This is a genomic window from Colwellia demingiae (assembly GCF_007954275.1).
Classification (GTDB): domain Bacteria; phylum Pseudomonadota; class Gammaproteobacteria; order Enterobacterales; family Alteromonadaceae; genus Colwellia; species Colwellia demingiae.
The window spans coordinates 1-57,671 of the sequence record NZ_VOLT01000004.1 but is presented as its reverse complement, the minus strand read 5'-3'; the positions used below and the strand labels follow the sequence as shown (position 1 = coordinate 57,671).

The 57,671-nt window shown below is 37.5% G+C and carries 38 protein-coding genes, 2 pseudogenes and 1 riboswitch (1 of these 41 running past the window's edge); of the genes and pseudogenes, 21 read left to right on the top strand and 19 right to left on the bottom strand.

Annotation, left to right across the window (positions count from 1 at the left end):
• Positions 1 to 254: the start of a PLP-dependent decarboxylase gene (locus tag ESZ36_RS08405; protein WP_146787325.1), read on the bottom strand. 994 nt of this gene lie to the left of the window's left edge; the window shows 254 of its 1,248 coding nt (coding positions 1-254); it begins with the start codon at positions 252 to 254; the stop codon falls past the left edge of the window.
• A 158-nt stretch (positions 255 to 412) separates the two neighbouring features.
• Entirely contained in the window at positions 413 to 1,162 is a 750-nt protein-coding gene (locus tag ESZ36_RS08400; protein WP_146786274.1) for a 2,3,4,5-tetrahydropyridine-2,6-dicarboxylate N-succinyltransferase, read from the bottom strand.
• A gap of 173 nt (positions 1,163 to 1,335) precedes the next feature.
• Positions 1,336 to 1,582, bottom strand: a riboswitch (Lysine riboswitch).
• 179 nt (positions 1,583 to 1,761) lie between these two features.
• Here ESZ36_RS08400 and ESZ36_RS08395 point away from each other — a divergent pair.
• The 3 genes from ESZ36_RS08395 (at position 1,762) to arcA (ending at position 5,321) form a co-directional block, all read left to right on the top strand.
• Positions 1,762 to 2,823: a methyltransferase gene (locus ESZ36_RS08395; protein ID WP_246129030.1), complete on the top strand. Its 1,062-nt coding sequence runs from the start codon at positions 1,762 to 1,764 to the stop codon at positions 2,821 to 2,823.
• Between the two features lie 28 nt (positions 2,824 to 2,851).
• On the top strand, positions 2,852 to 4,483 hold the full coding sequence (locus ESZ36_RS08390; protein WP_246129029.1) for a sensor histidine kinase: 1,632 nt from the start codon (positions 2,852 to 2,854) through the stop codon (positions 4,481 to 4,483).
• Between the two features lie 136 nt (positions 4,484 to 4,619).
• Entirely contained in the window at positions 4,620 to 5,321 is a 702-nt protein-coding gene (gene arcA, locus ESZ36_RS08385) for a two-component system response regulator ArcA (protein ID WP_146786267.1), read from the top strand.
• Positions 5,322 to 5,399: 78 nt separating this feature from the next.
• Here arcA and ESZ36_RS08380 read toward each other — a convergent pair whose 3' ends face one another.
• A complete protein-coding gene (locus tag ESZ36_RS08380) occupies positions 5,400 to 5,756 on the bottom strand; it encodes an Hpt domain-containing protein (protein ID WP_246129028.1) in 357 nt (118 codons plus the stop codon).
• 247 nt (positions 5,757 to 6,003) lie between these two features.
• Between ESZ36_RS08380 and folE2 the strand changes: the two genes are divergently transcribed.
• From folE2 to ESZ36_RS08365, 3 genes are all read left to right on the top strand, one after another.
• Positions 6,004 to 6,930, top strand: a complete 927-nt coding sequence (gene folE2 / locus ESZ36_RS08375) for a GTP cyclohydrolase FolE2 (RefSeq protein ID WP_146786265.1) — start codon at positions 6,004 to 6,006, stop codon at positions 6,928 to 6,930.
• Between the two features lie 458 nt (positions 6,931 to 7,388).
• Entirely contained in the window at positions 7,389 to 11,849 is a 4,461-nt protein-coding gene (gltB, locus tag ESZ36_RS08370; protein ID WP_146786262.1) for a glutamate synthase large subunit, read from the top strand.
• Between the two features lie 25 nt (positions 11,850 to 11,874).
• Positions 11,875 to 13,302: an FAD-dependent oxidoreductase gene (locus ESZ36_RS08365; protein WP_146786259.1), complete on the top strand. Its 1,428-nt coding sequence runs from the start codon at positions 11,875 to 11,877 to the stop codon at positions 13,300 to 13,302.
• A gap of 182 nt (positions 13,303 to 13,484) precedes the next feature.
• Here ESZ36_RS08365 and ESZ36_RS08360 read toward each other — a convergent pair whose 3' ends face one another.
• The 4 genes and pseudogenes from ESZ36_RS08360 to ESZ36_RS08345 all read right to left on the bottom strand — a co-directional run bounded on the left by ESZ36_RS08360 (position 13,485) and on the right by ESZ36_RS08345 (position 19,779).
• Positions 13,485 to 15,173: an MFS transporter gene (locus ESZ36_RS08360; RefSeq protein WP_146786256.1), complete on the bottom strand. Its 1,689-nt coding sequence runs from the start codon at positions 15,171 to 15,173 to the stop codon at positions 13,485 to 13,487.
• Between the two features lie 127 nt (positions 15,174 to 15,300).
• Positions 15,301 to 16,797, bottom strand: a complete 1,497-nt coding sequence (locus tag ESZ36_RS08355) for a CoA-acylating methylmalonate-semialdehyde dehydrogenase (protein ID WP_146786254.1) — start codon at positions 16,795 to 16,797, stop codon at positions 15,301 to 15,303.
• A gap of 54 nt (positions 16,798 to 16,851) precedes the next feature.
• Positions 16,852 to 18,012, bottom strand: a pseudogene (locus ESZ36_RS08350) (iron-containing alcohol dehydrogenase).
• Between the two features lie 132 nt (positions 18,013 to 18,144).
• Positions 18,145 to 19,779 (bottom strand): BCCT family transporter, encoded by a 1,635-nt coding sequence (locus tag ESZ36_RS08345; RefSeq protein ID WP_146786251.1) that lies wholly within the window; start codon positions 19,777 to 19,779, stop codon positions 18,145 to 18,147.
• A 430-nt stretch (positions 19,780 to 20,209) separates the two neighbouring features.
• Here ESZ36_RS08345 and gcvA point away from each other — a divergent pair, with 430 nt between their 5' ends.
• From gcvA to ESZ36_RS08325, 4 genes are all read left to right on the top strand, one after another.
• A complete protein-coding gene (gene gcvA, locus ESZ36_RS08340) occupies positions 20,210 to 21,103 on the top strand; it encodes a transcriptional regulator GcvA (RefSeq protein WP_146786248.1) in 894 nt (297 codons plus the stop codon).
• A 506-nt stretch (positions 21,104 to 21,609) separates the two neighbouring features.
• A complete protein-coding gene (locus ESZ36_RS08335) occupies positions 21,610 to 24,117 on the top strand; it encodes a CoA transferase (RefSeq protein WP_146786245.1) in 2,508 nt (835 codons plus the stop codon).
• A 141-nt stretch (positions 24,118 to 24,258) separates the two neighbouring features.
• Positions 24,259 to 25,458: a porin gene (locus tag ESZ36_RS08330; RefSeq protein WP_146786242.1), complete on the top strand. Its 1,200-nt coding sequence runs from the start codon at positions 24,259 to 24,261 to the stop codon at positions 25,456 to 25,458.
• Between the two features lie 540 nt (positions 25,459 to 25,998).
• On the top strand, positions 25,999 to 27,225 hold the full coding sequence (locus tag ESZ36_RS08325) for a DEAD/DEAH box helicase (RefSeq protein WP_146786239.1): 1,227 nt from the start codon (positions 25,999 to 26,001) through the stop codon (positions 27,223 to 27,225).
• A 476-nt stretch (positions 27,226 to 27,701) separates the two neighbouring features.
• Here ESZ36_RS08325 and folA read toward each other — a convergent pair whose 3' ends face one another.
• From folA to rplU, 8 genes are all read right to left on the bottom strand, one after another.
• The gene (gene folA / locus ESZ36_RS08320; RefSeq protein ID WP_146786236.1) at positions 27,702 to 28,214 is read right to left on the bottom strand and encodes a type 3 dihydrofolate reductase; all 513 of its coding nucleotides are present in this window, start codon (positions 28,212 to 28,214) and stop codon (positions 27,702 to 27,704) included.
• Positions 28,215 to 28,464: 250 nt separating this feature from the next.
• Positions 28,465 to 30,630, bottom strand: coding sequence for a peptidase domain-containing ABC transporter (locus tag ESZ36_RS08315; protein WP_146786233.1), 2,166 nt, complete (start codon positions 30,628 to 30,630; stop codon positions 28,465 to 28,467).
• Positions 30,631 to 30,650: 20 nt separating this feature from the next.
• The gene (locus tag ESZ36_RS08310; protein ID WP_146786230.1) at positions 30,651 to 31,412 is read right to left on the bottom strand and encodes a CPBP family intramembrane glutamic endopeptidase; all 762 of its coding nucleotides are present in this window, start codon (positions 31,410 to 31,412) and stop codon (positions 30,651 to 30,653) included.
• 780 nt (positions 31,413 to 32,192) lie between these two features.
• Positions 32,193 to 32,363, bottom strand: coding sequence for a hypothetical protein (locus ESZ36_RS22495; protein WP_170235805.1), 171 nt, complete (start codon positions 32,361 to 32,363; stop codon positions 32,193 to 32,195).
• A gap of 193 nt (positions 32,364 to 32,556) precedes the next feature.
• Positions 32,557 to 33,717 carry a beta-barrel domain-containing protein gene (locus ESZ36_RS08305; protein ID WP_246129027.1) on the bottom strand — a complete coding sequence of 387 codons (1,161 nt, stop codon included), beginning with the start codon at positions 33,715 to 33,717 and terminating at the stop codon, positions 32,557 to 32,559.
• Positions 33,718 to 34,084: 367 nt separating this feature from the next.
• Complete coding sequence (gene cgtA / locus ESZ36_RS08300) at positions 34,085 to 35,248, bottom strand: Obg family GTPase CgtA (RefSeq protein WP_011045239.1); 1,164 nt, start codon at positions 35,246 to 35,248, stop codon at positions 34,085 to 34,087.
• A 152-nt stretch (positions 35,249 to 35,400) separates the two neighbouring features.
• On the bottom strand, positions 35,401 to 35,658 hold the full coding sequence (gene rpmA / locus ESZ36_RS08295) for a 50S ribosomal protein L27 (RefSeq protein ID WP_011045240.1): 258 nt from the start codon (positions 35,656 to 35,658) through the stop codon (positions 35,401 to 35,403).
• Positions 35,659 to 35,673: 15 nt separating this feature from the next.
• A complete protein-coding gene (gene rplU, locus ESZ36_RS08290; protein WP_011045241.1) occupies positions 35,674 to 35,985 on the bottom strand; it encodes a 50S ribosomal protein L21 in 312 nt (103 codons plus the stop codon).
• Positions 35,986 to 36,259: 274 nt separating this feature from the next.
• Here rplU and ispB point away from each other — a divergent pair, with 274 nt between their 5' ends.
• The gene (gene ispB / locus ESZ36_RS08285; protein ID WP_146786224.1) at positions 36,260 to 37,243 is read left to right on the top strand and encodes an octaprenyl diphosphate synthase; all 984 of its coding nucleotides are present in this window, start codon (positions 36,260 to 36,262) and stop codon (positions 37,241 to 37,243) included.
• 110 nt (positions 37,244 to 37,353) lie between these two features.
• On the opposite strand, the gene mdh is transcribed toward ispB, so the two are convergent.
• Positions 37,354 to 38,289: a malate dehydrogenase gene (mdh, locus tag ESZ36_RS08280; protein WP_011045243.1), complete on the bottom strand. Its 936-nt coding sequence runs from the start codon at positions 38,287 to 38,289 to the stop codon at positions 37,354 to 37,356.
• A 239-nt stretch (positions 38,290 to 38,528) separates the two neighbouring features.
• Between mdh and argR the strand changes: the two genes are divergently transcribed.
• Positions 38,529 to 39,002 (top strand): transcriptional regulator ArgR, encoded by a 474-nt coding sequence (gene argR, locus ESZ36_RS08275; protein WP_011045244.1) that lies wholly within the window; start codon positions 38,529 to 38,531, stop codon positions 39,000 to 39,002.
• A 7-nt stretch (positions 39,003 to 39,009) separates the two neighbouring features.
• On the opposite strand, the gene ESZ36_RS08270 is transcribed toward argR, so the two are convergent.
• Both ESZ36_RS08270 and ESZ36_RS08265 read right to left on the bottom strand, forming a co-directional pair.
• On the bottom strand, positions 39,010 to 42,423 hold the full coding sequence (locus ESZ36_RS08270; protein ID WP_146786221.1) for an ATP-binding protein: 3,414 nt from the start codon (positions 42,421 to 42,423) through the stop codon (positions 39,010 to 39,012).
• A gap of 132 nt (positions 42,424 to 42,555) precedes the next feature.
• Positions 42,556 to 43,095, bottom strand: a pseudogene (locus ESZ36_RS08265) (PhoH family protein); the annotation flags it as partial.
• Between the two features lie 110 nt (positions 43,096 to 43,205).
• Here ESZ36_RS08265 and ESZ36_RS08260 point away from each other — a divergent pair.
• From ESZ36_RS08260 to ESZ36_RS08230, 7 genes are all read left to right on the top strand, one after another.
• Complete coding sequence (locus tag ESZ36_RS08260) at positions 43,206 to 44,309, top strand: hypothetical protein (RefSeq protein ID WP_146786218.1); 1,104 nt, start codon at positions 43,206 to 43,208, stop codon at positions 44,307 to 44,309.
• Positions 44,310 to 44,422: 113 nt separating this feature from the next.
• Positions 44,423 to 47,866 carry a hypothetical protein gene (locus ESZ36_RS08255; RefSeq protein ID WP_146786216.1) on the top strand — a complete coding sequence of 1,148 codons (3,444 nt, stop codon included), beginning with the start codon at positions 44,423 to 44,425 and terminating at the stop codon, positions 47,864 to 47,866.
• Positions 47,863 to 50,208, top strand: coding sequence for a hypothetical protein (locus ESZ36_RS22490; RefSeq protein WP_170235804.1), 2,346 nt, complete (start codon positions 47,863 to 47,865; stop codon positions 50,206 to 50,208). Before ESZ36_RS08255 ends, ESZ36_RS22490 begins: the two co-directional genes overlap by 4 nt.
• 12 nt (positions 50,209 to 50,220) lie before the next feature.
• Positions 50,221 to 50,925 carry a hypothetical protein gene (locus tag ESZ36_RS08245; protein ID WP_146786213.1) on the top strand — a complete coding sequence of 235 codons (705 nt, stop codon included), beginning with the start codon at positions 50,221 to 50,223 and terminating at the stop codon, positions 50,923 to 50,925.
• A 2-nt stretch (positions 50,926 to 50,927) separates the two neighbouring features.
• A complete protein-coding gene (locus tag ESZ36_RS08240; protein WP_211357775.1) occupies positions 50,928 to 51,407 on the top strand; it encodes a hypothetical protein in 480 nt (159 codons plus the stop codon).
• On the top strand, positions 51,394 to 53,640 hold the full coding sequence (locus ESZ36_RS08235) for an ATP-dependent DNA helicase (RefSeq protein ID WP_146786210.1): 2,247 nt from the start codon (positions 51,394 to 51,396) through the stop codon (positions 53,638 to 53,640). Before ESZ36_RS08240 ends, ESZ36_RS08235 begins: the two co-directional genes overlap by 14 nt.
• Entirely contained in the window at positions 53,637 to 54,995 is a 1,359-nt protein-coding gene (locus ESZ36_RS08230) for a hypothetical protein (protein WP_146786209.1), read from the top strand. The genes ESZ36_RS08235 and ESZ36_RS08230 overlap by 4 nt, the downstream gene beginning before the upstream one ends.
• Positions 54,996 to 55,089: 94 nt before the next feature.
• Here ESZ36_RS08230 and ESZ36_RS08225 read toward each other — a convergent pair whose 3' ends face one another.
• Positions 55,090 to 55,308: a helix-turn-helix domain-containing protein gene (locus tag ESZ36_RS08225; RefSeq protein ID WP_146786206.1), complete on the bottom strand. Its 219-nt coding sequence runs from the start codon at positions 55,306 to 55,308 to the stop codon at positions 55,090 to 55,092.
• A 236-nt stretch (positions 55,309 to 55,544) separates the two neighbouring features.
• Here ESZ36_RS08225 and ESZ36_RS08220 point away from each other — a divergent pair, with 236 nt between their 5' ends.
• Together ESZ36_RS08220 and ESZ36_RS08215 are read left to right on the top strand one after the other, a co-directional pair.
• A complete protein-coding gene (locus tag ESZ36_RS08220; RefSeq protein WP_246129026.1) occupies positions 55,545 to 55,964 on the top strand; it encodes a hypothetical protein in 420 nt (139 codons plus the stop codon).
• Positions 55,961 to 57,394, top strand: a complete 1,434-nt coding sequence (locus ESZ36_RS08215) for a DEAD/DEAH box helicase (RefSeq protein ID WP_146786201.1) — start codon at positions 55,961 to 55,963, stop codon at positions 57,392 to 57,394. Before ESZ36_RS08220 ends, ESZ36_RS08215 begins: the two co-directional genes overlap by 4 nt.
• Positions 57,395 to 57,671: the final 277 nt, after the last annotated feature.

Here is a 57,671-nt window from a genome sequence, read left to right as displayed (position 1 = left end):
AACACTTGAGATAATTCACCGCTACTGGCGACATCAAAATTAAAGCCTTCACTATCAAGAGTTTGAATTATTTTTGATAGTGGATTAGCTTTAACAGCAAACCATAATTTAATGACGTCTTGCTGCTGCAAAGCGGCTAAATGTGCTTTAAGTGCATCGAGTTGATAAACAAAATAGCCTTGCTCATCTTCTGGAGATTCATGTGTAACTAAGGCATTTTCAATACTGGTGTCAAACCAAGTGGATTTAGTCATCATAGTTTTCTTTAATCTTAATAACTCAATCGAGTTAGTGAATTAGTTACTCATCTTTAAGCTGTAGGGCTCAAGCTAAAGAAAAAAGCACGGAGTTGATGAATATCAATGAGTACTTTTGACGTATAGATTGGACCATACAGCGACAAGATGATTAATTAACGTAGAATTGATTCTAGTTCAAGTGAAGCATCGCTTTTCTCATCGCGATATTTAACGATAAGTGCACAGGCCATACTTAGACCTTGCTCTTCTGCCCATTCACCTTTAACAGGACGGGTACCAGGTACAACAACAGCACGTTCTGGAATTTCAGCACCTTTTTCTCGCATAACTTGATTAACACAGTCATAAACAGGTACTGATTTAGAAAGAGATACACCCGGTGCTAATACCGCGCCTTTCTTAACAACAATGCCTTCAACGATAACAACACCAGCACTTAAAAAGGCACCATCTTCAATTATTACAGGGCTAGCGCCTACTGGCTCTAATACGCCACCAATTTGAACGGCTGCTGAAACATGAACATTTTTACCAACTTGCGCACATGAGCCAATCAAAGCATGACTATCAACCATAGTGCCACTATCAACAAAAGCACCAACATTGATATAAGCTGGTGGCATGATGATAACACCTTCAGCAACGTAAGCACCTGCGCGTACTGATGAACCACCAGGTACTAAACGAACACCATCTTGTGGTGTAAATTGACGAGCTGGTAAGTTATGTTTATCAACAAAACCTTGGTAATTATCATCAAAAGCAACGTTTTTACCCGCTTTAAAAGCAGCTAAAATACCTTTTTTCACTTCAATGTTGGCATGCCAGTTACCGGCATCATCTTGGTTTGCCGCTCGTAAACTACCTGATTCTAACTGCGCTAATACATCTTGCCAGTTCATTTATTACTCCGCTTATCTGATAAAAAGTCTATAGAAAGATTATGAGTATCCGTGTTATCAAAGGCATGCTTAGGGCACACTTAATTAATAAAACTAAATACATTGTACGGAGGACTGGGCATTGACAAAGAAGAGCATAATATCAGCTGAGCCGATATTTGGGCTAATATGCAAAGACCAGAAGCTCCCCACTTAAACAACCAATTATGGTTGTTGTTCAAAGTGACAGTTGTTGGGATTCAGCCCACTACTTTATAAAATATATAAAGTACACAACCGATAAATAGCTTATCAAATAGCCATTTATCTCGGCGTTAATCCCCCTCATTACCATCTACAGATTTTGATATCTGTTTTTGAATTGTTCAAGACAATACAAAACAATAGTAATTACCTGGTTAACGCTCCTCTTCTGGCCCTATTAAAATTTACTGGTAAGTTACTCAACCAGTAAATTGGAATTAGGGACAGTTACTATTTAAGCATTTTTTTTATCTCGACACAATTAACTTACGGCAAATAACCCTATTCCCTTATACTTATTTACCGTAGAATATAACCATTGTTCTTTCTCTATTTATTACCCTGTGTCTTGCCCTATGTCATTGTCAAATCCTAGCCAAATTTTGTTACGTAATAGTGAATTACTTATAGCTAAAGCGCCTTTATTTATTAACTTACCTGAGGATGGTTTCATTGAGGCTTATACAGAGATTCATAAGCCAGAAACTATCAATTGCTTTAATACAAATTTCATTGATTATCAGGCAATTACCAAAAAGCATTGCAGTTCGACAAATACTAAAAATGTTAAGACAACCTTTGCCAGCACCTATCAAACAAAAATCAATCATGATCTGGTGATAATAGCCTTTCCTAAAAGCAAAGCTGAACTCAACTTCACGCTTGCTATGATTGCTCATTGCATAAATGATGAAACAAAAATAATACTGGTTGGCGAGAAAAAATGCGGCATACAGTCTGCAGCTAAATTAACGCAAAATATATTCTCTTGTTGTCAAAAAGTCGATGCTGCACGTCATTGCTTGCTTTTTGTCGGTCTATTTCAGCCAGAAAGATTATCCGATGTTTTTAATCTTCAAGACTGGTTTAAAAAATATCAGATTACTGTTGAGGGTATACAACTAACAATAGCCTCTTTGCCTGGGGTTTTTAGTCAGCAAAAGCTTGATGTTGGCACCGCATTATTACTGAGTAATTTACCGAGCAAGATGGCAGGAAAAGTTCTCGATTTTGGTTGTGGTGCAGGGGTAATCAGTTGCTTTATTGGTAAAAAATTTGGCGAGACAAACTTATCCTTATTAGATGTTAGCGCTTTAGCAATAACCTCCGCACAAGAGAGTTTAGCGTTAAACGGTTTATCGGGTAATGTGTTCCCTTCAAATAGCTTATCGGATGTAAACGAACACTACCAACACGTTGTTTCAAACCCTCCATTTCATCAAGGGGTTAAAACGCACTACCAAGCCAGTGAAGACTTTTTAGCCGGAATAAATAAAAAACTTAACAAACAAGGTAATATTACGATAGTAGCCAACAGTTTTTTACGTTATCAACCGATCATGGAAACACACATTGGCAATACTGGCGTGATAACGAAAGACAAAGGGTTTACTATTTACCGAGCTCAGTTATCATAAAGATACAAAATATAATTTATTGGGTACCATGCCACACTTAACCAACACCATATCACTGCACCGTCGCTTAGTTAAAAGTATCATGGCTTTAACCCTATTAATAATCATCACTGTTTCGATGAGCATTATTAATATGGTCGATGACCATGAAAATAAGACTATTGCTAGTGAAACTCGTGCATGGGCAAATATCCTCGCAAAAAATAGTCGTCAATTTCTAGAAAGTGATAATGATAATAGTCAAACAGCACTGAGCAGCGAACTTAAAAAATTAATCTCAACTCCTCTCATTAATCGTATACATGTGTATCGCTTGAATGAAGATAGTAGCATTGAGTATTTCAGTAGCTATAATAAAAATCATAATTTTCCAGCTATTAGCGACAAAATAGCCCAAATATCACAATTAAGTACTATCCAGTATGACGAAAACTATCTAGAACTCATTGTAAAAATCAATCAAGGCCAGCATACCTTAGGCTACTTATTTATCCAATCTAGCCTACTTGAAAAGCAAAGTTTCATCAAAAAATTAACCTACATTATGCTCAGTTTTCTAGTCTTTGCGCTTATAATCGCTTTTGGTGTTTCCCAATGGTTATTTAATAAAACCAATCAACCCATAGTCAAGTTAATCGAAGATGTTGGACAAATATCACAAAGTAAAGATTTCAGCATTCAATTAGCTAGTCAGCCCTACAAAGAGCTGGATATTCTGGCTAAAAATATCAATGTGTTATTACTTCGCACTGATAAGCATATCAATAGAATAATTGATGAACATCAACATGCTTTATCTCAAAATCAAGCATTAGAGAATAGGCTTAGTGCGAGAACCGACGCATTAAAAGAATCAAATCAAGAATTACTATCAACCTTAGAAAAGCTACATGAATTTCAGGGGCAACTGGTTGAGACTGAAAAGATGGCTTCACTTGGCGATATGGTTGCCGGCATAGCGCATGAAGTGAACACTCCTATTGGTTTAGGTGTTACTGCTTCGAGCTTATTAGCAGATAAGCTAAATGAAATTAAAGTTTCTTTTGAAGATAAAACATTAAAATCTAGTCAGTTAAAAAAATTCTTAACTGACGGTGTTGAAAACGTCTCGATTATATTTCGTAATTTAGAACGAGCAGCAAAATTAATCTCAAGCTTTAAAAAGGTTGCTGTTGACCAATCGAGCGCTGAAACTTGTACTTTTAATGTTCATGGTTTACTCGATGAAGTATTGCTAACACTTTCAGCAAAACTGGTCTCTACCAATGTAACTGTCTCTGTTATCTGTCCAGAAGATCTTAACATCAAGAGTAAACCAGGCCCTATCAACCAGATACTAATAAACCTGATCCTAAATTCAATTTATCATGCTTTTGAAGGGCTTGAACATGGCACGATAACGATAAACGTTATGAACCTGAGTGATCAATTGCATATTAATTATAGTGACGATGGTCTTGGCATTGATAATTCCGTGAAAGCAAAGATTTTCGATCCCTTTACAACCACCAAGCGCGGCAGTGGTGGCAGTGGGTTAGGTATGCATTTAGTTTACAATTTAGTAACTCAAGCGCTAGATGGTCATATAGTGCTTGATGATGAACCAGAGCATGGTGTGTGTTTTGATATCACTTTTCCGGTAGAATTAGCAGCAACTTAATGAAATAATGGTCTAAAAAATTGTTTTTTCAATTTCACGTGACTAATATAGTTAAATAAATGTAAATATATTACAAATAGTTCACTCATTATAATAATAATCTCAATCACCATTTAAATATTAGGTAAATTCCAACATGCAGACTTATCAAATCTTAGTTGTCGAAGATGAAGACGTCACCCGTTTTAACTTACGCAACTTATTTGAAGCAGAAGGTTACGTTGTTTTCGAAGCTGTTGATGGCAATAGTATGGCTGAGCAGCTTAGACTTCATACCATCAATCTCGTCATTATGGATATTAATTTACCTGGCAAAAATGGCTTGTTATTAGCACGAGAATTAACGGCAAATAAAGACTTAGGCTTAATTTTCCTTACCGGTAGAGATAGCGACATTGATAAAATTCTTGGTTTAGAGATTGGTGCAGATGATTATTTGACCAAACCGTTTAACCCACGTGAATTGACTATTAGAGCTCGAAATATTTTAAGTCGTATAGGTCAAACGAGTACTGAAGCCGAACAAAGCATAGTGAGCTTCAACCAATGGACTTTAGATGGTAACTCTCGTCAAATGACTAGTCCAGAAGGTGAAGTAATTGCTATTCCTCGTGGTGAATTTCGTGCATTAAGCTTACTTATAAAAAATGCAGGTAAAATAATTTCACGCCAGGAGTTAATTAAAGAGATGACAGGTAGAGATTTACGTTCTAATGATCGTACCGTCGATGTCACCATAAGGCGCCTTCGTAAGCACTTTGAATTGAACCAAGAGACACCAGAGCTTATTAATACGATTCATGGTGAAGGTTATCGCTTTGTCGGTACTCTAGATTAAACTGTTTCAAGGTTAATATAATAGCAGCCCTAGCTTGGGCTGCTTTATTTATTGAGTCTAATAAAATGTAATCGCAGCCTAGATAGTTACCAGCCAATTTTTAAAAGCGAGTATTGCGTGTTCATTCGATAATCTCAACTCTTTTAACAATACCGATTTTTTCTCCTTTGACACCTCAGTTTTTTCTAATAACTTCAATTGTCCATGTAATTGGTACATACCAACACTTGCTGCAGCACCTTTCATTTTATGGCAATGATCTTGCCAGCCAGTAAGAGAATCATTGAGTTGTGCATTTTCAATATCGTTAAGATAAATCTCAACTTGCTGACAATATAAAGCGAACATCTGCTCAACAATAGTTTTACCTAAACTGTCTAAATAACCTTGAAGTAACTCCAGATCTAAATCAGGATTCGATCGTTTAGTTTCCACAAACACGCCTTTTTCTGTAAAGAATATAGGATGCATCTATATTACCGCAGTAATAAAAATCAGACAAACTTATTGAAACTTATGAAAAAACATATCATATATCTATATTTTTTATCTCTAGAGCAACAACAGTAATGATTACCATTAAAAAATAAGCTAGAATGTGCGCCCTTAGATCTACTCTTCGTCCTTATTCCAAGAAGAACTCGAAGATTAGTTAGTAACTATCGTTTAAAGTGGAGTCGAAATGACGACATCAATGCCAGATATCGCCAACCATACAACAGCTCAAACCGAAGGTACGCTTGACTGGGTCGGCATGAGTAACATTGAAATGCCTATTATGGTTGCCTCAAAAGGTGAAAGTGAGCGTATGGTCTCTGCTCATATTGATGCCTTTGTGAACTTAAAAGATGCAAAAGCTAAAGGCATACATATGTCACGCCTTTATCTACTTATCGATGAATTATCTACAAGTAATGTACTTAACTATCAAAGTTTAGTGAGCTTGCTTGATGGTTTTATTAGTAGTCACCAAGAATTAAGTGACCAAGCTAAAGTACAATTTTGCTTTGATTATCATTTACGTAGAAAATCATTAATCAGTGGTAAAGAAGGCTGGAAGGCTTACCCGGTAACGCTAACAGGAAACCTAAATCAAGGTAAGCTCACTATCGAGCTAACCATTGATGTACCCTATTCATCAACTTGTCCATGCTCTGCGGCTCTTGCAAGACAGTTGATTCAAAAAGCTTTTCAAGATAAATTTGCTCAACAAAGTGAATTGGCTTTAACTGATGTTCATGAGTGGTTAGGTACAACCGAAGGGATCGTAGCAACCCCTCATTCACAGCGCTCTGTTGCTGAAGTAAAAGTAAAACTAAATTCAAGTATTAATGACTTTCCAATTACCGAAATAGTTGATCTGGTTGAAGGCTCTCTTAAAACACCAGTACAAGCTGCAGTTAAGCGTGAGGATGAGCAAGAATTTGCTCGCCTAAACGGTCAAAACCTAATGTTTTGTGAAGATGCCGCTCGTCGTTTACAGCATAGCTTGAATCAAACAGACCAATTTGATGATTTCTGGTTACGGATAAATCATTTAGAGTCTCTTCATGCCCATGACGCTGTTAGTGTCACGACCAAGGGTATCGAAAATGGCTATCAGCCATAATAATAATAGTTAAATTCTATTATTAAACTAAAGCCAATAGTGTCAAAACTATTGGCTTTTTTATGTCCGTGACTTAATTACTAGTAAACACATCAGCTGTCTAAATCACTTAGCCAGCAAAAACTAAATACTGATTATAGATATGTAATATTACATGCCTAACCACAGTATTTATTTCATTACTTTCCCCCTATAGAAATAAAGACAATTATCAAAAATAACAACCACAGCAAAAACAATCTCTTGATAAAATCACCTTCCAATATTCAATTACGACTCGATATAGCCATCAGAATGACTGACGAGCAAAAGCTCTATTTTAATTGACCTTTACCGAAGAACTGGGTAGTGTTGATAGGTCCACTTACTTAAAAAGAGGTGTATTTATGCATTTTTTCCATGCCTTTATTCTTTTTACCTGTCCTGTAAGTAAGTTGGTTTATTATTAGGAGAAAAATATGCAACTTTATGATCATAGCGTCCAAAAGGACAACTGTGGTTTTGGTCTAATTGCCCATCAACAGGGTGAAACCAGTCACAAACTAATTAAGACCGCTATTTCCGCTTTAGATCGTATGCAACATCGTGGTGGTATCGCCAGCGATGGTAAAACAGGTGACGGTTGTGGCCTATTATTGCAAAAACCAGACAGTTTTTTTCGCGCAGTAGCCGCCGACAATAACTGGAAGCTAGGTAAAAAGTATGCTGTAGGCATGATTTTCCTAAGCCCTGATCCAATTGAAGCTGCACTTTCTAAAAAAGTATTAGAAGAAGAGTTAGCCAATGAATGCTTAACATTAATAGGCTGGCGCACAGTACCTATCGACACATCTGTATTAGGTGAAATTGCTATAAGCAATTTGCCAACAATAGAGCAAGTCTTTCTTGATGCTCCTCCCGGATGGAGAAACCTAGAACTAGAGCGCCGTTTATATATGGCGCGTCGTCGTGCTGAAAAGCGTATTACTGACGAAAAATTTTATGTTGCCAGTTTGTCTTGCTTAGTGACAATCTACAAAGGGCTGATGATGCCTGTAGATTTACCAAATTTTTACTTAGATTTAGCTGATATTCGGATGCAAAGTGCTATTTGTGTATTTCATCAGCGTTTTTCAACCAACACCTCGCCACAATGGCATTTAGCACAACCTTTCCGATATCTAGCGCACAATGGTGAAATCAACACCATTAACGGTAACCGTCAATGGAGTCGAGCGAGGACTCATCGCTTTAAATCACCATTATTGCCTGACTTACAAGATGCTGCTCCTTTTGTTGGTCAGACAGGCTACGATTCATCATCTTTAGATAACATGCTTGAACTCTTTTTAGCGGGTGGTATGGATTTATACCGTGCGATGCGCTTATTGATGCCGCCGGCATGGCAAAACAGTCCCTTAATGGATGATGATTTACGTGCCTTCTATGAATTCAATTCTATGCACATGGAACCATGGGATGGCCCCGCTGGCGTAGTAATGACTAACGGACGACATGTTGCCTGTAACCTTGATAGAAACGGTTTACGCCCTGCCCGCTATGTTATCACTCGCAATGGTTTTATTACCCTCGCCTCAGAAGTAGGTATTTGGGATTACGGTGAAGATGAAGTAGTGGAAAAAGGCCGTGTTGGCCCTGGTGAAATGCTCGCCATTGATACCTACACAGGTAAAATATCTCATTCAGCCGATATTGATAATAATTTAAAGGAACGTCATCCTTATAGAGAGTGGTTAACTAAAAATATTCGCCGATTAGTCCCCTTTGATCAACTTGAAGCTAACTTGATTGGTCAACGCGTATTTACTGATGCAGAAATGAATCAGTACCACAAAATGTTCAATTACAGCTATGAAGAAATTCAGCAAGTCATTCGAACATTAGCGGAGAATGGCCAAGAAGCCACGGGTTCTATGGGCGATGATACTCCTATGGCAGTATTATCGAGTCAAACGCGTACTTTATATGACTATTTCCGTCAGCAATTCGCGCAAGTAACAAACCCACCAATAGACCCATTACGTGAACGTTACGTGATGTCACTAGGCACCTGTATTGGTCGTGAGCATAACGTATTTAACGAAACGTCGGGTCATGCCGATCGCATGTTATTTTCAACGCCTGTGCTTATGTATACCGGCTTGAAACAATTACGAGATTTAGACCCTGAGCATTATCGCTCAGACACATTAACGCTAAGTTTTGATGCAAAAGAAGGGTTAGAAGCCGCCATAAGACGTTTATGTGATGAATCAGAAACACTTGTTCGCGATAGCAGCACTGTTATTTTGGTCTTATCAGATAGAAATATCCAACCAGGTTTACTCGTTATACCTGCTGCAATGGCTGTCGGCGCGGTACAGAAACGTTTAGTTGATCAACAGTTACGTTGCGACTCTAATATTATTGTAGAAACGGGTTCAGTTCGTGACTCGCATCAATATGCGGTACTACTTGGTTTAGGTGCTACCGCTATATATCCTTATTTAGCGTTTGAAACTATTGAGCAATTAGTTGAACAAAAGCAAATAGATTTATCAGCCCGTGATGCTATCGTTAATTATCGAGAAGGTATCAATAAAGGGCTATTGAAAATACTCTCTAAAATGGGTATTTCAACCATTGCCAGTTACCGCTGTGCCGGATTATTTGAAGTTATCGGCTTAAATGAAGATATTATGGAGCTTTGTTTTAGTGACTTACCAAGTCGCATTAAAGGAGCTGATTTCAGTGATATTCAACAAGATGCAGCTAACCTTACACGCAAAGCATTTTTACCTCATCAAAAAGTTAATCATGGCGGTTTATTAAAGTACGTTCATGGTGGTGAGTACCATGCCTTTAATCCTAATGTGGTTAATTATTTACAACGTGCAGTGCAAAACGGTGATTATAATGATTATCGTACTTTTGCCGATGAAGTTAATCAGCGCCCAGTAGCCACCCTGCGAGACTTATTAAAACTTAGGGATGACTGCGAGCCGATTGAACTCGATCAAGTAGAGTCTGAAGGAGAAATGTTCAAACGTTTCGATAGCGCTGCTATGTCAATTGGTGCGCTTAGCCCAGAGGCACATGAAGCTCTGGCTATTGCGATGAATCGTTTAGGCGGTTTTTCAAACTCTGGTGAAGGTGGTGAAGATGAGCGTCGTTTCGGTACGGTTAAAAATTCTCGTATTAAACAAATTGCCTCAGGACGCTTTGGCGTAACTCCACATTATTTAGTCAATGCAGACGTATTGCAAATTAAAGTGGCGCAAGGGGCAAAACCTGGTGAAGGTGGGCAGTTGCCTGGTGATAAAGTATCACCATTAATTGCTAAATTACGTTACTCAGTACCTGGTGTTACCTTAATTTCTCCGCCACCACATCATGATATTTATTCTATTGAAGATTTAGCTCAGCTTATTTTTGACTTAAAACAAGTTAATCCAAAAGCGGTTATATCAGTGAAGTTGGTATCTGGACCTGGCGTGGGTACCATTGCGTCCGGTGTTGCTAAAGCGTATGCCGATTTTATTACCATCTCAGGTTACGACGGTGGTACTGCCGCCAGCCCGCTTAGTTCAGTAAAATATGCTGGTTGCCCTTGGGAATTAGGTTTAGCGGAAGCTCATCAGTCATTGGTGACCAATGGCTTGCGCCATAAAGTACGTTTACAAGTTGACGGTGGTTTAAAAACCGGTGTTGATATTGTTAAAGCGGCTATTTTAGGCGCTGAAAGCTTCGGCTTTGGTACCGCACCTATGGTAGCGTTAGGCTGTAAATTTCTCCGTATATGTCACCTAAATAACTGTGCTACCGGTGTAGCAACTCAAGATGAGGTTTTACGCGAGAAATTCTTTAAAGGCTTACCTGATCAAGTAATGAATTACTTTAAATTTATTGCCCGTGAAGTACGTGAAATCCTTGCAAGTCTTGGTGTAAGAAGTTTAACTGAAATCATTGGTAGAACTGACTTATTAGTACAGATTGATGGGCTTACGTCTAAGCAAAGTAAATTAGATTTATCACCTATAATCGCGCCTGTTGTTGCCGGTGAAAATACGGCACTTCATCAAACAGAAGAGAACACTGCATTTGATAAAGGTCAGCTAAATCAGAAAATTTTAGCTGCCGCCAGTGATTCGGTATCTCATAGTAAAGGCGGTGAATATCGTTTTACTATTCAAAATACTGACCGCTCTGTAGGAGCAACGTTATCCGGTGAGATTGCTCGTCATCATGGCGATCAAGGCATGGCCTCTTCTCCTATCACAATACATCTGTCAGGTACTGCAGGACAAAGTTTTGGTGTTTGGAATGCTGGCGGTTTGAACATGATTTTAACAGGTGATGCCAACGATTATGTCGGCAAAGGTATGGCGGGCGGCAAGCTCACTATCAAACCCCCTGTTGGTGTTGAATACGCTAGCCATAAAACAATGATTATGGGTAATACTTGTCTATATGGTGCTACTGGCGGGGTGTTATTCTCTTCAGGTCGTGCTGGTGAACGTTTTGCGGTACGTAACTCTGGTTGTCATGCGGTTGTAGAAGGCACAGGCGATCATGCTTGTGAATATATGACTGGCGGTATTGTTACTATACTAGGTGATACTGGTGTTAACTTCGGCGCGGGCATGACCGGCGGTTTCGCTTATGTATTAGATGAAACGGGTGACTTAGATGTTCGCCTGAACAAAGAATCCATTGAAATGTTGGCTATTGAAGACTTAACCATTCACCAAGAACATTTACGTGGCATCATCAATCAACATTTTGAAGAAACCGGCAGCTTACGCGCTCAAGAGATGCTTCATGACTTTGATAGGTATGCACCATTATTTAAACTGATTAAACCGACAGCTACCGATGTAAAGACCTTATTAGGTCACCGTAGTCGTTCAAGTGCTGAACTTCGTGTCCAAGCACAATAATTGGTAAGAATTGAGGATTTAAATAATGAGCAAAAATGTTTATCAATTTATTGATGTAAAACGCATAGACCCAGCAAAGAAGTCGATTAGCGAACGTAAAATTAACTTTGTTGAAATTTACCAACCGATGGGTAATGAACAAAGTGCGGGTCAAGCGGACCGTTGTCTAGACTGCGGTAACCCTTATTGTGAATGGAAGTGCCCAGTGCATAACTACATTCCACAATGGCTTGAATTAGTGACTGAAAACCGTATCTTTGAAGCAGCTGATTTATGTCACGAAACCAACAGCTTGCCAGAAATGTGTGGTCGGGTTTGCCCACAAGATAGGTTATGTGAATCAGCATGTACCTTAAACGATGAATTTGGTGCGGTAACCATAGGTAATATCGAAAAACATATTACTGATACTGCTATTGCGCAAGGTTGGAAGCCCGATTTATCTCACGTAGTAAAAACAGGTAAACGTGTAGCCGTCATTGGTGCAGGTCCCGCAGGGATTGGCTGTGCTGACAAATTAACTCGTAACGGTGTTGATGTTGTTGTTTATGACAGACATGCACAAATTGGTGGTCTACTTACCTTTGGTATTCCATCATTTAAATTAGAAAAAGATGTTATTCAAACTCGCCGTGAAATTTTAGAAGGTATGGGTATTGAGTTCCGCTTAAATATTAATGTAGGCACAGACATAAGCTTTAACGATATCAGTGAAGAATATGATGCTGTTTTCTTAGCTTTAGGTACTTATACAGATATGAGTGGTGGCTTTGACAATGAAGGATCTAAGGGTGTTTATAACGCATTAGATTTCTTAATTGGAAATACTCAAAATTTAATGGGCATCACTAAAGCGGATAATGCTCAAGTTAAGCCTTATGTAAATTTTAAAGATAAAAAAGTCATTGTACTGGGTGGTGGTGATACTGCTATGGATTGTGTACGAACTTCTATTAGGCAAGATGCAACAAGCGTGACCTGTGCATATCGTCGTGATGAAGCGAATATGCCAGGTTCACCTCGCGAAGTTCAAAATGCCAAAGAAGAAGGTGTTAATTTCGAGTTTAACCTACAGCCACTTGATATAGCTATTGATGAGCAAGGTATTGCTATTGGCGTTAAGTTTGTTAAAACTCAACTAGGCGCACCTGATGCTAATGGTAGACGCAACCCAGAGCCTATAGCCGACAGTGAGTTTATTATGGAAGCCGATGCCGTTGTTATCGCTTTTGGTTTTTTACCAAGCCCACCTCAATGGATGGTAGATGCTGGCGTAGAATTAGATGCTCGAGGCCGCGTTGTTGCTGTTGACAGCTCTGACTTTGCCCTGCAAACAACCAAGAAAAATGTCTTCGCTGGTGGTGATATGGTACTCGGCTCTGACTTAGTCGTTACTGCCATTGACCAAGGTCAAAAAGCAGCTATAGGTATCTTAGATTACATAACTCAGTAGTTAACAGTCACATTGAAAACTTGTAAAGCTGCCCGTTATAACGGGCAGCTTTTTTATTGCCTCTTCTCTAGTGTATAAGCTACATCCATGTAAAGTCCTTGTTGAAGCCCACTTAAATCACTCTGTTCGTTGAGCCTACGTAAACACGTCATGATTTGCTACGAGTAATAGTTCACCTCACCCTACCTGTCAGCAGGGCGCATTGCTTCAAGTTCTTCAGTCAATATTTTAGCGTAATATTCTTCAACTTTGATTGCAGAATCAGGTACTATTTTAACGATCACCCTCATCATTTCGCTACGTAATTCAGGTAATGTTCGGCCAATATCTATAGCCATCTGAACCACATGCTCAGGATACCATTTAGCCAATTGTTGAACTAACTCATAAGCCAGCTGAGGTTGAGCGGTAACCAATACACGAGTAACATCAAGTATTTGGTCAGGTATTGTCTCTTTCATTACTTCGTGAAGACGTAATACATTTACACTTTCAGTTGCTGCAACAGCTCCAGCGATACCCAACCCCATGGTAGGGTCATGTTTAGCAATTGCTTGAGTCATTTTTACCGCCGCTGCGGGATCTGATTCAGCAATGGAAAGAGTCGCTTCTTCCTCTGCACTAAGGGGGCGTTTAGGTTCAATAAACTCTGTTCTCGGGTCAAGATCAATGGCAGAAAAAATTTCGGCTCCCTGCATCACAAAATTTTCCTGTTCCTCTACTGGCAATGCTTGTCGTGCGGTCATACGATAAATAACAAACCCTGCTAATAACAGTTGGCTTAATGCCAAAAAGTAGAAGAGAAAAACACTACCCAAAGTATCCATGACCAAAGATGCCGCATATGGCCCTATAACTCCTCCCATAGCGAAGGCAAAAATCATCCCGCCCATGGCGGCGACCATTTGATTCTGTCTTAATTTATCAAACGCTTCAGACATACTTAGAGGGTATGTACAGGCAATGATGCCACAGGTAATTGCAGTCGAACCAAAAACACCAACCAGATTACCTGCTGCTGCAAACGCAGGTATAGTCAAATCAACCAGCGCTGAAATAACCAATATACCAAATAATACGGTACGACGATCATAACGATCCGACAAGTAGCCCACAGGAAACTGTAGAATAAAAGCCCCAAATATTGCGGTACCTATATAGAGCGAAAGCTCAAAATCAACAATATTATATTCGCTGGCAAAGACAGGCAATAAATTAAATGACGCGGAATAAATCACGCCAGAGACCAAACAACTTACCACACCTAAAGGTGATATTTTATAAAGCGCTCGCAGTGACATAGCGCTCACTTCCTCGACCACCGGCCCTGGATGACGACTTAGTGCTAAGGGGATCACCGCAGCGCAGAGCAAAATCCCAGCGACTACAAATAAAGTAGTATCTTGTGGGCTGGCTAGGTTCATAAAGAACTGACCGCCGAACAATCCACCTAACCACACAGCATTGTATACCGCTAATGTTTTACCTCGTGTTTCTTTGGTTGAACTTGAACTGAGCCAACTCTCCATTGCAGTGAATGCACAGGCATTACAGAACCCCGTCACCACGCGCATAGAACCCCACAGTAATGGCTCTGAATAGAGGCTACAAACCAAAATACTGATGGCCCCTAGAGCAACACATCCGGCAAAAACTCGGATATGACCAGCACGTTTTATCAAGTTAATACTCAGTAGTGCGCCCAACAACATACCAACAAAATAAAGCGACAGCACCATACCGATAGTATCGATACCAGCACCATCTAAACTCATACGCACCGGTAATAATACATTGATTAAGCCATTCGCTAACAGTAAAACGAAACAACTAACAAATAGTGGAAACAGTGTTTTAAAAGTTGAATGCATAAGTAAAACCTTCTATAAAACTGACAACTCAATTTCTTCTAACGAATAAAAAAGCGATACCTTATTTAAAATAAGATATCGCTCAGCCCCTAATATTTAGGAGATTACTTAAAATAGAAAGTAACTATTACTTCATAGTTGGCATTGAAAACTCTGCCCCTTCGCGAACACCAGCCGAAGGCCAACGTTGGGTAATTGTTTTACGCTTGGTGTAGAAACGTACAGCATCTGGACCGTAAGCATGTAAATCACCAAACAACGAACGCTTCCAGCCACCAAAACTATGGTAAGCAACAGGCACAGGTAACGGTACATTGATACCAACCATACCTACTTGAATGTGGTCAGAGAAATATCGAGCCGCTTCGCCATCACGCGTAAAGATACAAGTACCGTTACCGTACTCATGGTCATTAATTAAATCCATAGCTTGTTGCATTGTTTCAACGCGCACAACCTGTAATACCGGACCAAAGATTTCTTCTTTATAACTTACCATTTCAGGCGTTACATTATCAATCAAGGTACCACCAACAAAGAAACCATCGCTGTAACCTTCAACTTCAGGGTTACGACCATCAACTACAATGGTTGCGCCTTGTTCTTCGGCATGATTAATATAACCAACCACTTTATCGCGATGCTGGCTAGTAATAACAGGACCAAAATCGTTGCTGCTTTCGCTAAACACACCAACTTTAAGACTTGCCATTGCTGCAGTCATTTTAGTAATTAACGCATCAGCGGCAACGTCACCAACAGCAACAGCAACAGATAACGCCATACAACGTTCACCTGATGAACCAAATGCTGCACCCAATAATTGATTAACTGCATTGTCCATGTCCGCATCTGGCATTATGATAGCGTGATTCTTTGCGCCACCTAATGCTTGACAGCGTTTACCATTGGCATTGGCTGTAGCATAAATATATTCAGCGATAGGCGTTGAACCAACAAAACTAACGGCTTTTACGCGTTGGTCAGTTAATAAAACATCAACAGCAACTTTATCGCCATTAATAACAGTCATTACGCCATCAGGTAAACCAGCTTCTTTTAATAACTGGGCAATAAATAACGTTGAACTTGGATCGCGCTCTGACGGTTTTAAGATGAAACAATTACCACAGGCAATTGCCATCGGGAACATCCACAATGGAACCATCGCAGGGAAATTAAATGGCGTGATGCCAGCAACAACCCCTAAAGGTTGAAATTCGCTCCATGAATCAATGTTTGGTCCAACATTTTTACTGTGCTCACCTTTTAATAACTCTGGTGCACCACAAGCATATTCAACGTTCTCAATACCACGTTGTAATTCACCCGCTGCATCATGCGAGATTTTGCCATGCTCTTCGCCTATCATCTTGCATATTTTATCAGAATTAGCTTCAAGTAATTCTTTAAAACGAAACATCACACGTGCACGTTTTATAGGTGGAGTATTGCGCCATTTTGGAAATGCAGCTTCTGCAATAGTTATTGCTTGCTCTACTGTTTCGACAGAAGCCAATGCTACTTGTCGAATTGCTTCACCCGTTGCAGGATTAAACACATCTTGGGTACGGGCGGCGTCGGTACAAATTTCACCGTTAATTAAGTGTCCAATTATATTCATAAGTAATTCCTAAATAAGTCCTAAAATTTTAAAAAATAATGTTAATGGCTGAGATTAATCCCATAGCCCTTGGTAAATAGTGATAATTTCGTTGATAGATGGTTCAATGGGGTTATTACCTGGTGAGCCTGAAGCCAACGCTTGCTCTGCCATCGTGTGACAAACCTCAAAGAATTCATCGCGCTTAATACCAAACTCTTGTGGGGTTGGTACCGCTAATTCATCATTTAGCGCGCGCAGTTCGATTAATAATTTCTGGTTAGCCTCATCATTATTATCTAAGTCAGTGGCTATACCCATTGCTCGGGCACAATCAGCGTAACGTGCTGGGGCAGCAGAAATTGAAAAGGCGGTGACGCTTGGTAATAACATTGCATTTGATAGGCCGTGAGGAACATGAAAAAAAGCGCCAATAGGTCGACTCATACCATGTACTAATGCCACCGATGCGCTAGAGAATGCAACACCAGCTAGGGTTGAACCCAGCATCATAGCTTCACGCGCTTTTTCATCACCGCCATTGTTATATACTTTGCGTAAATTTGGCCCTATTAGCTTAATTGCGGCAATCGCTTGACTATCGCTATAGGCATTGGCCTTCTTACTAACATAAGCTTCCATGGCATGTGTTAATGCATCAATACCCGTATCGGCCGTCGTTCTTGGCGGCAGACTCATTGTTAATTTATAGTCAACCAACGCTGCAACAGGCATGAAACCGATGCCAACACACAGCATTTTCTCGTCACTTGTTTCGTCGGTGATAATGGTGAATTTAGTTACTTCAGAGCCAGTACCAGCCGTTGTTGGTATAGCGATAAGCGGTAAGCCTTCTTATGTGACCATGCGAGGAAAGCGATAATCCTGCATTACGCCACCATGTTTAGCCAAAATAGCAATGGCCTTAGCACTATCAATTGGGCTGCCGCCACCGAGGGCAATAATGCAGTCATAATCACCATTTTTGGCTTTGGCAACACCAGCCTGAATAGACGCTACCGTCGGTTCTGGCACCGTATCGTCAAAAACATCACAGGCTATATCATGCTGTTGTAATACCGTTTGAATAGTGTTGGCGTAACCCAGTTTAACCATCATTTTATCAGTAACAATTAAAGCTCGGTTACAATTTAGGCTAGCTAATACATTAGGCACTTCAAGGCTGGCACCATAGCCAACTTGCATAATGCGTGGCAATATTATTTGCGAAGACATAGAAATAATTCCTTATTACAAATTCTACTAATTAAGATGTGTATATAAACCCATCTAGATAATTAACAACTTAAGTTATTTAAACATTCCGGCGTAGGCTATTTAATACTGCTTACACCGGAACATAAAAGATTAAGAAGTGATATTTACTGCTTTTAAGTTGTCTGCTTTTTCAATCTCATCTGCTGACTGACTGTTTTCGTCAGTTACTTTCGACGTCGCTACACCCGGTAAAGGCTCTTGACGAAGCGATTTGAATAAAGCCCAAGTTGTCAATATGAGTACGACTGAGTAAGGCAACGCGGCAACAATAGACGCCGTTTGCAATGCCTTCAGTCCACCTGCGAGTAGTAATACTCCAGCAACTGCACCAATTGAAAGTCCCCAGAACACTCTGAAACGTGCAGGTGGATTAGTATCGCCCATAGACACAAGGGTACAAATAACTAAGGTCGCAGAATCCGCCGAGGTTACAAAGTAGGTTACTAACATTACCACACAGATTGATGCACCAATTAACGTTAACATTGGACCTAGTTCCATCAGTTCTAGCGTAGTAAATAGTGCCATAGTGATATCTTTATTAACCGCTTCAGTAATGCCGCCAGCGCCAAATAATTCAATAAAGATTGCGGTATTACCGAAGATCGTTATCCAGAAAGTAGCTAAAATAGTTGGCGCAAGTAACACACCTAATACAAACTCTTTAATAGTACGGCCTTTTGAAATTCGCGCTATAAATATGCCTACAAACGGAGCCCATGCAATCCACCAACCCCAATAGAAAATAGTCCACCAGCCTTGCCATTGTCCCTTAGGATCTGGGTCTATCCAAAGACCAAGTGATACGGCATTAACCAGGTAATCGCCAACATTAGTCGCAAATGCACCTAACAGATAGGCGGTTGGGCCCAAGACCAAGAAGAAAGTCAATATAACCGTGGTTAGGTGCATATTGTATTCACTAAGAATCTTAATACCTTTATTTACACCACTTAATGCCGACAATGTCGCTAATATTGAAACAATTGCAATCAGCACCACTTGATTCGTGGTGGATACTTCTATGTCAAATAAATAACTAAGACCGGCATTCATTTGCTGAGCACCAAGACCTAATGAGGTAGCAATACCAAACACCGTGCCAAATACCGCTAGCAAATCAGCCGCATGACCAATAGGACCATAAATTCGGTCACCAAAAATAGGATAAAGGCCAGAACGAACAGACAACGGCATCCCTTTTCGGTATGAAAAATAAGCTAGCGATAAACCTGCCATAGCAAATATTCCCCAACCATGTAATCCCCAATGGAAAATACTAATACGCATAGCTACTTGCGCCGCTTCGGCTGTTAATGCCTGTCCTTCAGCTATAAATGGATTACTCTGAAAGTGATAAATAGGTTCGGCTATGCTCCAAAATAGAATGCCAATGCCTATTCCTGCGCCAAATAACATCGAAAACCAGGAAAAAAAGTTATATTCAGGTTTTTCATCATCAGGACCAAGACGAATACTCCCGTATCGACTGAACGCAGTATAAATAGATAAGAATAGGAAAAAGCTTGCTAAACCAATGTAGTACCATGCAAAATTTGACGCAATAAAGCCTTTAGCCTCGGTATAAATTGAGCCTGCATATGTAGGGTCTATGACGGTAAACAGCACAAACAAAGTGACAAGTATCGCGGAGCCAACAGCCATCACTGGATTAACCCCAGCCAGCACCCCATTGCTTTTAATCATATTTGAAATGTTCTTCATGTTGTAACTCCTATTATTAGTTACTGGTTGATTAAGGTATTGCTTTACATTAATCAATCTTGTGATCGGTATATTTTGCCATGAATCATCATGTACAAAGTTTAGTGCCTTAAATATGTTGTTCTAATTCTAGTTCTATTTAAATTCATATTCTTCGGTTAGGTTATGGGATACCAGCGGTTTAATTATTCCACATTGATACAACATAAAAACACGACCAAAACGACACGAGCATCATTTTGTGGAAGAGTCGGAATAATCACAACCAATAAAAATCACCCCAAAGGTATAAAAATATTTATGAATGTAATTAGATAATTTATGAAATACTATTCGACAGTTTTAAACGAACTAAATTTAAAAAGACCATAAAAACCCAATAAAAAATAATAGAAACTATAATAATAAATAATAAAGATGGGACTACTTCATGAAGAAAAGATTACCACCACTTAACTGGATACGGTCATTTGAGGCCGCCGCGCGTCACCTAAGCTTCACGCATGCCGCACTCGAATTAAATCTCACTCAAGCAGCCGTTAGCCAACAAATTAAAGGCCTTGAAAGTCAGCTTGGCGCTGTATTATTTAAACGCTTACCGCGTGGTTTAGAACTCACTAATGCTGGTTCGGCATATTTGCCTGCCGTACATGAATCAGTAGAACGATTAAGTATCGCCACCGAAGAGATTTTTGGCCAAGGCCGAACTGATTTACTTAATGTTAAGGTTAACTTGGTGTTTTTTTTAAAGTGGCTTGCTCCAAAAATAAGTAACTTCAGAGCGTTACACCCAAATGTAAACTTACAGATAACGAGTAATATATGGACTGATGATAAAGAAAGTTCCGCCGATAACGATTTTGAGATTCGTTATGGCAAAGGAAAGTGGCAATCATTAAAATCAGACCGTTTGACGTGGGATGAGTTATTTCCAGTGTGCAGTCCCGATTTTATGAAAAAGAACCCATCATTATTAACCCCTGATGATTTACCCAATCATACTCTGTTACACGTTATAGGTTATGAGGAAGGCTGGGGGCATTGGTTGAATCAAACAAATCATGAACACATAAAACCAAGTCAAGGTTTTCAATTTGACACCTTAGTGACAGCGCTTGAAATGGCAGCACAAGGTGTAGGCTTGGCACTCGGACGTACAAGTTTAGTTGATGACATGATCAAATCGGGCCGCTTAGTTGTACCTTTTGATCAAAAAATAGCAACGGATGAGGCCTTTTATCTGGTATATGCCCGAACGCAGGCGAGACACCCTCATGCCGATATTTTTAGAAGCTGGTTATTAGAAGAAGTTGCACAACAATAATTCCCCCTTCCTAGCAAGCAATACAGGGATGTATTCAAATCTGCTAATCGTAAGACCCACTTCAATTCAAACCTCCCATACCTTATCGATATAACCCCATGACCGTTCAAACTGCCGAATTTCAGTGGAAATTAAAAATGCTTTAGGCAAGGTAAATAATTTAAGCATAGTCATTATCTGCTTAGATTTTTTAAGGCGTTATAAAACATATTTCCATTTTATTTTTCCGTTGTTACTCCTTTGACCAAAGTTAATTATCCATAAATAAAATTATGCCTTTGGGGCGTTTTTTATTGCTGGTTCACTTTCTAAAGACATCATATTATCAACCAACCGAATAACTCACAGTACTAAATCGACAGTGATGTGGGTATAACCTTTTAATAAATAACGAAATTTAAAGTGACAACTTAGAATTCGTTAAAAGAGATACCCAAGAGATTGAACATATTTTTAAGTTCAACAGAATGGATATCAAGAGTAAAAGAGCCTAAGGACAATTTAATATGAAAAATAATTTACCGTTAGTCGGCGTGCGCGTTATTGATTTTGGTCAACAAATTGCTGGACCAGCTGTCGCGATGATTCTTGCCGACTTAGGTGCCACGGTTATCCATATCGATCCACCACAAGGCCCTCAATGGGATCATCCAGCCAATGCCATTTTAAATCGTAATAAAAGCAGTTTACGATTAGATTTAAAATCTGATGAAGGACTTAATCAAGCACTGGCGTTAATTGAGAATGCCGATGTGGTACTTGAAAGTTTTACTCCGAATGTAATGAATCGTTTAGGTATAAACTTTACAAAGTTACGTGAAGAGCGTCCGGAATTAATTACCGTATCATTGCCTGGATTTGCCAGTAACGATCAGCTTCGTAAAGAATGGAAAGCGACTGAAGCTATTGTCGCGGCGGCATCCGGCGCATTTACTGATATGGGATTCAATCGAGTTTTAATGGGTTTAAATCCAAGTTTTTCACCTTTGGCACTTGGCTCATCTTATGCAACCACGCTAGCAGCAAGTTCTGTGGTTATGTCATTGTTATCACGTGAAAAATCTGGCCGCGGCGACCACGTTGAAGTACCTATTGTTGCAGCATTAATGGAAGGCTTGTCGTATAACTCAGTAGTCATTGAAGATACACCAGATCGTTACCTGACCATGCGTGAACATGAAATTGCTCATCGCAAAGAAAACAATATTGACATGGATCTTAGTTATCAGGATTTACAAGAATATTTAGACCCGTTTTATCGCACATACCAATGTAGTGATGACCGCTTCTTTTATGTTGTATGTCCATCACATCGTAACCATGCAAGTCGCTGTTTAAAAGCAATGGGTATCTATGATGAACTTCGCGCTGAGGGTTTACCTGAGGTTGAAGATCTTCATTTACCCATAAACGAATGGGATGGTGAAACATCTATTGGTGTTTACCCTTTACCTAAAAAATGGGCTGACATCATTTCGATTAAGATGAAGAGAGTCTTTTTAACTAAAACATCAGAAGAATGGGGTGTTATCTTCGGTGAAGGGCAAATCCCAGGAGCTCCGCATCGCACCACACAAGAATGGGTTAACAGCGAACATTGCAATAAATCTGGACTAATAGTTGAAGTAGAAGACCCTCAATATGGCGTCATGAAACAACCAGGTCCTATTGCTTGGCTAGAAGAGTCAGTAAATCAAATGTTAACGCCAAAACCGCGCAAAGACGTTAATTTTGATCAAGCAATATCGCAGTTAGTCGCTGTTGCCAATGATGAAGTAGTAGTACGACCTAGCGGAAAAAATATTGATACGGCATCTCAGCACGGTTGGTTAGATGGCGTGCGAATTTTAGATTTGACCAATGTCATTGCCGGTCCTCATTCCACCGCATTTTTAGGCCGTTTTGGTGCAGAGGTTATAAAACTCGATCCCGTCACGCCACTTTACGATCCGTTAATTGGTACATTTTTTACCTTTCAAACCAATATTGGCAAGAAAAGCGCGTTAGTTAATATTAATACTGATGAAGGTAGAGAAGCCTTTGAACTGCTGGTGAAATCGGTTGACCTAGTTGTTATTAACGCACCAGAGCGTCAAATGAAACCACTGGGTTTAGACAATGAAAGCTTACAGGCGATAAATCCTGGGGTTTTATTCTGCCGTTTAGATTGTTTAGGTGGCCAGAAACGAGGTCCAAAAACTGACTATATCGGCTATGACGATATTATTCAGGCCAACAGTGGAATAATGAGTCGTTTCGGTGGTAATAAAACACCTGAAGAACACGCTCACTTAGGTACGTTAGACGTTAACTGTGGTTTTGCTGGTGGTTTAGGTATGGCGCTATCGCTTTATCACAAACAAAAAACCGGTCAAATATCCAGAGCAAGAACCTCTCTCTCTGCAGTGACAAATTTGGCACAAGTTAAATTTGCCTTTGATTATAAAGATCGCGGTCCATTTGATGAAGCATCTGGTCGTGAAGTATTAGGTAATGATGCGTTATCACATTTTTATCAGGCCAATGACGGTTGGGTTTACCTTGATTCAGATAGCGATCAATTAGCAATACTTGAAACTGTTGATGGGTTATCTGGCATCAGTCAAGTAGATTGCATTAGCGACTTCCTTACCCATGCTTTTAGTAATGACTCAGCCGAGAACTGGGCACAAAAACTACGTCAAGCTGGTCTTCCCGCCGTTCAACCCATGAGTATTGAAGAGTTGCGTGATCAATATACCCGTGAAGCTGATGGCACTGTTGGTATAGATCGTGGCAGTTATGCTTTCTCAATTTATAATAATCATCCAAGTGGCCATCGTGTTACTTTGATCGATCACTATTCAATTCGCCCAACTGAAGCGTCTATTTTTGCTCAGCCTGAAACCGAACGGTTTGGTCATTCAACAAAAACAGTGCTTGCAAGTATTGGTTACAGCGACGAAAAAATTCAGTCAATGATTGACAATAAAATTGCTGGCACCGGTTGGGGCAAAGAATTCTTACCTAGCTAGTAAGTTAACAGCCATTTCAACAATTATTACCACAACTATTACAACATCCATCGACGGCATTTATTGCTGTCGATGAAAAACGATAGAAAAAAAACAACACGTTACCCTTAATTAAAACTATTACAAAACAGGATAATACATATGAAAATTTCATCACTAGCGATGGCTATAATTGCCTCTACTTCCTTTTCCATAATGGCGAATGCTTCTGAATTAACAGAATTGGATGAAGTCAAACAAGAGCTTAAGGAAATTAAGCAACAGTTGGCTACAGACAAAGAAGCCAAAGATGCATCGATTAAAATCGGTGGCGCGGTACGCTTCCAATACGGCATTAAAGATTATGATGAAGATGATAAAGATCGCGGCGGAGATTTTGATTTTGATGTTTTCCGCCTAGACTTTAACGGCACTATTGGTGATATAACGTTATCCGCTCAATATCGCTGGTATCAATACATGGACGCAGTGCATCATGCATACGTTGCCTATCAGTTTGATGATAATTGGCAAGGGCAAGTAGGTATTACACAAGTCCCTTTTGGTAACCTAACGTATAATTCAAACAGCTTCTTTTTTAGTACCAATTTTTACGTCGGATTAGAAGATGATTACGATGCAGGTTTATCTTTCATTGGTGATTATGACAAGCACGATATACGCATCGCATTCTTCAAAACCGATGAGATGGGTGGCATAGATGGTTATGTCGGTGATAAAACCGGTCGCTATTCTTATGACATTGTTGGCACAAGAAATCCTGGCGAAGGAATATATGATACTCCTGAACAAGGGCTTGCTGATGATAGTACCTTTAACCTTCGTTATGCTTATAAATTTGATAATTTTGAGGTAGGCGCTTCATTATTATCAGGAGGTATTGAAGGTGAAGATGGTAATGCTGGTGATCATAATGCTTACGCAATCCATACTAAAGGCAATATAGATAATTTTGGTTTTATGTTTCAATACACTGATTATGAATATGATTTAGATGATGGCTCTGATTTTGTAACAGTTGGTGCCTATGCCTTTTACGATACTATTCCTGCATCCGCTACAATTTATAACTTGAATCTATCCTATTCTTTACCTGTAACAATAGGGCCAATTACCAACCTAACCTTTTACAACGATTATAATTTAATGACCGATAAATCAGGTGGTTTAAAGGAAGATACCGTGATGAACGTAACGGGTGTAATGGTAACATCAGGTAATTTATACACGTTAATTGATTATGCTATTGGGCAGAATCAACCGTTTATTGGAGGCAGTCTAGCCGGTGATAGTGATGAAACCAATAGTCGTTTAAATATTAACTTTGGTTATTATTTTTAACAAGACTGTTTAAATATTTCTGACTGTATTCTATCCTGAAATACAGTAACTATTTCAAGCCAATCGCGTAATCGATTGGCTTTTTCGATTTTCAGCCAGTAATATTGATGAACACTTTGTGCGCTGAGCGGAAGCTAGCAACTCGGTAATGCTAACGTCCGCTTCAAGGCTCATTGCTGTCATTGGTATTTAAGTTCTAAATGGCAACTGTGAACCTAAAGCGGTCGTTACTTACGAGTCAAAATCATCCCAACTGGCGGCCACTTAAATACGAAAGCTGATATTAGGCCGAAGGTGAATCCAATCTACATGCTTTGCTCTATAGGCTTACTGTCAATGCCGACATTTTTTAATTATCTAATTCCTTAAAAACCAGTCATAAAATAAAAATCAAGGGGGCAGAACACTTGATTACGGAACTATTTTTTTGTGAAATATTTTGTGGTGACTCGTCAGACACAGTCATCATGAATACGTCTTAAATATATTAAAGCATTCTGTTAGAATAATAGGCTATTGATTAAAGAATACCGAGCCAGCATGTCAGAATTTAAAGAATTTTCACTTTTAGAGTCAATTATTGACCGTCTTAGTCTTAAAGGCTATAAACAGCCTACACCGATCCAAAAAGAATGCATCCCAGCTCTTATTAATGGGAATGATCTTCTTGGTATAGCGCAAACAGGAACAGGAAAAACAGCGGCCTTTTCATTGCCTATTATCAATAATTTTGGACGAAATAAAATTGATATAAAAACTAAGAGCACGCGTTCGCTCATACTAACGCCCACGAGAGAGCTTGCCTCGCAAATTATGCAAAACATTGATGACTACTCTGATGGTGTAGGGCTTAAAACTAAGGTTGTTTATGGTGGTGTAGGAAGACAAGGTCAAGTTGACTCTATTGCACTTGGACTTGATATTTTAGTGGCCACCCCTGGAAGGTTATTGGATTTAATTGAAACGGGCGATATAAATTTTAAGGCGTTAGAAGTATTTGTGTTAGATGAAGCAGATACAATGCTTGATATGGGGTTCTTTAATGATGTTCAAAGCATCATATCTAAACTGCCAAAGAACCGACAAACACTATTGTTTTCAGCTACTATGCCAGCTGAAATAGAAGTACTTGCAGAAGCAATATTAACGGATCCAATAAAAATTCAAATTACTGCTGAAACAGTTACTATCGACTTGGTTAATCAAAGTGTATACCACCTTGAAAAAGCGAATAAGATACCATTACTATTTAATATATTGAAAAAACCTGACAGTGAAAAAGTTCTCATTTTTTGTAAAACAAAGTATGGCGCTGACATCATTGTTAAAGCACTGGAAAAAGCATCAATAACTGCCGCTAGTCTTCACAGTGGTAAAACACAAACAGTTAGGGAGGAAGCGTTACAAAACTTTAAAGATTCTAATCTAAGAGTATTAGTTGCAACTGATGTTGCAGCTCGTGGAATTGATGTTGATAATATTACTTTAGTCATTAACTATAACCTTCCTGAAGATCCAAGAAACTACATACACCGTATAGGACGAACTGCTCGTGCTGGGAAAAGTGGAATGGCCATTTCATTTGCTGTAGAAAATGATATAAGGCAATTAATTAATATTGAAAATAGCATAGGGCAAGTCATTCCTGTTGTTATAGAACAGCCTTTCCATCAAGAATTTTCAAAAGTGCCTAAACAAGTTAAGAAAAAGGTAAATAAAACAAATAAAACAAATAAAACAAGTAGACCGAGAACAAAAAGAAAATAGGACAGGCATAAATTAGCCAACTAAAGGTTATCAGCTAGACTACGAATATCACTTCATCTCACTATGCGTTAGTCATGCCTTTCTTTGTGGTGAATATAAGCACACTGGGCAAAGTGTTCACCCGTTGGCATCAGTTATTTAAGGGTACCTTGTTAACCCAAAAATAACTAATCAGCATCTATTCTTTCATAGAAATAAAAGATCTATTTTAGGCTCAAATATGTCGTTAGTAACTCTAAAGACCGCTTTGTGGCAATAGTGATCATGATTAACTTTAATCTAATTTAGTAATTGGTAATCTCAAATATTATGAGTAGTCCCAGATATATAAATAATTACTTTAATACGTAGTTATCTTAATAAGGGTCGCCTGAATAATAAAAAAGGAGCACTTTAATAACGTCCCCCTTTTTATTGTCTTTCCCAACTGGGCGTATACCTTATCAAATTTAAGAACTGATCCTACTCAAGTATTACTAGTTAGCTGTCCGCTCGTAAACACAAAAATCTAATTGATGGGCATTCTTTTCATCGCTGTCTCTGACATCACTAGCAATTTTGTTCCAACTTCCGTCATCATAATTAGGAAACTGGGTATCACCATCAATTGCAGCTTTAATATGAGTAATATATAAACGGTCTGCTTTTGGTAAACAATGCTCATAAATTGCGCCGCCGCCAATCACCATAATCTCGTCAGCCCCTTCACTACCGTCGCTGCCATCAACTAAAGCGAGTGCTTGTTCTACAGACGTAACGCTGTCAACTCCCTTTGCTTGGTAGTTTTCATCACGAGAAATAACAATATTACGTCGTCCTGGTAAAGGTCTACCAATGGATTCAAACGTTTTACGTCCCATGATAATAGGCTTACCTAAGGTAACCTTTTTAAAATAGGCTAAATCTGCTGGCAAGTGCCAAGGCATGTCATTATTTTTGCCAATTATATTGTTATCAGCCGTCGCAACTATCATTGATAAAATGGTCATACAAAACTCTCAAAATTATTTTCTATATTATCGCTAAAAACAAGACAAAAAAAAGCACTTGTTTATAAAAATAAACAAGTGCTTAGTATCAACATGGTATGTTATTGACGATATTCTACTTCAACATCGTAATCATCTTCATGTACCGTAAAATTTATATACTTGAGAGTATTGAAAAGAAGTAAATTCTATAATGACTTACTGCTACTCTCAACCTTTAAACAGAAATTGTCATCAATTATCAGTAAATTTAACTTACGGCTTCTGAAGAATTATCGTTTAAATTAATTAATGTTCCATTATTTAGTAAGTAAACTTTCTTAGCCATATTAATAGTTTCTTGTCTGTGGGCAATCATGACCCGAGTAATCGGTAAATGTTGTATCTGTTCACTAATCTTAGTTTCATTGTCTTTGTCTAAGTGGCTAGTTGCTTCATCCAGAAATAACACACATGGGGACTGGTAAAGCGCACGAGCTAGTAATAATCGCTGAATTTGACCACCTGAAAGATTAGAACCCATATCACCCACTAACGAGTTATATCCCATCGTCATTTTATTGATATCATCATGAATGACAGCTAACTGAGCGCATTGTTCTATTTTTAGATAATTTGGTTGGGAATCAAAAAAACTAATATTATCAGCGATAGAACCAGCTAGAAGCGTATCATCCTGCATAACAGCCGCGATGTGCTTACGATAGTTTTTAAGACCAACCAGGGTAATGTTCTTGCCATCAAGTAACACTTTACCTGAAGTAGGCTGTAATAAACCCAGCATAATCTTCATTAACGTTGTTTTACCTGATCCTGATGGACCCGTGATAGCAATCGAGTCCCCAGCTTCTAATGACAAATTAATATTATTTAATATGGGTGCTTGATCATCACTGTAACTAAAGCATATGTTTTCTAGTGTTAATTGCCCTTTCGGCTCACCGTCTTCATTATGAGAAAAAGTAGCTTCACCTTCTCGGTTAGCTTCTTGTTCAGTCAAAGCAATGTCTGCAATACGGTCAAGGTGTAAACGCATCATTTTAAATTGAATAATTTGTTCTATAAGGTTGGCAAATCGACTCGTTAATTGCCCTTTATAGGCGATAAAAGCCAATACCATGCCTACAGATAAACTGTTTGCCATTACCATGATAGCAGCAAAATAAATAACCAATACATTTTCTAAACCAAACAGTAGTTGATTAAATGATTCAAAACTAATATTTAACCGACCTAAGCGAATTTCACTATTAATAACCTCAGCATAACGGTTTTGCCAAATCCCTTGCCGTTGTGATTCATTGCCAAAAAGCTTGATAGCTTGCATACCACGAATGTTTTCTAAGAAATTAGACTGCTCCTTGGCAGAACTTTGAATCAATTCTTCAGTGGCTTGATGTAGAGGACGATATAAAGCTAAGCGAACTATTGTGTATAGGAAAATAGCGCCTAGTACAACAGCGGTAAGTTTTAAGGAATACAAAGCCATCATTATCAGTACAGTAATGGACATGAAACCATCAACTAAAGTTTCGACAAAACCTGTGGTAATTCGTTCACGTATTTGAGCAAGAGATCCAAAGCGAGAAACTATGTCTCCGATATGTCGAGACTCAAAATAACTCATCGGTAAACGTAATAAATGCCTAAGTAGATTCACGCCCATTTGCATATTGAGCAAACTGGATAGCCTTAATATCAACCAACTACGCACGGCATTAGTCACCACAGATATAATAGCAATTAATGCAAAACCCATTGCTAATACGGTAAGTAGCGGTTTATCAAAACTGATTAAAACCTCATCAACTACCCACTGCATATAATAAGGAGTCATTAACGCAAATAGTTGAAGTACCAAAGACAAACCAATTAATTTGACAAGCCCTGCCTTTATACCAGACATTGACCTCCACAATTGGGTGAACTTCATTTGTGCTTTGTTTTGTTTTACTTCAAACTTATTTGTTGGTGTGAGCTCTAAACAAATGCCAGTAAAATGCTGACTAAACTCTTCTGTGCTTAATGTTCGTTTTCCTACTGCGGGATCATTAATAGAATATTTAGCTGATTTTCCTTTTCCTGAAACCTGAGTCAGCACAACAAAGTGATTTAAGTCCCAATGTAAAATACAAGGAGTCGCTAATTTATGTACTTCCTCTATAGGGCACTGTAAAGCACGACTGGCCAATCCTAAACTATCCCCTAACTCAATGAGCTGTTGAAGGTTCATACCTTTTAAATTGGCAGAAAAATGCTTACGCATAGCTGGCATATCAAGTTGATGACCATGATAACTTGCTACCATAGCCATGGAAGCTAAACCACATTCAGCTATTTCTGATTGTAGGATTAAAGGTACGCCCTTATATATTGAAAAACTTAAAGTACTTTGTTCAGAGTTTGAATTTGTCATAAAATAATATCAAGCCACCATTAATTTAAAAGTAAGGTAGTTAATGTCAAAGTATTGAATAGCGCATGTATATTAATGGTGTAACAGGTGTTATTGCTTTTATAACGAACAAAGCCCAGCAGTAAGCCAAAAGAAAGTAGCATAAGGAAAGTAATAACATGTTCATATTGGCTATGAATAGTGGTAAAAACAAACGCAGTGAGTAGTAATGCCCCTATATTACCCAATTTAGTTTGTGCTACCTTACTAAATAACCAGCCTCTGAAAATCAACTCTTCCATAATCGGTACAACTAAGCAAAGAGTAAACAATATTAATATAATCATATCGGTGCTATTGCTAGCTGCTTTGATGTCTAGCATAAACTGTTCTTCAGGGATTTTAATCCACCACCCTAAAATTGAAGATATAAACCAAAAAGAAAAACCAACAACTGTCCACTTAGCTACTTCACTTACACCCATGACTTTAACAGCCCAAAAATCAAAACGCTCCGACCAAGTTTCAGCTTTAGTTGCTTTTATTAATAAAGAAATTGTTATTAAAGGTGATATTAACGACAAAGTTAACAATACAGAGATTGTCATATACCAAACATCAAAAGCACTTGTGGTAAATTTTTCACCTTGCCATACACCAAAAAACATTCCAGATAGAAAACCTAAAATAATTTGAGGTAGAAATAAGAGTGTAGCTAACCAAAGAACTGTTTTCACTAATAAATTTGATTTCGACTCCGTCGCCTTCTCAACTCCTTGCTCATTAATTGCTTTGGTTGTCATGTTTAATTCCGTATCTGCTGTTTATTGGGATGAATAAAAATCAAGTTTCAAATAACTTTAAGACTCTACTGCCCCCTAACGGTCAATCTATAATTGAAATTAACGCTGTCCATATAGTGTAAAGACTATTGATCTATTTTCTGATTATTATTGCGCTAGTTGGGATTGCTTAGAATTCGAGTAAGAAATATAAACAAATAATAATTAAAAAATCTGGAATAGGTGTGGGGTTACATTGGATTTAGTCCAAGATTGCCCCTAAGATATGTGCTGCTAAATTGTTAAATGCATGTATCAAAAAAACAATCATAAACCTTATTTTTGTTTCCTCGTTTCTTGTTTCTTGATATGACAGACAACTTATAATAAATAAAGGTAAAACTATGATCCCCCAGATCCAATCAATCATGCTATGAAAACTGGCAAATATTAAGCCAGAGGTAATTGCTGACCTTTTCAAACTCAAAAACATATCAAAAAAATAGATAATAATAACTAACAAAATAGATTCAATGAAAGGTACTATTAATACATCGAAAAACACATTAACAAATCCACTATCAGTTCGAGATACCTCATAATTTAAGAGATTTAAAAAATGAAAAAAATATAAAACACAACTTGATAGGAAAAAAGATATTAAAAATTTACGAAAACAAAATAGTAAAATATTCTTAGGATCTGATAATTTCACAGAATTACTCGTTGCAATAGTCACTTAAAGAATATGCTTTATAAAAGCAAATCCTTTGAGTGACTGGTGATTAAGAAATAAGAACGCTAATACATAGATCTTCTAAAACGTCCTCCATTATATGCCCAACGCCCAGCTGCTTCCCGATTGCTCCAAGCATAACCTGCTGTATAATCAATCAGTTTACCCATAAGGTAATCTCTAAAAAAACCACCACCACTTACTGCTTTTATTTCATTTACGTTTAATTCACGCATAATGTTATACTCCATATATCCGATATTTAATTTCGGGTTATTGATTTGCAAATCCTAATTCATAGGCTTGCGATTAATAGGCTGGCTTTAGTTGTTCTCGCTAAAGTTTCACTAAAGTCAGCCGCTCTATTTTCCAGCAAGGTTAATGCTATTAAAAAACTCCTCATCAGAAAAATTCTCTTTATATTCAAGATTAACTTACTCGACCTTTTAAACTGTAAATAGGCTCTAATATCCACTCAATTAACGTTCGCTGCTCTAGCATAATGTCTGCTTCAAATAGCATACCGCTTTTTAAATCAAATGCTTTACCAAACGCTTGCATTTGTTGTTGATTTAATTTTGCACGTAACCGATAAACAGGCTCTTGTAATGAAATAGGCAGTTGCACTTCATTTGGCGATATCAATGTTTGGTCAATGCGGATAATTTCACTGTTGATAAAACCGAAACGCTGATAAGGAAAAGCGTCAAAACGCAGACGGGTATTATTGCCAATTTGAATAAAACCAGCAGAGCGTGTTGGCAGTAACAACTCAGCAATCAGCTCTGAGCCTTCAGGTAATATGTGTAATAGCGGTTTAGCTTGCGCTTTTGATTGCGATAAGGTTTCACCTTCGACTACTTGAATCCCTGTTACAACCCCGTTATTACTTGCGGTGACGGTGTATTTATAATTACTCGCTACTTGGGCTAATTGACGTTGAAGATCTGCTTGTTGGCGCTTAAGGTTGTTAATACGTAAAGTATATTGCTGAGGAATATTTTTAATATTAAAGGCAAGCTGGTTTAATTGGTTTTGATGCTGAAGCAACAGACGGGCTATATTTTGTTTTTCTTGTTTAGCTTCAAGTAGTGCTTGCTGTTGGCGATCTTTTTCTAAGTTAGATACATAACCATTTTTGTTAAGTTGATTGAAATCTAACTGTTGCTCACTCAACAGCGTTAACTTTTCATCAGCCAATGCTAGCTGATTTTCCAGTGCAACTTTTTCATTATCTAACGCTATATTTTGAGCGTGGAGATTAGATAATTCTTGTATTTTCAACGTTTTATGTTGCGATATTTCATCAATCAGTAAATTTTCTTGAGCATTCAGTTGTTCGGCAAGTTGTGTGCTTAAATCAATACCATTGCTATTATTTTGTTGAACGATAATAGTCGCAAGTGATTGACCTTTAACAACCTTGTCACCTTCTTTTACCCACAATTTTTCTATGGTACCGCCTTGGTTAGCAAAACTTTTAATAACACCTTTATTTGGCATTAAAAAACCACGGACGGTTTCTTTACGGGAGTATTCGGCACTAAAAAGGAAAGTAACAATGGCAATAGCAACTGATACTAAAATCAATACAGTTAGTTTGATAGATAACGGTTGAGCTAAGGTAATAGCACCTGTTAAACGCTCACTTTGATGGGAAATAGCTTCCTTTCTAAACAGTGATATATCAATTCCTTTGAATATGTAGTCGATAAAGTTACATCTATTAAAAAACCTCGTCTAGTTATCATATTAGCTAAAAATAAATATAAATAAAGCTAGATCTACAGAAAACTAAAACTTGTATATAAAGTTATTTAGTATCAATAACTTAAAATAACAAATATAGTTAAGCATTTAAAAACGATCCTCAAGTCGATTTAAATCAGAGTTAGACAAGACAAAAAAAAGCACTTGTTTATAAAAATAAACAAGTGCTTAGTATCAACATGGTATGTTATTGACGATATTCTACTTCAACATCGTAATCATCTTCATCCCAGTCGTCATCATCTAGGTCGTCATCTTGAGAATGAGCAGCGATAGTTTCTTCATGGTAAGTATCCCATTTAAACTCAACGGTTTTACCATCAATCACTTCTTCTTCTTCAGGCGGTAATTCTTCAATAAAGGTCATCACTTTTTGTGTTAACTCTTTAGTACCTGAACGATTAAAGGCAGAAATGCTATGCACCTCACCTTTCCAATCAAGACCGGCTATAATAGCATCAGTAATTTCTTTCGCTTCTTCTTCAAGTACTAAATCAAGTTTATTGAAGACAACCCAACGAGGCTTTCCTGCCAGTTTTTCATTATGCTGTTCTAGCTCGCTGATAATTACTTTAGCGTTCTCTAATGGGTCTGATCCATCAACAGGCATAATATCAATAACGTGTAATAATATACGACAACGTTCAAGATGCTTTAAGAACTGTGTTCCTAAACCTGCACCGTCAGCTGCACCTTCGATAATTCCTGGAATATCAGCAATAACAAAACTACGCTGTGTATCTAAACGTACTACACCTAAATTAGGTACTAAGGTAGTAAATGGGTAATCAGCTACTTTCGGTGTTGCTGCTGAAACGCTACGTATTAACGTAGATTTACCTGCATTAGGTAGACCTAATAGGCCAACATCAGCAAGTAACAATAATTCAAGTTTAAGGCTGCGAATTTCACCTGGTGTACCATCAGTTCTTTGACGAGGTGAACGGTTAGTACTACTTTTAAAACGTAAATTACCTAAACCATGCCAGCCGCCTTTAGCAACAAGCATCTTTTGGCCTTTATAGGTTAAATCACCGATTTGCTCACCCGTATCTTGATCGACAGCGCGTGTTCCAACAGGTACTTTTAATACTAAGTCCTCAGAACCTTTACCCGTACAATTTTGCGGTTGACCATTTTGGCCACGTTTAGCACGATGAAAACGTTCAAAACGGTAATCTATTAAGGTATTTAAGCCTTCGTCAGCCATTAAATAAACATCGCCGCCATCGCCGCCATCACCACCATTAGGGCCGCCATACTCAATAAATTTTTCTTTACGGAAACTGACACAGCCGTTGCCGCCATCACCCGCTTCAACTCTGATCTCAACTTCATCAACAAATTTCATGGAATCTCAATAACCCTAATATGGTAATTCTTGTACGATTATGACTAGTATAAACTATTTTTGACCGACTAAAAATGAATCTCTACTCAGTCAAAAAAAAACTAAAAAAAAACCTCGCTATGAAGCGAGGTTTTTATAAATCGAAGTTTATATTAGTCAGCAATGATGCTAACAAACTTACGACTCTTTGGACCTTTAACTTCAAATTGTACTTTACCGTCAGATAAAGCAAATAAAGTATGATCTTTACCGATACCCATGTTGCTACCAGCGTGGAAACGAGTACCACGTTGACGAACAATTATGTTACCAGCTAAAACAGATTCGCCACCAAAACGCTTAACACCTAGGCGTTTTGCTTCTGAATCGCGACCATTTCGAGTACTACCCGCAGCTTTCTTATGTGCCATGTCTAAATGCTCCTATTAGCCGTTAATACCAGTAATCTTCACTTCAGTGAACCATTGACGATGGCCCGCTTGTTTACGTGAATGCTTACGACGTTTAAATTTAACGATAGTAATTTTAGGAGCACGAGCTTGTGTAACAACCTCAGCAACTACTTTACCACCAGCAACGTAAGGCGCGCCTACATTGATGTTATCGCCATTAGCGATCATTAAAACGTTATCAAATTCTACTGTTGCGCCTACTTCAAGCTCAAGCTTTTCTAGACGAACTGTTTGTCCTTCGGTTACACGATGCTGTTTACCACCGCTTTGGAATACCGCGTACATAGCTACTCCGTACTGCGTCATTATATATGTGACGCTAATTTTAAAAAATATAGGTCGCGAATTCTACTCGAAGAATCTGCCAAGGGCAAGTCTAATAACGATCATTTATTAACTTTATCGACCATTTATGCTTTTTAATTACTTTTACGCTAAGAAATTAGAACAAAGCTACCGGAAAGCTACTTTTGCCTAAAATTTAGTGTAAACTTTGCCGTATCAACTAATTGAATACATTTGATTATTAACTAGTCAATATAGCTAAAGATAAAGTGGTATGGGCAATAAAGAAAATATTAAAGCAATACAGGCATTAGCGCAAAGCGATATGACAGCAGTAAATGATCTTATTTATGATCAATTACAATCTGATGTCGCACTCATTAATCAACTTGGTATATATATTGTTAACGGTGGCGGCAAACGTATGCGCCCTATGTTAACAGTTTTAGCTGCTAGAGCATTCGCATACCAAGGTGACAAACATTGGGAAATTGCGGCAATTATTGAGTTTATTCATACTGCAACCTTACTTCATGATGATGTCGTCGATGAGTCAAATATGCGTCGTGGCAGAGAAACCGCCAATGCTTTATTTGGTAATAGCGCCAGCGTATTAGTCGGTGACTTTCTTTATACCCGCTCTTTCCAAATGATGACTAAATTGGGTGATATGCGCATTATGGATATTTTATCTGAGGCCACTAATATAGTTGCTGAAGGTGAAGTATTGCAGTTAATGAACTGCAATGATGCAAGCACCACCGAAGAAAGTTATATGCAGGTCATTTATTGCAAGACAGCTAAATTGTTTGAAGCCGCAACACGCCTTGCTGCCGTCATAGCGAAGCAAGATACTAAAATAGAACAAGCCATGGCTGATTATGGTAAGTATTTAGGTACAGCATTCCAGTTAGTTGATGACATCATGGACTATACCGCTGATGCTAAAGAAATGGGCAAAAATGTCGGTGATGATCTTGCTGAAGGTAAACCCACGTTACCATTAATATATGCCATGAAGCACGGTAACGATGCCCAACAGAAATTAATAAAAGAAGCTATTGAGCTTGGTAATGGCATGGATAACCTTGAGTTGATTCTGGAAGCGATGGAAGAAACAGGTTCTTTACGTTATACACAGAAACAAGCTGAAATTGAAGCTGACAAAGCCATTAAGGCACTCAACATCATTGCAGATGGTGAACACAAACAAGCGCTTATTTCTTTAGCACATATCGCTGCTAACCGAAGCCATTAAACTGTAATCACCCTGAATTAATTATGTTAATTCGCACTCAAAATTAGCACATAAAAAAAACGCTGTTATCAATCGATAACAGCGTTTTTTATTGTCGGTTTTACGGCTGCTTAGCTAGCCATAAAATCAACACCTTCTTGAATATCTTTTTTCAAGGTAGCAAGCATGTCTTCTTTAGCTTTTTGTTCAAAAGCACTTAACTCACCGTAAGGTAAAATTTCACTTACACCGTTAACACCTAAACGTACAGGTTGTGCGAAAAATTGTGCATCTGCACCGTTACCTTCAACGTAAGCGTAATCTACAACATCTTCACCTTGTAGACCTTTAACTAAAGACATACAAAAACGTGCTGCTGCTGCGCCCATTGAAAGTGTAGCAGAACCGCCACCCGCTTTTGCTTCAACTACTTCAGTACCTGCATTTTGAATGCGAGGAGTAAGTGCTGCAACTTCTTCATCTGAGAAAGTAGCACCTTCAACTTGAGATAGTAATGGTAAAATAGTTGTGCCTGAGTGACCACCAATAACTGGTACTTTAACAGTAGCAACATCTAAGCCTTTAAGTTCAGCAACAAAAGCTTCACTGCGGATAACATCTAATGTAGTAACACCGAAAAGACGAGCTGCATCATAAGTACCCGCTTTCTTGAATACTTCAGCAACAATTGGAACAGTACCGTTAACTGGGTTAGTAATTACACCTACCAACGCTTTAGGACAGCTAGCAACAATGCCTTCAGCCAATACTTTAATAATACCAGCATTTACGTTGAATAAATCAGCACGGTCCATACCTGGCTTACGTGGCATACCTGCTGGGATTAAAACGATATCAGCACCTGTTAACGCACCGTTAAGGTCGTCACGACCAAAACCAGCAACTTTAACGTCAGTTGGGATGTGTGATAAATCTACAGCAACACCTGGAACAACAGGCGCAACATCATATAAAGATAACTCAGAACCTGCTGGTAATTGAGTTTTTAATAATAATGATAATGCTTGACCAATACCGCCTGCGGCGCCTAAAACAGCTACTTTCATGTGATTTCTCCGAAACTAAGTGGGTTTAATTATTGTAAAATTTGTTACTAAAATATTATTCGAGTAAATACGTTAATTTTTTGCTGACCAAAAGATATAGCATAAGCAAGTAAAAAACAATTGTTATACTCTATTACTCAGATATTAACTTTCAGTATTCTGATGCGATGACGTATACTATCTTTATTTATACTGATTACAAACGCCACTTTAGTCTACTACAGGGTTGATTACGCATTATGAGCGGTTTACAAAAACAAGAAGCACTCGTACAAGAATTTAAAGATTTACTTAAACAAGAACAGTTTGGCTCCCAAGGTGAAATCGTTGATGCACTCAAAGCCAATGGCTTTGACAATATCAGTCAATCAAAAATATCTCGTATGCTCAGTAAGTTTGGCGCAGTAAGAACGAGAAATGCTCGCCAAGAGATGGTCTATTGTTTACCTGCTGAACTAGGCGTACCTACCGCACAAAGTCCTCTTAAGCAGCTAGTGTTAGAAATAGAACATAACGAGGTTATGATCATCATTCAAACTAGCCCTGGTGCTGCGCAATTAATTGCCAGACTACTTGATAGTTTGAGTAAAAGTGATGGCGTACTTGGTACTATTGCTGGTGATGATACAATTTTCATTGCGCCTAGCGATGTCAGTAAAATTAACGAAACCATCAAAAAATTAGAACAACTCTTCTCTAAAAACTTAACCTAAACTCTATTTAAACGGAGCTTAGGTTACTTAGGACTTTCTTTATACTTCCTAGCAACGCTTGTCCTGTAACAGGCTTAGGCATATGTAAGTTCATTCCCGCCGCTAGGCTTAGCTGTTTATCTTCTTCTCGGGCATGAGCTGTCATAGCAATGATGGGTAAATACTGATAGTTACTTTGCGCTCTAATATGTTTAGCAGCGGTGAGTCCATCCATAATCGGCATTTGAATATCCATTAACACGACATCAAAATCTTGCTCTGCTAACAGATCTAAAGCCTCTTGACCATTATCAGCTATAGTCACTTTAGCCTGCATGTTCAATAACAACTCTTTAGCGACTAATTGGTTAACTAAATTGTCTTCCACCAATAAAACTGACACGTCTTGTAGATTTTGCTCATCATGAGTAATTACACCGTCTTGCCTATTAGTGGTTTCTGTTATTTTGGTTACTATCTCTTGATAACCCTGAGGATTATCAGCGGTTCCTCTTAAATTTCCCCCCTGTTGTGCTAAATGCTCGACTTTATAAAATAATGCTTGTGATATTTGGTCAAGCGCATAACGAAACAAAGGCATATCAACTAATAGATAAGGAACAGACAGTTGATCTAAATAGTTACAAGTGTTGTTGCTCAATTGAGTTAAGGCCGGCTGACACAAACAGAGTAATCTAAACTCCGTTAAAGGTACTATTAACTCTTGATCACTTTGTTGCTTAACAAAGTCTGCTTCACCGATAAGTAAGATACTATTTTCTGCAATATCTAACTGACATAAAGCTTCAACACTACTAACGGTATGCAACAGCCAATTCATTTTAGCAATACTTTGAGTAAAGCTAGCTGAGAGTGTTTGACCAACCGCATAAATAGTAATGTCAGAGAGTAAGGGCTGACTTAGCTCGGCAGGTAAACTAGTTATAAACTCTTCTGTAACTTGTTGAGCTTTATTATTCACTCTTGCTGAGCCTTGCTGATCCAACATATCAAGTTGAACTATTTGAAATGGCAATACAAAGCTAAGCTCACTGCCTTGCCCTAATTGGCTAGTCAGTTTTATCTTACCGCCTAGTAGCTTAATAATTTGTTGGCAAATGGATAGGCCTAAGCCTGACCCACCGTATTTTCGGGTCATCGATTCATCTGCTTGACTAAAGGCGTTAAACAAATGACTTTGATTATTACTAGCAATACCGATACCAGTATCGCTCATTCGAAAGCGTAATTTAGCCACGGTATCATCTATAGAAAGCACATCAATAGTTAACTTAATCTGGCCTTGTTCAGTAAACTTGATAGCATTATTGAATAAATTAGCTAGCACTTGAACTAGACGCATTTCATCACTAATTACATTGCTAGGCACGTCTGCACTCATATCAACAATTATCTTAACGCGTTGATGATCGACATTGGTGATATTGAGTTTTAACGCCTTATTAATAATGATTGGTAAGTTAACAGCATCTTGGCTGACAATCATTTTACCCGCTTCTATTTTAGATAAATCCAACAATTCATCAACAAGATGAAGCAAGGTTGATGAGGCACTTTGCGCATTCACTAAATAATGTTGCTGACGAGTATCTAGAGAGGTATGAGCTAATAAGTCCATCATGCCTTGCATGGCATTGATTGGTGTTCTAACTTCATGGCTCATATTTGCAAGAAACTGAATCTTCACTCTGTTGGCATACTCGGCTTGATCTCTTGCTTTTACCAGTGCTGATTGTGTTGTCTGCTGTAACGTTACGTCTTGAAAAATACTGATAGAGCCGAGAATATTACCTTGTTCATCGGTAAACTGATTACAAAAGCCTTGATAGATAAACTCCCCGGCTTCAATCAATGCTTGCTGAGGGTAAACATTCTTATTCAGAGCATTTAAAATTTTAATTTCTTCCGCCAAAAGAACAGGCATAAAGTTGGCCGAGTTAATCCCTAACATTTGTTCTACAGAATGATTAGCCAAGCGTTCAAAAGCCTTATTACACCCCATTAACAAGCCGTTGGGGTCATTGAACACAATCAATTCTGGGATGGCATTCATCACCGATCGCAAGAGCGCATAATCACGTTGATGCTTAGCACTTGTTTCCTGTAGCGCTTTAGTTTTTTCAATGACACGACTATCTAACACATCATTCTGCTCGGTCAGTTGTAATAATAAACTACGGTTCTGAGCAAATATATCTTCAACCACTTGAAACCAATGCAACCAATCTGCTGCAGGGGCAACCTTACCTGGATCTCCTTCAGCACAGTATTCAATATGACTTATAAATTCAGTAGTTGGTTTGATAAAGGTACGCTTTGTCATGGTATTAACTAGCATAAGAAAGGCTAATAAGCCGATAAATAGCATCGCAAAAACAAAAATAAAATCACTATACTGAGGCGCTGAAAAATCCTCATACTTTTGATACTTGAGTAAGGTCCAACCATTAGCCGTGAGCTGCTGTTTTTCAATAAACCAATCACCTAAGCGCTCGGTATCACCTATTGTAGTTAATTGCTTAGCACTGAGATATTGGAGTGATTCAGGTAACAGGTCTTGCCAAGAAGCACGGTAGCTTAACGACTCTTTCCCCAGCCGTTTTGAAAGTAAAATATCATTATTTTCATTATATAAAACAAACCCCTGACTGCTTAATTCTAATTCAGGCAAACTGGCATGCAAACGTGATAAATTGATATCAATAACTACTGAGCCTAACAACTTATCCTGATGAAATACACCTGTACCTAATGAAGCATTCATACCGCCGCCCGCAGCATCTAGATAAGGAGGAGACCATATAACACGATTGTTTTTTGCCGTTAATACTTGCATGGCTTTATTATGTTGGCTAGCTAGGGCTTTTTCACTAAATTGCCATATTTCGCGGTCAACCCACGGGTATATATTCACAAAATTATCCAAAGAAATATAATAAAACCATGTTGCTTCTTTTAGGATATTTTGCGCAGCAATAAATGCAGGAGTCAGTGAATTAGCCATGGCAATTTCTTGTTTTTTAAGCTTTCCAAAATTGCTTACTTGTCCTATGCCTGTAATATTACTACTCAAGCGTTTACCCTGCTTAATAACATCATGCAGAGGTTTATTTAAATAAAACAGGTTTTCTTGTTGTGACAAGGAAGGCATGGGAATGTTTATTTCATTAGGGTGCTTCAGAATATATTCGGCAAGCTCTTGTATGCCAACTACCGCTTGGACACTCTGCTCTAACATAAAATTTAGCTGTTGAGCTTCTTGCTGGAGCTCGATCAAACTTTGTTTTTTATGCTGTGAAATTTGATTGAAATAACGTACTGAGGCGGCTGAGAAGGCAATAAGAATGATGACAATAAAGGCAACTACAAGAGTGATATTATAGCGCCTAAAAACTGTATTTATACCCGCTTGGTAATACACTAAAACGCCTTAACTTTTTGTTTATATAACTAGATAACTTGATAAGTTAAAGCAGTCATCTAATTTAAACAAGCGTTAAACAAGGAAAAGTAACGTATTTAACCCCGCCACTTTTCCAAACCTATTAACAAACTATAAATTCTCTTCTGCAAATGAAGCAAGCCTACTACGTACCACACCGTTTAAGTTAACCGTAGCTGAGCCTGGAAAGTCTTTAAAACGCTCGACAATATAAGTTAGCCCAGAAGTTACTGCGGTCAAATAGTTACTATCAATTTGCGCCAAATTTCCCGAGCAAACCAGTTTAGTTCCTTCACCACAGCGAGTGATAATGGTTTTTAGCTGAGCCGCCGTTAAATTTTGACACTCATCAAGCAGTACCAGAGCATTTTGAATACTACGCCCACGCATAAAGTTCACTGACTTAAATTGGATATTGGCTTTATCCATAATGTAGTTCAAGCTGCCATGCATACTTTCATCTTGTTGATGTAACACTTCGAGTGAATCAGTGATTGCGGCGAGCCAAGGCGCCATTTTCTCTTCTTCCGTACCAGGTAAAAAGCCAATGGACTCTGCAATTTCAGGGGTACTGCGCGTAACAATTATTTTGTCATAAAGACCACGTTCTATTACTTGTTCTAACGCCGAAGCTAAGGCTAACAAGCTTTTAGGGTGTGCTAAAATTCAATTGATAGAGACCGAGTGATAAATAAAATAGCTTTTATAATAATAGCTTAACAAAACATCATGTAAAGAAAAGGTATTAACGGAGTATTCAGATGATTTCCTGTATAAAGATAATTAAAAACGAATATATGCTTAAGCTTGAATCAACGGATCTTGCCAACCTTTTGATACATGATGAGTCATTACTTGCAGCTATAATTAAATTGCTTAAGGAAAAGCGCTTTACAACAACGACTGCTTTCGCGTTGAAAAAAGCCCTAAATATATCTCTTGAAAACTTAAGCTCTCCTTTTATTTCTAACCTATTCCTTAAGCCATTAAGTGAACTGTTGGTGCAAGACTTAATATCGGCTTTCAAAGAAGTAGAACGTCTTATTTATTTACATCCTACAAATAAAAAAGTAAGTGTAAGCTCTATATTTCGAAGTTTAATCTCTGAAACAGATTCCACCCTGTCAGGTGGTATTGCTATAGGTAGCTGTCCATTTCAAACTCGATTTAGCATGAAATATCCACTAAACATGGCAAAGGTGCCATGCTCTTCTTCTAATATATATGTAATCAGAGTAAACCCTAGAAACAATAAAAGTTCACATACCATTATTGACCCTGATACTTTGCAGGGGGTTATACAGCCAAACGGTTTGCTATCTATTAGTTTGAACAAAGCACAAGAAAATTCATCACATACTTGGGTTGAAGGGAGTAAAGCTCAAAGCTGGCTTATGACATTACAAGTTATAGCGAGTGAAAATAATACCGCATCTATCCTTTATTTATTTAACAGTAGCCCTGAAATTTTGGACTCTAAAGATATCCTCCGAGCCTTTATTCAACTTAAAGGTATATTACAACGTAGTAAAATAAAGTCAGTTATCAAAAGAGTTAATGAAATATTTGCCTTATTAGCCTTAGGAGGAAATACGAAATCAGGCCACTCACTTGAGTCATACAGATTACCTAGTCATCTTATTAGTAATTCAGAGGTTCCAGAAAACAAATACTTACATGAAGTAGGAAAATATTTAACGTTCAAAGTATTGGTAGATCAATCTATTTTATATTATTACGTAAACGCTGGCCCATCTACAGTGCACTCTTTTTTACTAAAATCTTTAGAAAAACAATCTTCAAATTCTGAAACTAAACCTGTTAAATATAGAAATTTCACACTATTACGTACTGCATTAAAATAATTTTAACCGATAAAAACTTAGCAGATGAATCTAGTTTTTTAGTTAATGATAAAAGCGAAGTTTCCGTAGAAAATTTCGTTGAATGGGCTAAAAAAGCTGATAAGACAATAAATATGCACGTAAAAACACACCACTCACAAGTAACTAAAGAATTATTTAATGTGTTGTCTATACATGAAGAGCTAGCTGAAGGAATAAATAATTATTATAACGCGATAAAGAAGGTACCTTCTAGAGAGTCCAGTGTAATTATAGACACTAACAGCCCGATAATATCTGGACTATTAACACCTGATGGCTTGCTTTACACGTGTTTTTCAAATTCAAAGTGGGACAACTTATCTTCTGATAGTAAATCACTCGAAAGCTATGTTTCCAGAGTATCCGTATCAAAGATACTACTTTATTTAGCTCTTCATAAAAACATCCCATTTACGCGAACATTATTAATTTCTCCTCCTGGGGATATAAAGCCAATTGATATATATCGTTGTTACGCTGAAATAATATCAATTTTATCCAGTAGAGAAGGTGCGCATACAGGGATTAATGGATTTATGGCCTTTTTGAATAAATACGGTGGAAAAATTGATAAAGGAATTACAATTGATTGTCTTGTCTTATTTGGTGGAGTATCAAATAAGAGTGATTTTTTATATATGCCTGAACGAGAATACACACTTCAAATGGTTCATGATGATAACGAAGCAGTAAGGTTCGTGCCCTTTGATTCTAACTATTTACCAGGAATTATGTTACCTAACAGCTTACTTTTCGAGTGTTTAAACGTTTCTGAAAGTACCTCAATGTCATGCAACATAGCAATTGAGATAAGAAAATCACTAAGTGATATTTCACAATATAACTGTCCAAAATTAAAAACATTACTCAATAGTGAAAAGGAAAATATCACAGATGCCATAATTATTAATGGTTTAATCGAATATGAATCCATGATCGATGCTTACCCTGCATCAACCAAAGAAAGTAAGGTGCACAAAAGTGCCTTTCTACGTACCTTCCTAAATAAATGGGCGGGGAATATTGCGGGTAAAAATTCTATAAATGAGCATAAATTCACAACGAGATTTAATCGTGATGGTGAAGTGAGATGTGTTAACCCTATAAAAATTCATGGCGAAACTGCTGATAATCAGCTTATTGATATTTCTTTCAATACATACCTTAATCCTACGATTTATAAACCGGACGGTCTATTAACAAAAGCTCTTCTATTTATTAAAAGTAGAGTGAGTAATTACTCTGGAATAAAGATTCAACAGTGGGAAACATTGATTGATTTTATCTTGAAGCACCAGTACCCAAACTCACCATTTATTAATGTAGGCAATTTTTTAAGTATCCCCGTTACAATATGTAGCAGAACTAAAGTAGTGCAGGCACTTCAAGCTATAGAGAAATTAATAAAACTCAAAGAAAGTAAAGATAAAGAATCTGATTTTTATGCTTTGATTGAGTTTTTTTCCTTGAAGAATGAAAAAATTGACGATGGAAGAACCATTTCAGAGCTTAATTATCAGTGCTGTTTTTCCGAACTCCCTAAACAAGAAAACATCACCTTTAAAATAACAAATAAAATCAATGGTAAGGTGGTATTAAGTGAATTTGAATGGGATATTTTACCAATTAATAATATTCTAACCCATGATGGAATATTGAATGTAGCAATACATAACCTGGCAAAAGAATCTCTAAATTCACCTGTATTTGGTTCAATAATTCATGATATTCAGTTAATGGTAAAAGTCATAAATAAAAAATTTAATGAGTCTGTCATTTCTATTGAAGAACACAAAGCTAACTCTACCTTACGTTATTTACTTACATCCTCCCTAAAGCAACTTAATCAACGTAATGTTCGGCAGGGATTTCTCCGCCTTGAAGAAATTATAGAGGGGAGCCATAGAAACAATAAAGGTAAATTATCTGAAACTTTCCGTCGATTTTTATCAACAAATTCACACTCCATTTCAAGTGGTTTAAAAATAAATGAATGCGGCTTCAAGACCCAATTTTCAGTAAGGAAAGAGCGTAAATATATTGAACTAATAACCCCTATAAGTGAAGTAAATGGCAAGGCTATCCCCCCTCCAGCCATGAATAACTTTGACTCTATCAGTAACCTGAAAAATAAAATCAATGACTATTATCAACTTCCAATTGTTGCCATAACAAAAGCTGCTCAAAAAGAAATGGAACTATATCAACAGTTACGAGATGAACTAAGTCCTCTTGTGAATCGTGATAATAACGAAGATTTTACTTTTAGTATCCCTGAAGGTGTTCAAAATTGGGTTGCTAAAACATCAAAGGACAATAACAAAAATACAACAACCAAGTTGAAAAATTTTATATATACCTTCGGACGAGAAATGATACTTGCCGCTTTTTTACAGTTACGTGCTAATACACCAGTTAATGACACTCTCTTTTGCCAAGGTAAAAGTAACTTAATACATCCTGCCTTCCATGTATGGTTTAAAAAAAACGGGTCAAGTATGAAGTCATTTTTTTGGACTCCATTTATTCTTCCGAGACAAATATTATTGGTCTGTTTTATTCGTCTAATAATCCATACGACCTGGAATAAAGATGTAATAGCTTCCCTGCGAGGAAGTGATCTACCTTATCCGATACCTACCACTAGTTTTTTTATTCAGGGATACAAAGATAAAGTTGAGAAAAAAACTACTCCCGTTGAAGTTACTCACACGGACAAGGAAGTTAGAGAAGCTGTAGAGTTACTTTCACTGCATTACCATAATATGAAAGAACTTGGTTTTGATCCTGAATCTATCTGGGATACTCCTGATTCGATACGACTTACATTTTTAAATGCTAGTATGATTGATGATTTTATACTCCGTTACAGCCTTCCTAAGTTCAGGATTGAACAACTAGCTAAACATCAAATAAATGTAAGAAAAGGTGTCGATGGTAGTATCCATCAAAGTCAAATTGAGCGAAATCACGCACAAATGAAAACAACCGTAGGTTACGTCGACCACCCATTAGCTCGCATTTACTATGATGCCAATAATGCAGACTTCCAACATCGATTGGAAGCAACCGTTACTTTCAGGCATGTGGGAGCTGAAGCATTAAAAGAATATGGGATATCCGAGGGCGATATAGATTTAAAGTTACTAGGGTCCCCCAGTGATGAAAGTGATTTACCACAATGGTTCCTTTTACCTGATGGCTCAACCTGCTTAGATATTTGGTCTGCTATAGATAAGCCGAATAAATCCCAACAATGGTGTAGTGGCCGTAAGTGCCACTCAGAAAACGGATGCCCACACAATCAAGTATTAATTAGCGTTGAAGACTTTGTCCATACCCTAAGGCACCAACGTTGGTTCATAGAAAGGTACGACAAATTATTAATAAAATACACTCGTGAATATTTTGATGAGTACATTGCCCCTGCAATGCGATTTACTTTCGGGTTAACTCGTTTTGTGCAAACAGCTAATCCTGAAATATATCGCTCGGCAGAACTCCTTTTGACATCCAAACTATCTGGTGATGAATGAAACAAATTAAAATATTATCCTTAGAAGAGGTTAATTTCTTTGAAAACAACATCTCTGACCGAATAGCAGAGACAGCTAACGAGCTATCTGTTGATGACGAGAAGCTAACTATCAAAGGAACTGTGCTACAGTTTTCCAGTACCGTTGAAGGGCATACATATACTATTGAACAAGACTTAGCTGATATATGGGTGCCCGGCTCAGGGGGCTTTGAACATCCTGTTCCTATTTTATTATACCCACATCATGCAAAAACTATTGTTAGCACCATTGATATTTATGCTCAGGGTGTAGGTCATACCCCCTCGTTTACAAAAGGGGGAGCAACGTCTGTAATGACCAATATAATTAAATTTATAGAATGGTCATTACTAAAGGATCATTACCAACTAGAAACTATTTCTAAGTCAGACATAAAAAGTCTCTGTAACGATATGAAAAAAGGTGGGGTACCTAATTTATTACAACTTCCTCAGAGGTTCGATACCCTGTGGAAAAATATAAAAACCGATATTGAACTAATTAAAATTATCCTTACAGAGCCCACTAAAAAATATGGATATAGATCCCTAAACCTATCATTAATCAAAAAATTAATTGGCACTACCAGTCTTCAAAGCATGGTCCCAAAGACATTTTATAAATTAGTAGGCCATGAACTAAGAAGTTCAGGGATAAATGTAATTCATACTTTCGAAGATAAAGGCACTATGGGGTTATCACAACCATCGTCTAAAACACTCAATACACTTTTTTGTCAATGGAATTCGCTTGCTCGATTGGATGACGGAGACTCCATTTCATTCTTGCCCTTTAAAGATCCATATTATCTTAGTAATAAACTAGGTAAAGCAATAGGGCGAACCAAAAATCTTGGTACAGAACAAGTCATAAAATTATTAGGTGAAGCAAGTCTCTGGTTAAATAAAGCCTCACCCTTAATTATTAAAGTGGTAAAGGAAATAACAAACCTTCGCAATGAAAAAGGGCATGGTAAAAAACAATACCAAAGAAATCGATATATTATAGATACTCTTTATCCGAAGAAAATGGCCTCATCCAAACAGTTAAATGAGCTTGAAAAAATAATGGGCTTTAAAATATCTCGAGATGGGCCTGATCTTAAAGAACAAGACTCAGAAAAATGGACACTGACAGAATGCATTACGGCCCTAATGTCTGCTTGTTTCATAATTTTACAAATATACAATGCTCGCCGACAGGCTGAAATCAGCGATCCCATTATAGGTATAGCAAAAGAGGAACATTTCTGTTGTAAAGACAAAGAAGCTGGTTGGTACCAGGCATATTTCTATAACGAAAAACAAGGAGGAAGAAATTGGCACACGATAAATAAAAGCAGTACTCAAGCTTTGAGAGTACTTTTTGAGCTAAAAAAATCTTGGGATAGTCACGGACATAACGGTTTATTTAATATTCCTCGATTCAATATCGATGCTCAAAATAATATGAGTGCCTTGATATTCCAATTTAATAAAGGTAAAGACAGTAGCTACACGGGAAATAAATTTCTAGAACGAGCCCTCGGTGATGATGTCGGTTTAGCAAAAGGCACCCATATTTTCCGACGAATCTACGCCATTATTTATCATTATCAATACGAACATCGTGACTTACTCGCTTTATGCCATCAATTAGGTCATATAGATCCCGAAGTAACTGAGGTTTACGTTACAGATCCCGTTGCACGAAATACACATGAGACTTTACAGAACAAAGTTAAATTAAATCAACCCGAAGAAACGTCTTCAGCAATATTAGCTAAGGCTGAAAATAAGGCATTAGATAAAATTATACAAGAGGTCGATACAGAGAAAACCGCTTCAGATATTTTAGACTTAATGATGGGAACTAAAAGCATGGCAGGTCGGTATCCCGCATTTTTAAAACGAGTATTCAAAATTTTACATATAAGTGTAAGATTTAATAAGCATATGCAAGATAAACATCAAACTACATTTAGTGATCTTACCCCTAATAATCAATCATTAGAAATGGCAAAAGTCATAAGTGAACGCGGGCATAAAAACCAACCGAAACCACATAGTAGCTGCCATCGTCAGCCTAACAAAGCTAAATCTCATAAAGCACCATGTGACCCTATACAATGTAAAGGTTGTGCTTACCAAGATGTTAAAAAGAGTCATTTAGACATAATGAAAGAAGATTTAATGCACTTACGCGAAGTGGCGAATAATGGAGAAGATTACATGCTCCTTGAACGTATGCAAGCAACAGAACAAGCGAAAAACTTAGAGCATATTGTTACACAGCATGAACGAACGATGCAGCGTAACGATTCATTGTTTACAGGTTTTTAAAGGAGTTAATTTATGGAAATACAACGTAAAGAAGCTATCAAGCGTATTGAACAGAAAATAGATATTCTTGAAAAATGGCTCAACTCTGAGATCCCTTTTTCTCTAACGAGCAAGAAGACGCGTATGATAGAGAAAAATGGGGGATTCGAATTAGAGTATTTCCCAACATCGGTATCAGGTCTACGTAATTGGAATGGATCTAAAAACAACTCTGATGTTATTAAAAAATATAATATTCCAAAACAAATGACTTCGACTACAACCTGGGAAGCTACGCCTACTTATATGAGAGAGCGTGTAACGGGTACAAAAGCAATAGCTTCTTTGTTTATACGCTTAAAGGAAAAGGCGATTATACAAAGAGATAGTGGTCGAATAAGTAAAGTCAAAGAGTTAGAAGCGACCGTTACTCGTGTAAAACAAAATCATATGGCGATTGCCCATGAAATGATTGGCCTACGACTTGAAAACGATACCCTTACAGCAGAGGTTTACATTGCAGAACAGAAATTAGAAGGACTGAAGTCACAACATAAAGTTGAAATAGAATGGCGAAATAAAGCTGACATACAAAAAAAATCACAAATTACGGAACTAGAAAAACAGAACATTATATTACAAAAGCAATTACTTAAAATCAGTAACGAAAGTGGCATTTATCCAGAGGAATTAACGCAAAAAACAAACGTAGTCCCTTTCGATATAGGAGATAAATAAACGTGAAAAAAGGCAATAAAAAAATGAGTACCCAACGTATTGGTGAACTAAATGCTAATGCTGTGGAAAGTTGGTTGTCCGATAATCCAGTTATACCTCAATCTAAAGGGAAACCCAATCGTTCGGCTATTAGCAGGAAATTTGGCATCACCAAATCAACTTGGGAATCGAACTCTAGATTAAAAGCACTATGGACAAAAATTCAGGGTCGCTTTGTCCCCAAAAGTAATATGATAAATTCATCAAAGAGTAATACAAAGATTACAGAAGATGATGTTATTGCATTATTAAACAAAAAAGACGACATGATAATCCAGCTTCAAGCAGAGTTGGCACGTACAAAGTCAAATGCTGAGTTGCTACGGAGAAACCTAGCAGCGGAGGAGTTACTTATTTTAACTGGCCGCTATATTCCGTATAACGTTCTAAAGGATGATTCAGAGCTTGATAGTGAATTGATACTGAATAATGAAATCACTTAAACTACTCAAGACAACTGGTTCGGTTACAAACCTTACAGGGGTCGTTCTTAGTGTTTCCGAGATTAAACGCGGAAAAGAACGATACTCGGCAACATTTAGAATTAAGGTTGGACATTATAAATTTAATACTATTTGTCATGATACTGTTTTGCATTACCCTCCATCCGTCAATGATATATGGAGAGTAGAAGGTGAGCATAAAAATGATGTAAAATGCGGCCCTCAGTTTGTTGTAGCATCAGGTAAACGCCTAATTATTAGTAACAATACCGACCAATCAATAATTTGTGATTATATAATTCAGAACAAGTCATTCGTAGGTATTAGTAATAGTTGGGTAAAAAAACTCAATAATGCATTCCCTAAAAAACTAAAGCAGACTCTTGACTCAGTTGAAGCAAGCGTATTGGTCGCGCATCCAAAATTAAAAATGCCTGAGCTATTGGCTGAATCTCTCTTACAAAGCTGGCTACAGTGTACCTTTGAAAGAAAACTTCTTACTTTTTTGATTAATAAAAATATCTCCATTAATTTACTACCACAATTAATTAACTTATATGGGCTTCAAGCTATAGAAAATATTAATAGTGATCCTTATCGGTTGTTAAGCTTCATGCCACCCCAGAACGCACTTTCCCACTGGAGAACTTTAGATTCAACCGCCTTTAAATATTTTGCAATAAACAAAAAAGACCCTCGTCGAGTTATTTCTGCGATTGAAGCAATTTTATATCAGGCTTACGATACCAACGGCCACATGGCTCTTCCTATAGATATAGTACAAGACACCTTAATCAATGAAGGCATTGAACATGATATTGGTAATATTCTTCATCACAGCGAACAAAACTTATTAGTTCATCATCAAACGGGATTTATACAAAGCCTGGGGTGTTGGTCTTTAGAGACTATTGTAGCTAGAAGATTGAATGCACTTAATGGTGATAAAAATAGCACTAATGTAGATTTACAAAATAGCGTTTTAAATGACTTTGAAAGAGATCAAAGTCTCGACAATAGTACTAATGAATTTAAGCTGAATAGTATTCAACTTAAAGCTATTGAACTTGCATTGAAATCAAATTTATCAATCATCAATGGCGGTCCAAACACTGGAAAAACAATGGTGATGTTGGCCATAATTCGACAGTATGAAAACCAAAACAAAAGAATATTTGTTCTGAGCGCTACAGAAAGTTCAGTAAAACGCTTGGCTATTGAATATGGAAAAAAATCGGAAAATGTATCTACATTCATTGGTCACATAAAAGAATCGATTAAAAATAGTGATTTATCACAAGCTCTAATTATCATCGATATGGCATCGATGATTGATACGGCAACAGCCTATGTGTTGTTAAAAGCGATACCCAATGACTGTCGTCTATGCTTAATTGGTGACGATAAATTATTACCGCCTATTGGAGCTGGCATATTATTTCATCAGTTAACCGCTATCCCCCATTTATCTATCACACTAAATATACCTTACAACTTAGGGAGTGAAGCCGATTTAAATCAATTTAAACACGCGATATATATTAGAGATATTAAGACCGTTAAAAATATTATATCCCCCTATCAAATAAACCCTGAAGCTAATGTCACATGGCATATTCCACAAATTGTGGCTAGGCAGTCACTGTGTAAAGCTGCGCTCAACATTTGGTATGACAAAAAGAAAATGGATAAACCTCTCCAGATTTTCAGTTCAAGCAACCGAATATGCCAAGATATTAATCAAGAAATCCAACTTATAAGAAATTACAAAAAAAGCTATGATTCCAAAGAAGTTAATGATCAAAAGTTCATTAAAGGTGACCCTGTGATTTATGAAAATAACAATAAAGAACTCGGTATTTCAACCGGTTCAATAGGTAAAATATCAGAAATATTTACTCCGCGGAAAACGGTTAATTTTAGAGAGTGTATTATTCAGGTAGATTTTGAAGAAGGCTCTAAGTATCTAACAGAAGAAGACTGCTTATCCCTTAAATTATCTTATTGTATTAACGTCATTAAAGCTCAGGGCTGTACCTTTGATGATATTATCGTGATCGTGGATACTAATTATCCAATAGATCATTCATGGCTATATACCGCAGTATCTTTCACCAAAAAAAGTATTGTCTTGATCAGTAATGCTGAGTTTATTGAAAAAAGTATACTGTCGGAACAAAGTAATTTCAGTCGTCACATAGGATCCAAGATTAAAATTAAGAAGGGTCTATGAATATAGTTCCAGGCAATAAAATCGATTTAATTAATGAAACGAAAGTCCACTTGCACAGAGTTACTTATTACGTATACCAAGATAGTGATGGTAACGTTATCTGGCCAGCAATAAACTTCATAAATTTTATTATCAAAGAAGGAAATAATGACAGCACAATAGAAACCTATCGGCAGGCTATCCGCAGCTTATTTAACTATATATTAGATAATAAACGCGACTGGATGGATATAAACGATGAATTATTAGGCGTTTATGCCGAATGGCAACTCAGACAATCAATTAACAATCCAAGGTGGAGAGGAGATACTAATACGACTAAACGGAACATAAACCATGATTATCTAGCTCCTGTATATGAATTCTATTTTTGGGCCCAAAAGCAAGGATTGCACCCTAGTTTATTAGGTGTTCAACCTGAACAGGGGGATAAATATCAAATTACCTCAGCACTCCCATTACGTGATAAAGCGAAATCTAAAAAAGATGGTCCGAAAAAAAAACAGCTTTACCCTAAATCATTTTCTAACTGTGGAGAAAGTAGCGGCGGCCCTAGCCAAAAAGCCGAAGAATGGGAGCTTGACGAACTTAATGACTACATACGGGTAAATTACAAAGGGTATACTCGAGCTAGCTTAATGCTTATGTTACGTATTGTTGACCAAACAGGTTCAAGACCAATTACACTAAGTGGTTTTGCAAAGCTACAGTTTAGAAAAGAGACTGTAGAGTCAGAATTAATGAATACAAGTGACTCTATTTTAGATATTACGCCCATCATACAAAAAGGAGATAACAACATGCCTATTAAATTTCCTCTTACATTAGTCAATGGCGTGGTTTCATTTATAGAGAATGATCTTAAAGAGTTTATTAATACAATAGGCTTAAATAAACATGATGGTCATTTATTCTTGAATGAAAAAGATGGAAAACCGCTTTCCGCTCAGGAAATAACCAAGATTTTTAGTGCTATAACCAAAAAATTAAATTGGCCAAAAGGAAAGAGTCTTTACGCATTTCGCCACCGCTATGCCAACGAACAAATGGACATACAAGCATCAATCAATGATGAACTAGGATTTACTAAAGAAGAAAATGCAGTAGCCTTACAAGTGTCACAAAATATGACTCATAAGAATCATAAAACATTACTAAAAGAATATTTAGAGTCACGTACGCGACATGGATTTAAAACGAAAGTTTACCAACAGGAGCTTATGCTTCAAGAGTTAAGAGCTCAAAAGGAGTACCAAAACCTCGAAACTTTAAAAGCATTAGAGTTAGCTGAAGAGCAACGAAAAATTGTAAATAAATTACGACAGGAAATAGAGCGCCTGAAAAGAGTACGTTAAACTGAACTTTATTTAGTCATTTGTTGCCTGCTTTTACACACTAGGTCAACGCTAAAGTATAAGGACTAGATCTAACTCATAGCATCAGAAAGCTTTATTTCACCATTCTAGGTAATAATTCTTCTGGTTCACATTCTAAAGCCGCAGCTAATATATATAGCTTGTCTATTGTGATATTTACTTCGCCTCGATCAATACGACCAATGTAACTGCGATCAATTTGACTCTTTACGGCTAGTTTATCTTGAGATATTCCTTTAGCTGTTCTTACTGAACGAATTTTTTCTCCGAATCGTTTAGATAGCTCACTCACTAGAAAACTCCTAAGTAAATGAGCGACTATTCCATATTGCGGATTATAATATCACAGAGTATAATCCCACGGATTATAATCCCACACAATAAAATCTATTGTTTCACATACTTTTAGGGTAACAAATGAAGTTGGATCGGCTATTGGTTCAGATCATATCGGCACCAAATTTTGACCATTTCTCTGCTGTAGAGTTAAGAGCTGCCTATATAACACTGCATTCAGACAAGAGTTTAGTGCCTAGTGCTGCTCGCCGATTTGTTTATACCGAACTAGTAAAACTAGTAAAGAATGGCTGGTTAAGAAAAACTATTACAAAGAAGAAAGAGATAACAAATTTTAGCAAAACAGATTTATTTGATGCTGATAAATTAACTTTTGAATGCAAAGAAGATGGTAATGAAAATAGCCAAATCCTCCCAGCCAGTAACACTATACAAAACTCTCTTCAGGAACGTTTAAACGAGTACAAAAATGAGCTACTAATGAGTTATGGTGAATCAAGCGAATATAAGCAGCTTTGTAATGATTTTCCTGAGCTATATGAATTGCTTCAACCTCAATATAATAACGCTCGTGAACAAAATTCTCGGTTGCTAGGCAAAATAAAAGCCGTAGAGAATTTATTAATTGATGGTAAAAATAAAGCAGTATGAAACTAAGAAAGTGGCAGTCTGAATGTATTAATAAAGCTCTTAAAGTGTATCTAAATGGGTTATCTCACTTCTTAGCACTAGCAACACCAGGTGCAGGAAAAACTATGATGGCATCAGCGCTGGCTGAGCAACTATTAAAAAATGACCTTGTTGATTTAATTATTTGTTTTTCCCCATCTTCAATTGTCTCCAAAGACTTTAGCGAAAATTTGCAACTAGTAATCCAAGAACGGTTTGATGGACTTATGGGAGCTAGAGGTCACTCTTTAACTTATCAAAACTTACAATATCTTGATGATAACTTTTGGCAGCTATTCAAAAAGTATCGAGTATTTGTAATCTTTGATGAGATTCATCATTGTGCAGGCTCTAATGTTGATAATGCCAATGCTTGGGGTGAGCAGATAATAGTTAACATTCAAGATAAGGCTAAATTTACTTTAGCGTTAACGGGAACCCCTTGGCGTTCAGATGCTGCTCCTATCGTACTTTCTAAATATATGCACCCTAGCAACAAAATCTCCTGTGATTACATTTACGGCCTTGCTGAGGCTATTCAGGATAATGTTTGCCGTATACCTCAGATTATTGCTGTGGATAATAATCATATATCCGTTGTTGATGCTGATGAAACTAAAACATTCAATAGCTTCAAGTGCCTACTATCACAGTCAATCATCCCTTATCAGGAAGTAATAGAAAATGAAGCAGTTATTAAATTTTTAATATCATCTGCACACAAAAATCTTACTAAAATAAGAAGTATCAACCTCACTGCAGCTGGATTAGTTGTAGCCTCTTCCGTTGAGCATGCAAAACAAATAGTAATGTTAATGAAGGCCTGCATTGACGAAGATGCCATAGTTGTAACCTATAAAGAAAAAGATCCAACTAACATCATTCGAAACTTCAGACATTCTAAGAAAAAATGGATCATTTCAGTTGGCATGATCAGCGAAGGAACCAATATTCCTAGATTACAGGTTTGTTGCCACCTCACTAACATAAAAACGGAAATGCATTTTAGGCAAATATTAGGTCGAATTCTTAGAGTTACCAATGGTCAAAACCAAACAGCTATTATGTATATGCCTGCTGAGCCTAAGCTTTTGGAGTACGCCTATAGAGTTAAACAAGATGTTCCTTTTGAAGCTGATGTAGTTAAGTTTGAAAAAATGAAAACAGCCACTCCAGAAGATATTGATGATAAGCAGCCTGATGCTGTTACTTTCGATAAGACAAAATCGACGCCCCCTAAGATCGAGCTTAAATTAAGTAATTTTGGAAATAATATCAAGCATGAGGAGTTGGATGGGGTTAACACAAGAGCTGACGTTCACTATTTGACCGACTCATATGAAAAAGTGGTCAATATATTTGGTCAATTTAAACAAGAAGCCATAGCTTTAGGGTTGAGTGATTTACGTTAATTAATATTTAAGTGAAATCATCTGGAATTAGGTTTTACTAAGTACTAATAAGGTCCCTACCTACAATAAAAAATATTACTGGAAAATATCTAGCATGAGTACCACTTAATATTTATCCAAATAACAATAAAATAGAGTATTACTTCTAAGGCGCTAATAAGATGGTCCGCCTCCCCTAAGCTACACTTAGGGAGATTATTAAATGAGGAGAATCATCATGTCTACTATTAACATTCTTGGAATTGATATTGGGAAATCAACCTTTCACCTTGTTGGC

What these genes read in the sequence shown, in the direction of transcription:
- ESZ36_RS08400 (WP_146786274.1), bottom strand. Translation starts at nt 1,162, where the DNA reads ATGAACTGGCAAGATGTATTAGCGCAGTTAGAATCAGGTAGTTTACGA.
- ESZ36_RS08395 (WP_246129030.1), top strand. Translation starts at nt 1,762, where the DNA reads ATGTCATTGTCAAATCCTAGCCAAATTTTGTTACGTAATAGTGAATTA.
- ESZ36_RS08390 (WP_246129029.1), top strand. Translation starts at nt 2,852, where the DNA reads ATGCCACACTTAACCAACACCATATCACTGCACCGTCGCTTAGTTAAA.
- arcA (WP_146786267.1), top strand. Translation starts at nt 4,620, where the DNA reads ATGCAGACTTATCAAATCTTAGTTGTCGAAGATGAAGACGTCACCCGT.
- folE2 (WP_146786265.1), top strand. Translation starts at nt 6,004, where the DNA reads ATGACGACATCAATGCCAGATATCGCCAACCATACAACAGCTCAAACC.
- gltB (WP_146786262.1), top strand. Translation starts at nt 7,389, where the DNA reads ATGCAACTTTATGATCATAGCGTCCAAAAGGACAACTGTGGTTTTGGT.
- ESZ36_RS08365 (WP_146786259.1), top strand. Translation starts at nt 11,875, where the DNA reads ATGAGCAAAAATGTTTATCAATTTATTGATGTAAAACGCATAGACCCA.
- ESZ36_RS08360 (WP_146786256.1), bottom strand. Translation starts at nt 15,173, where the DNA reads ATGCATTCAACTTTTAAAACACTGTTTCCACTATTTGTTAGTTGTTTC.
- ESZ36_RS08355 (WP_146786254.1), bottom strand. Translation starts at nt 16,797, where the DNA reads ATGAATATAATTGGACACTTAATTAACGGTGAAATTTGTACCGACGCC.
- ESZ36_RS08345 (WP_146786251.1), bottom strand. Translation starts at nt 19,779, where the DNA reads ATGAAGAACATTTCAAATATGATTAAAAGCAATGGGGTGCTGGCTGGG.
- gcvA (WP_146786248.1), top strand. Translation starts at nt 20,210, where the DNA reads ATGAAGAAAAGATTACCACCACTTAACTGGATACGGTCATTTGAGGCC.
- ESZ36_RS08335 (WP_146786245.1), top strand. Translation starts at nt 21,610, where the DNA reads ATGAAAAATAATTTACCGTTAGTCGGCGTGCGCGTTATTGATTTTGGT.
- ESZ36_RS08330 (WP_146786242.1), top strand. Translation starts at nt 24,259, where the DNA reads ATGAAAATTTCATCACTAGCGATGGCTATAATTGCCTCTACTTCCTTT.
- ESZ36_RS08325 (WP_146786239.1), top strand. Translation starts at nt 25,999, where the DNA reads ATGTCAGAATTTAAAGAATTTTCACTTTTAGAGTCAATTATTGACCGT.
- folA (WP_146786236.1), bottom strand. Translation starts at nt 28,214, where the DNA reads ATGACCATTTTATCAATGATAGTTGCGACGGCTGATAACAATATAATT.
- ESZ36_RS08315 (WP_146786233.1), bottom strand. Translation starts at nt 30,630, where the DNA reads ATGACAAATTCAAACTCTGAACAAAGTACTTTAAGTTTTTCAATATAT.
- ESZ36_RS08310 (WP_146786230.1), bottom strand. Translation starts at nt 31,412, where the DNA reads ATGACAACCAAAGCAATTAATGAGCAAGGAGTTGAGAAGGCGACGGAG.
- ESZ36_RS22495 (WP_170235805.1), bottom strand. Translation starts at nt 32,363, where the DNA reads ATGCGTGAATTAAACGTAAATGAAATAAAAGCAGTAAGTGGTGGTGGT.
- cgtA (WP_011045239.1), bottom strand. Translation starts at nt 35,248, where the DNA reads ATGAAATTTGTTGATGAAGTTGAGATCAGAGTTGAAGCGGGTGATGGC.
- rpmA (WP_011045240.1), bottom strand. Translation starts at nt 35,658, where the DNA reads ATGGCACATAAGAAAGCTGCGGGTAGTACTCGAAATGGTCGCGATTCA.
- rplU (WP_011045241.1), bottom strand. Translation starts at nt 35,985, where the DNA reads ATGTACGCGGTATTCCAAAGCGGTGGTAAACAGCATCGTGTAACCGAA.
- ispB (WP_146786224.1), top strand. Translation starts at nt 36,260, where the DNA reads ATGGGCAATAAAGAAAATATTAAAGCAATACAGGCATTAGCGCAAAGC.
- mdh (WP_011045243.1), bottom strand. Translation starts at nt 38,289, where the DNA reads ATGAAAGTAGCTGTTTTAGGCGCCGCAGGCGGTATTGGTCAAGCATTA.
- argR (WP_011045244.1), top strand. Translation starts at nt 38,529, where the DNA reads ATGAGCGGTTTACAAAAACAAGAAGCACTCGTACAAGAATTTAAAGAT.
- ESZ36_RS08260 (WP_146786218.1), top strand. Translation starts at nt 43,206, where the DNA reads ATGATTTCCTGTATAAAGATAATTAAAAACGAATATATGCTTAAGCTT.
- ESZ36_RS08255 (WP_146786216.1), top strand. Translation starts at nt 44,423, where the DNA reads ATGCACGTAAAAACACACCACTCACAAGTAACTAAAGAATTATTTAAT.
- ESZ36_RS22490 (WP_170235804.1), top strand. Translation starts at nt 47,863, where the DNA reads ATGAAACAAATTAAAATATTATCCTTAGAAGAGGTTAATTTCTTTGAA.
- ESZ36_RS08245 (WP_146786213.1), top strand. Translation starts at nt 50,221, where the DNA reads ATGGAAATACAACGTAAAGAAGCTATCAAGCGTATTGAACAGAAAATA.
- ESZ36_RS08235 (WP_146786210.1), top strand. Translation starts at nt 51,394, where the DNA reads ATGAAATCACTTAAACTACTCAAGACAACTGGTTCGGTTACAAACCTT.
- ESZ36_RS08230 (WP_146786209.1), top strand. Translation starts at nt 53,637, where the DNA reads ATGAATATAGTTCCAGGCAATAAAATCGATTTAATTAATGAAACGAAA.
- ESZ36_RS08215 (WP_146786201.1), top strand. Translation starts at nt 55,961, where the DNA reads ATGAAACTAAGAAAGTGGCAGTCTGAATGTATTAATAAAGCTCTTAAA.